The sequence below is a fragment of the Streptomyces sp. TRM49041 genome (genome assembly GCF_008271805.1).
GTDB lineage: Bacteria > Actinomycetota > Actinomycetes > Streptomycetales > Streptomycetaceae > Streptomyces.
This window is the reverse complement of the sequence record NZ_VSRY01000094.1, coordinates 1-55,109: the sequence shown is the minus strand read 5'-3', so window position 1 is coordinate 55,109 and position 55,109 is coordinate 1. Positions and strand designations below refer to the sequence as shown.

55 protein-coding genes and 4 pseudogenes are annotated in these 55,109 nt (G+C 71.6%); 34 read left to right on the top strand and 25 right to left on the bottom strand.

The annotated features are described in order from the left end of the window. Positions 1-230: 230 nt before the first annotated feature. The 4 genes from FVS66_RS09035 to FVS66_RS09020 all read right to left on the bottom strand — a co-directional run bounded on the left by FVS66_RS09035 (position 231) and on the right by FVS66_RS09020 (position 2,460). Entirely contained in the window at positions 231-698 is a 468-nt protein-coding gene (locus FVS66_RS09035; RefSeq protein ID WP_149180495.1) for a LuxR C-terminal-related transcriptional regulator, read from the bottom strand. A gap of 292 nt (positions 699-990) precedes the next feature. Continuing rightward, entirely contained in the window at positions 991-1,473 is a 483-nt protein-coding gene (locus FVS66_RS09030; protein WP_149180494.1) for a hypothetical protein, read from the bottom strand. Then, complete coding sequence (locus tag FVS66_RS09025) at positions 1,473-1,907, bottom strand: ATP-binding protein (RefSeq protein WP_149180493.1); 435 nt, start codon at positions 1,905-1,907, stop codon at positions 1,473-1,475. Before FVS66_RS09025 ends, FVS66_RS09030 begins: the two co-directional genes overlap by 1 nt. A gap of 37 nt (positions 1,908-1,944) precedes the next feature. Further along, complete coding sequence (locus FVS66_RS09020; protein WP_149180492.1) at positions 1,945-2,460, bottom strand: hypothetical protein; 516 nt, start codon at positions 2,458-2,460, stop codon at positions 1,945-1,947. 397 nt (positions 2,461-2,857) lie between these two features. Here FVS66_RS09020 and FVS66_RS09015 point away from each other — a divergent pair, with 397 nt between their 5' ends. From FVS66_RS09015 to FVS66_RS09000, 4 genes are all read left to right on the top strand, one after another. Beyond that, a complete protein-coding gene (locus FVS66_RS09015) occupies positions 2,858-3,724 on the top strand; it encodes a helix-turn-helix transcriptional regulator (RefSeq protein ID WP_149180491.1) in 867 nt (288 codons plus the stop codon). Next, entirely contained in the window at positions 3,721-3,963 is a 243-nt protein-coding gene (locus FVS66_RS09010) for a DUF397 domain-containing protein (protein WP_149180490.1), read from the top strand. Before FVS66_RS09015 ends, FVS66_RS09010 begins: the two co-directional genes overlap by 4 nt. 267 nt (positions 3,964-4,230) lie before the next feature. Then, positions 4,231-4,527: a hypothetical protein gene (locus FVS66_RS09005; RefSeq protein WP_149180489.1), complete on the top strand. Its 297-nt coding sequence runs from the start codon at positions 4,231-4,233 to the stop codon at positions 4,525-4,527. Next, entirely contained in the window at positions 4,524-5,225 is a 702-nt protein-coding gene (locus tag FVS66_RS09000; RefSeq protein WP_149180488.1) for a hypothetical protein, read from the top strand. The genes FVS66_RS09005 and FVS66_RS09000 overlap by 4 nt, the downstream gene beginning before the upstream one ends. Before the next feature lie 16 nt (positions 5,226-5,241). Here the strand turns inward: FVS66_RS09000 and FVS66_RS08995 are convergent, their stop codons facing one another. Continuing rightward, positions 5,242-5,769, bottom strand: a complete 528-nt coding sequence (locus FVS66_RS08995; RefSeq protein WP_187645449.1) for an SLOG family protein — start codon at positions 5,767-5,769, stop codon at positions 5,242-5,244. A gap of 147 nt (positions 5,770-5,916) precedes the next feature. Between FVS66_RS08995 and FVS66_RS08990 the strand changes: the two genes are divergently transcribed. Then, positions 5,917-6,828, top strand: coding sequence for a DUF5710 domain-containing protein (locus FVS66_RS08990; protein ID WP_149180486.1), 912 nt, complete (start codon positions 5,917-5,919; stop codon positions 6,826-6,828). Between the two features lie 122 nt (positions 6,829-6,950). Here the strand turns inward: FVS66_RS08990 and FVS66_RS08985 are convergent, their stop codons facing one another. After that, on the bottom strand, positions 6,951-7,346 hold the full coding sequence (locus tag FVS66_RS08985; RefSeq protein WP_149180485.1) for a hypothetical protein: 396 nt from the start codon (positions 7,344-7,346) through the stop codon (positions 6,951-6,953). Beyond that, positions 7,343-8,551: an ISAs1 family transposase gene (locus FVS66_RS08980; RefSeq protein ID WP_262386886.1), complete on the bottom strand. Its 1,209-nt coding sequence runs from the start codon at positions 8,549-8,551 to the stop codon at positions 7,343-7,345. Before FVS66_RS08980 ends, FVS66_RS08985 begins: the two co-directional genes overlap by 4 nt. A gap of 559 nt (positions 8,552-9,110) precedes the next feature. Between FVS66_RS08980 and FVS66_RS08975 the strand changes: the two genes are divergently transcribed. After that, on the top strand, positions 9,111-9,416 hold the full coding sequence (locus FVS66_RS08975) for a hypothetical protein (RefSeq protein ID WP_149180484.1): 306 nt from the start codon (positions 9,111-9,113) through the stop codon (positions 9,414-9,416). Between the two features lie 491 nt (positions 9,417-9,907). Here FVS66_RS08975 and FVS66_RS08965 read toward each other — a convergent pair whose 3' ends face one another. Then, a complete protein-coding gene (locus FVS66_RS08965; protein WP_187645448.1) occupies positions 9,908-10,342 on the bottom strand; it encodes a class F sortase in 435 nt (144 codons plus the stop codon). Positions 10,343-10,642: 300 nt separating this feature from the next. Here FVS66_RS08965 and FVS66_RS08960 point away from each other — a divergent pair. From FVS66_RS08960 to FVS66_RS08950, 3 genes and pseudogenes are all read left to right on the top strand, one after another. Then, positions 10,643-12,021 (top strand): annotated as a pseudogene (locus tag FVS66_RS08960) (ice-binding family protein). A gap of 127 nt (positions 12,022-12,148) precedes the next feature. Beyond that, positions 12,149-12,862: a DUF5819 family protein gene (locus FVS66_RS08955; protein ID WP_149180482.1), complete on the top strand. Its 714-nt coding sequence runs from the start codon at positions 12,149-12,151 to the stop codon at positions 12,860-12,862. Continuing rightward, positions 12,852-13,916 carry an HTTM domain-containing protein gene (locus tag FVS66_RS08950; RefSeq protein WP_149180481.1) on the top strand — a complete coding sequence of 355 codons (1,065 nt, stop codon included), beginning with the start codon at positions 12,852-12,854 and terminating at the stop codon, positions 13,914-13,916. Before FVS66_RS08955 ends, FVS66_RS08950 begins: the two co-directional genes overlap by 11 nt. 152 nt (positions 13,917-14,068) lie before the next feature. Here the strand turns inward: FVS66_RS08950 and FVS66_RS34880 are convergent, their stop codons facing one another. Continuing rightward, entirely contained in the window at positions 14,069-14,230 is a 162-nt protein-coding gene (locus FVS66_RS34880) for a hypothetical protein (protein ID WP_187645447.1), read from the bottom strand. Between the two features lie 258 nt (positions 14,231-14,488). Here FVS66_RS34880 and FVS66_RS08945 point away from each other — a divergent pair, with 258 nt between their 5' ends. The 4 genes and pseudogenes from FVS66_RS08945 to FVS66_RS08930 form a co-directional block, all read left to right on the top strand. After that, the gene (locus FVS66_RS08945; protein WP_149180480.1) at positions 14,489-14,827 is read left to right on the top strand and encodes an SCO4225 family membrane protein; all 339 of its coding nucleotides are present in this window, start codon (positions 14,489-14,491) and stop codon (positions 14,825-14,827) included. Between the two features lie 4 nt (positions 14,828-14,831). Next, positions 14,832-15,119, top strand: a complete 288-nt coding sequence (locus FVS66_RS08940) for an SDR family oxidoreductase (protein WP_262386885.1) — start codon at positions 14,832-14,834, stop codon at positions 15,117-15,119. A gap of 283 nt (positions 15,120-15,402) precedes the next feature. Continuing rightward, on the top strand, positions 15,403-16,809 hold the full coding sequence (locus tag FVS66_RS08935) for a hypothetical protein (RefSeq protein WP_149180478.1): 1,407 nt from the start codon (positions 15,403-15,405) through the stop codon (positions 16,807-16,809). Positions 16,810-17,068: 259 nt separating this feature from the next. Beyond that, positions 17,069-17,973 (top strand): annotated as a pseudogene (locus FVS66_RS08930) (bifunctional metallophosphatase/5'-nucleotidase); the annotation flags it as partial. Positions 17,974-18,624: 651 nt separating this feature from the next. On the opposite strand, the pseudogene FVS66_RS08925 reads toward FVS66_RS08930, so the two are convergent. Continuing rightward, a pseudogene (locus tag FVS66_RS08925) lies at positions 18,625-18,867 on the bottom strand (radical SAM protein); the annotation flags it as partial. 144 nt (positions 18,868-19,011) lie between these two features. On the opposite strand from FVS66_RS08925, the gene FVS66_RS08920 reads away from it, so the two are divergent. The 4 genes from FVS66_RS08920 (at position 19,012) to FVS66_RS08905 (ending at position 25,574) form a co-directional block, all read left to right on the top strand. Next, positions 19,012-19,455 carry an SRPBCC family protein gene (locus FVS66_RS08920; protein WP_149180477.1) on the top strand — a complete coding sequence of 148 codons (444 nt, stop codon included), beginning with the start codon at positions 19,012-19,014 and terminating at the stop codon, positions 19,453-19,455. Between the two features lie 220 nt (positions 19,456-19,675). Continuing rightward, positions 19,676-22,258 (top strand): MFS transporter, encoded by a 2,583-nt coding sequence (locus FVS66_RS08915; protein WP_149180476.1) that lies wholly within the window; start codon positions 19,676-19,678, stop codon positions 22,256-22,258. A gap of 122 nt (positions 22,259-22,380) precedes the next feature. Then, positions 22,381-24,810: a SpoIIE family protein phosphatase gene (locus FVS66_RS08910; RefSeq protein ID WP_149180504.1), complete on the top strand. Its 2,430-nt coding sequence runs from the start codon at positions 22,381-22,383 to the stop codon at positions 24,808-24,810. A gap of 32 nt (positions 24,811-24,842) precedes the next feature. Beyond that, a complete protein-coding gene (locus FVS66_RS08905) occupies positions 24,843-25,574 on the top strand; it encodes a class I SAM-dependent methyltransferase (RefSeq protein ID WP_149180475.1) in 732 nt (243 codons plus the stop codon). Positions 25,575-25,615: 41 nt separating this feature from the next. Here FVS66_RS08905 and FVS66_RS08900 read toward each other — a convergent pair whose 3' ends face one another. Further along, entirely contained in the window at positions 25,616-26,179 is a 564-nt protein-coding gene (locus FVS66_RS08900) for a hemerythrin domain-containing protein (protein WP_149180474.1), read from the bottom strand. Positions 26,180-26,292: 113 nt separating this feature from the next. Between FVS66_RS08900 and FVS66_RS08895 the strand changes: the two genes are divergently transcribed. Further along, on the top strand, positions 26,293-26,802 hold the full coding sequence (locus FVS66_RS08895) for a hypothetical protein (RefSeq protein ID WP_149180473.1): 510 nt from the start codon (positions 26,293-26,295) through the stop codon (positions 26,800-26,802). A 111-nt stretch (positions 26,803-26,913) separates the two neighbouring features. Here FVS66_RS08895 and FVS66_RS08890 read toward each other — a convergent pair whose 3' ends face one another. Further along, positions 26,914-27,423, bottom strand: a complete 510-nt coding sequence (locus tag FVS66_RS08890) for a hypothetical protein (protein WP_149180472.1) — start codon at positions 27,421-27,423, stop codon at positions 26,914-26,916. A gap of 462 nt (positions 27,424-27,885) precedes the next feature. On the opposite strand from FVS66_RS08890, the gene FVS66_RS08885 reads away from it, so the two are divergent. Then, positions 27,886-28,947 carry a MoxR family ATPase gene (locus FVS66_RS08885; protein WP_149180471.1) on the top strand — a complete coding sequence of 354 codons (1,062 nt, stop codon included), beginning with the start codon at positions 27,886-27,888 and terminating at the stop codon, positions 28,945-28,947. After that, positions 28,944-30,749, top strand: coding sequence for a DUF2201 family putative metallopeptidase (locus FVS66_RS08880; protein WP_149180470.1), 1,806 nt, complete (start codon positions 28,944-28,946; stop codon positions 30,747-30,749). Before FVS66_RS08885 ends, FVS66_RS08880 begins: the two co-directional genes overlap by 4 nt. 217 nt (positions 30,750-30,966) lie before the next feature. Here the strand turns inward: FVS66_RS08880 and FVS66_RS08875 are convergent, their stop codons facing one another. Continuing rightward, on the bottom strand, positions 30,967-32,142 hold the full coding sequence (locus FVS66_RS08875) for an aromatic amino acid transaminase (RefSeq protein ID WP_149180469.1): 1,176 nt from the start codon (positions 32,140-32,142) through the stop codon (positions 30,967-30,969). Further along, a complete protein-coding gene (locus FVS66_RS08870) occupies positions 32,135-33,112 on the bottom strand; it encodes a DMT family transporter (RefSeq protein ID WP_262386884.1) in 978 nt (325 codons plus the stop codon). The genes FVS66_RS08875 and FVS66_RS08870 overlap by 8 nt, the downstream gene beginning before the upstream one ends. Before the next feature lie 168 nt (positions 33,113-33,280). Here FVS66_RS08870 and FVS66_RS08865 point away from each other — a divergent pair, with 168 nt between their 5' ends. The 5 genes from FVS66_RS08865 to FVS66_RS08845 are packed head-to-tail and all read left to right on the top strand — an operon-like array spanning position 33,281 to position 38,931. Further along, positions 33,281-33,748, top strand: a complete 468-nt coding sequence (locus FVS66_RS08865) for an Lrp/AsnC family transcriptional regulator (RefSeq protein WP_149180468.1) — start codon at positions 33,281-33,283, stop codon at positions 33,746-33,748. A gap of 48 nt (positions 33,749-33,796) precedes the next feature. Then, positions 33,797-34,630 carry a M55 family metallopeptidase gene (locus tag FVS66_RS08860; protein WP_149180467.1) on the top strand — a complete coding sequence of 278 codons (834 nt, stop codon included), beginning with the start codon at positions 33,797-33,799 and terminating at the stop codon, positions 34,628-34,630. Beyond that, positions 34,623-35,984 carry a M20/M25/M40 family metallo-hydrolase gene (locus tag FVS66_RS08855; protein ID WP_149180466.1) on the top strand — a complete coding sequence of 454 codons (1,362 nt, stop codon included), beginning with the start codon at positions 34,623-34,625 and terminating at the stop codon, positions 35,982-35,984. Before FVS66_RS08860 ends, FVS66_RS08855 begins: the two co-directional genes overlap by 8 nt. A gap of 20 nt (positions 35,985-36,004) precedes the next feature. Then, positions 36,005-37,993 (top strand): prolyl oligopeptidase family serine peptidase, encoded by a 1,989-nt coding sequence (locus FVS66_RS08850; RefSeq protein ID WP_149180465.1) that lies wholly within the window; start codon positions 36,005-36,007, stop codon positions 37,991-37,993. After that, positions 37,990-38,931, top strand: a complete 942-nt coding sequence (locus FVS66_RS08845) for an LD-carboxypeptidase (protein ID WP_149180464.1) — start codon at positions 37,990-37,992, stop codon at positions 38,929-38,931. The genes FVS66_RS08850 and FVS66_RS08845 overlap by 4 nt, the downstream gene beginning before the upstream one ends. A gap of 56 nt (positions 38,932-38,987) precedes the next feature. On the opposite strand, the gene FVS66_RS08840 is transcribed toward FVS66_RS08845, so the two are convergent. Together FVS66_RS08840 and FVS66_RS08835 are read right to left on the bottom strand one after the other, a co-directional pair. Next, a complete protein-coding gene (locus tag FVS66_RS08840; protein WP_149180463.1) occupies positions 38,988-40,082 on the bottom strand; it encodes an adenosine deaminase in 1,095 nt (364 codons plus the stop codon). Between the two features lie 91 nt (positions 40,083-40,173). Further along, complete coding sequence (locus tag FVS66_RS08835; protein ID WP_149180462.1) at positions 40,174-40,920, bottom strand: GntR family transcriptional regulator; 747 nt, start codon at positions 40,918-40,920, stop codon at positions 40,174-40,176. Between the two features lie 238 nt (positions 40,921-41,158). Here FVS66_RS08835 and FVS66_RS08830 point away from each other — a divergent pair, with 238 nt between their 5' ends. Then, entirely contained in the window at positions 41,159-42,619 is a 1,461-nt protein-coding gene (locus tag FVS66_RS08830; RefSeq protein WP_149180461.1) for an MFS transporter, read from the top strand. Between the two features lie 65 nt (positions 42,620-42,684). Then, positions 42,685-43,254, top strand: coding sequence for a GNAT family N-acetyltransferase (locus tag FVS66_RS08825; RefSeq protein ID WP_149180460.1), 570 nt, complete (start codon positions 42,685-42,687; stop codon positions 43,252-43,254). Here the strand turns inward: FVS66_RS08825 and FVS66_RS08820 are convergent. Together FVS66_RS08820 and FVS66_RS08815 are read right to left on the bottom strand one after the other, a co-directional pair. Further along, a complete protein-coding gene (locus tag FVS66_RS08820; protein WP_149180459.1) occupies positions 43,251-43,601 on the bottom strand; it encodes a VOC family protein in 351 nt (116 codons plus the stop codon). The genes FVS66_RS08825 and FVS66_RS08820 overlap by 4 nt on opposite strands. Before the next feature lie 24 nt (positions 43,602-43,625). After that, the gene (locus FVS66_RS08815) at positions 43,626-44,429 is read right to left on the bottom strand and encodes a methyltransferase domain-containing protein (RefSeq protein ID WP_149180458.1); all 804 of its coding nucleotides are present in this window, start codon (positions 44,427-44,429) and stop codon (positions 43,626-43,628) included. A 137-nt stretch (positions 44,430-44,566) separates the two neighbouring features. On the opposite strand from FVS66_RS08815, the gene FVS66_RS08810 reads away from it, so the two are divergent. Genes FVS66_RS08810 through FVS66_RS08800 form a run of 3 tightly spaced genes read left to right on the top strand, consistent with a single transcriptional unit; the run spans position 44,567 to position 48,047 of the window. Continuing rightward, positions 44,567-44,827, top strand: coding sequence for a hypothetical protein (locus FVS66_RS08810; RefSeq protein ID WP_149180457.1), 261 nt, complete (start codon positions 44,567-44,569; stop codon positions 44,825-44,827). Between the two features lie 29 nt (positions 44,828-44,856). After that, a complete protein-coding gene (locus FVS66_RS08805) occupies positions 44,857-46,194 on the top strand; it encodes an NAD(P)/FAD-dependent oxidoreductase (RefSeq protein WP_149180456.1) in 1,338 nt (445 codons plus the stop codon). An 8-nt stretch (positions 46,195-46,202) separates the two neighbouring features. Beyond that, positions 46,203-48,047 (top strand): transketolase, encoded by a 1,845-nt coding sequence (locus FVS66_RS08800; protein ID WP_149180455.1) that lies wholly within the window; start codon positions 46,203-46,205, stop codon positions 48,045-48,047. A gap of 70 nt (positions 48,048-48,117) precedes the next feature. Here the strand turns inward: FVS66_RS08800 and FVS66_RS08795 are convergent, their stop codons facing one another. After that, entirely contained in the window at positions 48,118-48,288 is a 171-nt protein-coding gene (locus FVS66_RS08795; protein ID WP_149180502.1) for a hydrophobic protein, read from the bottom strand. A gap of 66 nt (positions 48,289-48,354) precedes the next feature. Between FVS66_RS08795 and FVS66_RS08790 the strand changes: the two genes are divergently transcribed. Beyond that, positions 48,355-49,284 (top strand): cation diffusion facilitator family transporter, encoded by a 930-nt coding sequence (locus tag FVS66_RS08790; protein WP_262386883.1) that lies wholly within the window; start codon positions 48,355-48,357, stop codon positions 49,282-49,284. 61 nt (positions 49,285-49,345) lie between these two features. On the opposite strand, the gene FVS66_RS08785 is transcribed toward FVS66_RS08790, so the two are convergent. Continuing rightward, positions 49,346-50,512: a Vms1/Ankzf1 family peptidyl-tRNA hydrolase gene (locus FVS66_RS08785; RefSeq protein ID WP_149180454.1), complete on the bottom strand. Its 1,167-nt coding sequence runs from the start codon at positions 50,510-50,512 to the stop codon at positions 49,346-49,348. A gap of 134 nt (positions 50,513-50,646) precedes the next feature. On the opposite strand from FVS66_RS08785, the gene FVS66_RS08780 reads away from it, so the two are divergent. After that, positions 50,647-51,222, top strand: a complete 576-nt coding sequence (locus FVS66_RS08780) for a TIGR03086 family metal-binding protein (protein WP_149180453.1) — start codon at positions 50,647-50,649, stop codon at positions 51,220-51,222. Positions 51,223-51,239: 17 nt separating this feature from the next. On the opposite strand, the gene FVS66_RS08775 is transcribed toward FVS66_RS08780, so the two are convergent. From FVS66_RS08775 to FVS66_RS08765, 3 genes are read right to left on the bottom strand one after another with little or no spacing between them, the layout of a single operon-like run. Next, positions 51,240-51,797 (bottom strand): type 1 glutamine amidotransferase domain-containing protein, encoded by a 558-nt coding sequence (locus FVS66_RS08775; protein ID WP_149180452.1) that lies wholly within the window; start codon positions 51,795-51,797, stop codon positions 51,240-51,242. Between the two features lie 16 nt (positions 51,798-51,813). Continuing rightward, positions 51,814-52,242 carry a CBS domain-containing protein gene (locus tag FVS66_RS08770; protein WP_149180451.1) on the bottom strand — a complete coding sequence of 143 codons (429 nt, stop codon included), beginning with the start codon at positions 52,240-52,242 and terminating at the stop codon, positions 51,814-51,816. A gap of 30 nt (positions 52,243-52,272) precedes the next feature. Continuing rightward, positions 52,273-52,593, bottom strand: coding sequence for a DUF2795 domain-containing protein (locus FVS66_RS08765; protein ID WP_316248174.1), 321 nt, complete (start codon positions 52,591-52,593; stop codon positions 52,273-52,275). A gap of 287 nt (positions 52,594-52,880) precedes the next feature. Between FVS66_RS08765 and FVS66_RS08760 the strand changes: the two genes are divergently transcribed. Then, positions 52,881-53,168: a hypothetical protein gene (locus FVS66_RS08760; RefSeq protein WP_149180449.1), complete on the top strand. Its 288-nt coding sequence runs from the start codon at positions 52,881-52,883 to the stop codon at positions 53,166-53,168. Here FVS66_RS08760 and FVS66_RS35415 read toward each other — a convergent pair. Then, the gene (locus FVS66_RS35415) at positions 53,138-53,281 is read right to left on the bottom strand and encodes a hypothetical protein (protein WP_222946913.1); all 144 of its coding nucleotides are present in this window, start codon (positions 53,279-53,281) and stop codon (positions 53,138-53,140) included. The genes FVS66_RS08760 and FVS66_RS35415 overlap by 31 nt on opposite strands. A 254-nt stretch (positions 53,282-53,535) precedes the next feature. Between FVS66_RS35415 and FVS66_RS08755 the strand changes: the two genes are divergently transcribed. Then, positions 53,536-54,327 carry an RNA polymerase sigma factor SigF gene (locus tag FVS66_RS08755; protein WP_149180448.1) on the top strand — a complete coding sequence of 264 codons (792 nt, stop codon included), beginning with the start codon at positions 53,536-53,538 and terminating at the stop codon, positions 54,325-54,327. Positions 54,328-54,452: 125 nt separating this feature from the next. On the opposite strand, the pseudogene FVS66_RS34875 reads toward FVS66_RS08755, so the two are convergent. Further along, positions 54,453-55,109: pseudogene (locus FVS66_RS34875) on the bottom strand (PAS domain protein); the annotation flags it as partial.

Genomic DNA, 55,109 nt, shown 5'->3' with positions numbered 1-55,109 from the left:
GCCAGTGGGCGGGATAGCTGTTGGGGTTCGGCTGGAACTGCACGCCCTTCCTCCGCTCGCTCAGGTCGGGCGTGTGGGGAGGGGCCAGTGGGAGGGGGACTCCTCCCCACACGCTTCCTCCGGCACCGAGCCTTGCTCCAGGCCCGGCTGCCGGGTCGTGCACCCGCCCGCCGTCCGGGACCGTCACGCACCGGGCGGCGGGCAGGCGGTACAGGGGGCTGGGCCGCGGGTCAGCTCAGCCATGCGATCACCTGGCCCGCGGTGAGGACCTGGAACTGCCACGCGCGGGTGACCAGGTGCGATCGGTTGCGGGCCTGGAGGGTCGCCAGGAGTTCACGGCCGTCCGCGCGAACGTCGGTGACCGGCCGGTCAAGCTCCGTGGCCATCTGCGCGGCCGCCATGCCGCGTGCGATGAGCGGGACGAGGTCGCGCTGTTCGCGCGGCAGGAACAGCATCCCGGGGTCCAGGAGCGCAGGTCGGGTGATGGCCTCGGTGGCGTAGCCGACGGCGACCGCAGCGGCGGTCTCGCTCGCGCCGTGCAGCTTGTTCTTCGTCAACTTGAGGTAGCCCGCAGCGGTGCCCTCGCGGATCTTGAGGTCCCGTGCGACCACGGCCAGGGCGTCGCCGGTGGCCAGGCCCTCGAGGACCTGCCGCTCACGGGGCGTGAGGACGACCTTCGTGATGGTCGTGGTCTTCACTGTTCAACTCCTCGGTGTGCGTCGGTGATCTGCTGGCACAGCGCGGTGAATCGCAGCTCGTCGGCGGCCACCAGGCGGTGTATGACGGGTGTCGGCCGCCGTCGGGACCGTGCTCGGCACACGGCCGCGAGGGCGAGCGCGCAGAGGAGTGCGAAGGCGAGGCGGCAGGGGTCCCGCCCGGCGCTGGGGCGCTTCGGCTCCCCGTGGGGGACGTACGGAGCCGTGTTCTCCCAGCACCGGGCGGTGCGTCGGGCCGGCGAGGGACGCGGCCCGACGTCTGCGATGGGAGGTGTCATGCGTCGTCTCCCATCAAGTCCAGGACGGCGAGGATCGCCAGGGCGTACCGGCGCAGGTACGACAACGCCTGCGCGGGGGTAGGCTGTTCGTCGCGCAGGGCGAGCAGGCCACGCAGTTCCTCGGTCGGGTACACCGCGACGCGGTGCGGGACGACCTGCGTCAGCTGGCGGGTGGCCCGGCGGAACCGGTCGGTGATCCGTGCCGCGTCCTTGGCGGTCAGCGGCGCCACCTCGGGCGGCCGCCGCCGGGGGACGGGCAGGCCCCAGCGCAGTAGGAGGGCGTCGATCTTCCGGCTGGGGGCGGCGGGTCCCGGCCGGTCGCTGAGGACTTCTTCGAGGGTGTCGATCAGGTCATCGCCGATGCCCTCGTCAGCGAGCGAGCGGGACAGAAGGTGCGCGATCCGGCGCTTCAGCTCGTCCTCGACGCCAACCGGCCGGCTCAGCAGCTCCGCGGCGGTCACGTCGTCGACGGCTACCATCACGGCCTCCTTGAGGGAACGCGGAAGGTGGCCCAGGTGGTACGGCCGTCGTTGATGACGCCCCACTTCCGCGCGAGCACCGTGACGAGCAACAGGCCGCGCCCCGATACGTCGTCATCACCGGCATAGCGCCTCGTGGCCGGAGCCGGGTTGCCGTCGGTGACCTCGATGCGGATCTCGTCGTCGGGGTACCGCACGCGCAGCACGACATCGCCTGCTCCGTGCTCGACGGCGTTGCTGACCAGCTCGGAGACGACGAGCACGATGTTGTCGGCCAGCGGCCCGCTCACGTGCCACAGCCCGAGGAAGGCGGTGGTGATCCGCCGTGCGCGGCCGACACACACCGGCTCCGGTTCGAAGGCCGCCTCGAAGGCGCGCGACGTCTGCGGCAGCCGCTTCGCAGCAACCGGTGCGACGGCTGTGGCCGGGCTCATCGGCGGCCTCCCCGGTGGGCGGCGTGTCGGCCCGGCCTCACGATGTCGTCCCCGCGGTCTCCGGGGTCACGAGCGCGACGAACTCGCCGTGCTTCTCGACTAGGGCGAGCTGGAGTTCGTACTCGTCCAGGTGCGGGCTGATGACCGAATGCGTGAGCGTCACGACCCCGTCGACGAACCCGGCCCGGATCTGGTGACGCACGGCGGACCAGCCGGGCCGCAGCAGCGGATCGGTCACACCGAAACGGTCCGTGAACACCTGCAGCGTGCTGATCTGCCAGCCCTCCTTGAGGGCGTAGTCCCGCGCCGCGTCGCAGGAGTGCGCGGGCTCGATGCCGCGCGCCGCAAGCAGGTACAGGCACACCCGCGGGAGGCGCCCCGCTGCCTCTATGCGCGTCAGGCAGCGGTTGAGCACGTCGCGACGGTCGTTCATCAGCCGGACCAGCGGGTCCATCTCAACGCGGATCTCGTCGGGGTGGAACCGTGCGTGGAAGTCACGCTCCCGGTCCATCCAGTCCCTGCCCGTGTTAAGGGCGGTGATGCTCTGGCGCATTGCTGGCCTCGGCTCGTCAGGGGGCAGTATGGGGATGTCGGCCCGGTTCCCGAGGGTCTTGGTCCGGCCCTCACAGAGGCCGGGATCGCGCACGAATCCGGGGGCACACGCCCCCATGGGGCCAGCGGAGACGGGCTCCGGTTCGACCTCCGCAACCAGCTTGATGCGCACGCTAGTTAACATTCAAGGGAATCCCCAGACGAGCACGAATTGGCAAGTGCCATCGAGTGGACAGAGGGTGTTGCAGAGAGGACGGGTCGTGCCAAACTCCTGACGCAACCCTCTTTCTGACGGACAGGCACCTCGGTCCGGAAGACAGAGGCTCCGATCTGGCGAACAGCGCACCGAAGTGAGGGGACAGTTGGCGGCACGACGGGGACCGACGTACCTGCGGGTCATGCTCGGCAAGGAGCTGCGTGAGCTGCGCGAGCGGAAGAAGAAGTACGCCGAGGAGACAGCTGGGCCGGATGAAGAGGTGGGCTCCTACACCGCCGAGGCCGTCTCCACGAAGCTGGGCTTCTCCCGATCGAAACTGAGCCGCGTGGAGGCCGGCGAGATCCCGCTGCCCAAGCTGGCGGACCTCGAAGCGCTGATGGACGAGTACGACGTCATAGAGCCCAGCGACCGCGATGTCCTGCTGCAGATGCAGCGCGATTCCCTCAAGAGCGAGCCGCTGACGACCTTCAGGAACGTGCTCCCCTCCGGGATGCCGCGGTACCTGGGTCTGGAACGTGAGTCCGTGCGGATCCGGGGCTTCGAGAACAACGTGGTGCACGGACTGCTCCAGGACGAGCAGTACGCCAGCGCCCTCATGGGTTCAGCCAAGATCGTGGAGGAGCGAACGACCGACGCCGTCGAGCGCAGCGTCCAGGCGCGTATGGAACGCAAGACCCTGCTGGACGGCGACCGCGAGGTCCACATCATCCTGACCGAGAACACTTTGCGCACGAAGATCGGCAGCCCCGAGGTGATGCGCGCCCAGTACGCGGAGATCATCCGCCTCTGCGAGCAAGACAACGTAGAGGTGCAGATCATCCCCGAAGACCTGTCCACCTACCGCGCGGGGTTCTGCTTCACGGTGCTGGAGTTCGACGAGCTGGACCCGGTGGTCCAGAGCGACGGCTACCGATCCATCACCATGTGGTCGAAGCCCGCCGATGTTGGGCAGTACCAGCGGCAGTTCGATGCCATGGTAAAGGCGGCGCCGGGGCCCTCCCAGACGCCGTCATTCCTGATGGAACTCGAAGAGAAACTGTGGAAATGACTGATCACACGAAGCCCGTTCCCTCCACCGAGTCCGCACCGGAAGGGTCGTGGTTCAAGTCGTCATACAGCGACCAGGGCGGTGGCAACTGCGTCGAGGTCGCAGTCCGCAAGGCCCTGGTCGGCATCCGTGACTCCAAGGAGAAGAACGGCCCGGCCCTGACCCTGCCCCGGTCCACCTACATCACGTTCATCGACACGGTGAAGTCCGGCGCCGTCGACTTCGGCGTACTCGACTGATCATCTGCGCAACGGATTGTGGCGTGGTCCTCCCCAGGGGATGTGGGGAGGACCACGCCACATTCTTTGTTCATCGTGCACCCCTGGTCACGCAAGCACCAGGACGCAACTCCCGAGCGTACGTGCGAGAGGTGATGATGTCCCGACTCCCAGCGCGGCGTGTGAGCCATCGGCGTCTGAACAAGCAGCGCCACCCCGCGGCGCGAACAGAACCCGCCACACCTGCACCCGACGGACCTGTCAGCGGGCTGCCGTAGCGTGGAGAGCATGGCTTTGAGTACCGATGAACGTGACCTGCTGCAGATGATCGCCGACTCGCCCAAGCCGGTGGCGATGTCTGACTACTTCCCCGTCCTCAACCCCGCCGAGCCGGGAATGGACGAGAACCACCCAGGCCACGAGGCGTGGACCGAGCGGCAGATCGCCTGGCACGGCGTCTCGCTCCAGTTGTGGAAGCAGAACCTCGTGCGCGTGGTGGTGCCCGCCAACGGCAGCCACGGCGACCTCGTCGAGGTCACCGACACCGGACGCCAAGCCCTCCGGGTCCCGGAGGCGCACGCGTGACGGCGCCCGAGCCGCGGGCACTGCCCGGCCCGGTCAGCGCGATCCGCCTCACCTACACCTGCGAGCAGGGCTGGTGGGACACCGGCGAGGACGAGCCGGAGATCTGGCACGTGGCCGCTGACCTGTACGACTGGGAAACCGAACGCAGAGTCGAGCACGTCGGCGACTTCGAGTTCTACCGCGCCGACCCCTATGCCACCCGCGACCTGTTCGGCGTCCTCGATGGCTACGACGGCGACGCCGGCGTGATCGCCGAGTCGATCCTGAACCCGGCCACCGGGCACTTCCGTGACGACCTGGACGAGTACGCCGAGCCGTTCGGATCGGGCATGGTCCTGCTCAACTCCGCACAGTTGGCCCGCCCGTGGCGTGGGTTCGGCATCGGAGCGGTGCTGGCAGGCAAGGCCATCGCCCGGCTGGGAGCCGGTGCCCGCGGGGCCGCCTGCTACCCGTCCCCGCTGGACCGGACCGGACTTGCGGACGACGCCGCCCGCGACCGCGCCGTCAGCGCCCTGCAACGCACCTGGTCCAGCCTGGGGTTCCGCCCCTACCGCGACGACGGCGTCTACGTCCTGAACCTCGCCACCACAGCCCTGAGTGAGGCTCTGTCGGTGCTGACCGACCGTATCGAGGCGCTGCCGCAGCCCGACCGTGAGGAGTGGGAGGCAGGAGTGGCCCGAGGAGCACTCGGCGTCTGACGTTGGCTCGGGCCGGTCATCGGCTCTGTCGCTCGTCTGCCGCCCGCAGTTCGACGGCGACCCTGCGGGTCCGGTCAGCCGGGAAGACTCCGGGACGTACCCAGGTCCCCACGGTGACATCCCAGCCCGGTACCAGCCACACCGGCACGTCGCGGAGCACGGCCCGCAGGGCCATGTCCGAGGTGCCTCCGCTGGCGGGGGTGAAGTGGTCGTGGAAGGCGATGACCAAACGGGGGCGCTCGGTCAGCAGCATGCGCGTGTTGCGTTCCGGGCCGGCCATCCGCCACCGATCGGGGCGGGCCCGCTTCTCGGCTGCCCAGTCCACCGGATGACAGCGGTGCCGCTCCTCGCCGAGGCCGTGGCGCCTGCACCAGTCATGGGCGGCCCGGTCCGCGCCGGTCGCGGCCCCTTCGATGACGACCAGGTCCTGGCCGTAACGAACGGTGAGCCGGTCAAGGACAGCTTCGACCACGTGCGGCCAGGGCCAGCGGCGGCTTCCGCACACCAGCACCCTCGGCTCACCCAGTTCCAGCACCGCCCTCACCGCCTCTCTCCGCCAGCCATTGAATCCGGACATTACGCGCCGGAAGATCACTGTTCGTCCGGCGAGGTTCGCAGGTGGCCGGTAGCGTCGCTCTGCGCCGAGGGGGTAGCCCTTATATCGCCACGACGGACACGGGAGGGGAGCGCGGTGGTCGACCGGATCTGGCTGGATGTTCCGTACGCGGAGAAGGACCAAGCCAAGGCGGCCGGGGCCCGGTGGGATCCGGCCGCCAAGCGCTGGTACGCACCCCGCAAGGGCATGACCGCCCTTGAGTCGTGGGCGGCGGCCCCGGACGTGCCCGACCTGCTTCCCGGCGAGGACCGCACGCTGGGCGAGGGCCTGTTCGTCGACCTGGTGCCCTCCAGCTGCTGGTTCACCAACGTCCGCTCCTGCGTGACGCCGCGGGACTGGGAACGGCTCCGCCGGATGATCACCCACCGTGCGGGGATGCGGTGCGAGGCGTGCGGCGCCGCGGAGGACCGGGACGCCAAGCGGTGGCTGGAAGCTCACGAGCGGTGGGTGTACGACGATGCGGCCCGCGTCCAGCGCCTGAAACGACTGATCTGCCTGTGCACCGACTGCCACACCGTCACCCACTACGGATACGCCCAGGTCCGCGGCCTGGAAGCGAAGGCGTTCGCCCACCTGGTCAAGGTCACCGGGATGAGCCGCGCCGAGGCCCGCCAGCACATCGACATGGCGTTCACGGTGTGGGACGTACGCTCGGCCACCACCTGGACACTGGACCTGAGCATCCTCACCGACGCCGGGATCACCCTCAAACGACCGCCCAGCGCGGAGAAGCGCCCCGGAGTCGCAGCAGCAACCCTCGCTGCCGAACGCGGCGCCCAGCGGCCTGCCCGCGCCCGTACCGACCCGGGAGAGATTGCTGCCCGGATCGCCGTCGAACGCGGCATCGCCCTGCCCAGGCCAACACCCGCGAGCCCTCAGCCCGCACCGTCGGCACCTTCTCGGCCCATCGACCGAGCCGTTCCCGGCCCCCGCGGCGAGGACCCGCCGTCCCTCCTGCATCGCTTGTTCCGCAGAGCGAAGCGGTAGCAGCCTCAGCCGGAGACATGAACGGCACGGCTGACGTTTTCTCGCGTCGAGGGAGCAGGCACCCGCACCGTACTGACAATCCGCGCCATTCGCGGCGTCGTATCCCTCGGCGGCCGCTTCAGCTATGCCCGGTGCAAGGGCTTCACCGACGGGTGCATCGGCCTGGCTGCGAAGTCCACCAGGTCCATAGCGGCCTTCCACGGATCGGCGCTGAACACGATCTGGGAGGCGATGCGCAGGCAAGCAGTCCGCACCAGAGGATCGTAGGCCGCCCGGTCCTTGCGACCCGGGTTCCTGCCGGGCTCGGCCGGGTACCTGCGCGAGAACACGGCGAAGCGCTCCACGACCACGGCATCGGCACCGGTCAGGAAGTCCGGCGTGGCCAAGAACCACGCGAACTCGGCGGCGGCCGCAAGATCCGCGAACACCCCACGAGCAGAGACCATCTCCTGGCCACGGGCCTGAAGGCGCTCGTACAACAGGTCCTGCAGGTCCTCCAGCAGGCAGGGCTTGATCAAGTTTCGTAGAGGTCCGGGTTGTGGGTGATGCCCAGGATGGGGAGTGCTCGTTCGGGTTCGTCGCGGATGGCTCGGGTGGCCTTGGCGATGTTGCCGGCTCCGAGGGTTTTCAGCGCGCCGATGGCGAGGTTGCGGAAGGTCGCCATGGCGCGAGGTGCGGTCCTGGTGTGGACGGTGGAGGCGTCTTCGGCGAAGGTGACGTCCCTGATGTGGTGCGACGAGTTCTCCACTCCCCAGTGCCCACGGATCGCGGCGGCCAGATCGGCCGGGCCGACCTGGTGGGCGTCGAGGCTGGTGACGGCGTAGACGCTCTCGCGGGTCTCGCGCTTGCTGGTCTGGCGACGGCGGCGGTGGACGCGGATGGCCAGGCGGGCGTAGGGAAAGGCGATTCCGCCGAGTTCCTCAGCGATCCCGCAGGTCTTGATCGAGCGGGACTCCCGCCTGCCGTGCCCGGCCCCGGAGGCGGTGTGCTGGACGGGGATGTCCCGCCACGGCAGGGCCGCGAGCTGGCTGTGGGCGGTCGGCTGGTTGGTCTTGATCACGGCGATGTAGTGGGCTTTCTTGGTCTCGACCAGCCAGGAGATGTTCGCCTTGACCGAGTGCAGCGCGTCGAAGGTGACCACGGTGCCGACCAGATCCAGCGGTGCCAGCAGCGGCCGGAAGTGCGTGGTCTCGTTCGTCTTCGCTCCGACCTCGGCCTGGGCAAGGGTCACGACGCAGCCGTGGGTGACCGCCGAGAGCAGGTGCCGACGCGCCGAGGTGAAACGGGCTGATCCCTTGAGCGCTTTGCCGTCGACTGCGATGACGCGCCGTGGCCCGGGTGCGGAGACCCGCGGCGTCACGGCGGGCTCGGTGGCCGCGCGGTGCCGGTCGGCCAGGTAGGCGCCCACCGCCCGGTCCAGGGAATCACCGTCAACAGCCCCCAGTACACGCCCGATCGTGGCCGATGACGGAGCCCGCCGCCAGGTGAGCAGATGGCGACGGACGCCGATGACCGCCAGCAGTGTCTTCGAGGCACGTTCGCCCCATTCCGCGAGCTCGTCGATGCTCTTCGCTCCCGAGACGGCCGCGCAGGCACAGACCAGCAGGATCGCTGTCAGCGAGTACCACCGGCCCCGCGGCGAGCGCGGGTCGGGCACCGAGTCGAAGTAGGGGCGCAGGTCTGCGACCCGGCCGGCGTCCAGCGGCCCCAGCTTCACCAGCACGGCAGGGATGGGAGAAGATGCAGCAGCAGGCACGGGCCACCTCGTGATCATCGGGCTTAGACACCACAATGATCACGAAGCCCGTGCCTGCTCTGCTGTGCACCCCAACCGGTCACCACCCGACCACCCGCACGACCCCGGAACTTACAACGGCCCTGGGTTCGTGGTTGGAGGGAATGCCTCAACCAGCCTGACTGTCGCGCAGTTGCCGAGCGGGGAATTCGTCCTTGACCGGACTGAGTCGGTTGGCGTCGACTTCTCCACCGTTGGCGGCAGCGCCGAAGTCAACCTGCTGGCCAGTACAGTAACGCCGATGACCCTTCGCAGCTTCACGGCCACGGAATCGACTTCGGGGCGAGCGCAGCCTGGGGTGACGGCGTGAACGTGGGCATTGAGTTCGGGATTGACGCGGAAAATTCCAAGGGCAAGCAAGTTTGATCGGCTAATGGAGGGGTTGAATACGGTGCAGAGCTTGAAGTCTCCATCGGATACAATTTCACCGATGCCAGCAGTATGATCAAGGATGCCATCGGCGGCTTGTGCAGCTGACGCCTCAACCATGATCCTGGGCGGCCTGCCGCATCCTGCGGGTGCGGCAGGCCGCCTGTCGATTTTACGACCTCACAAATGGGTGAAAATGAACCTTGGAGCGAAATTCAGTGACGACATCATTGTCAGGCTGGGCTTTGCCCCCTTCATGCTGATAATTGGCCTTCTGGTCCTGACTAACCACAGGGGGCTTATTAATCACGCCTACTTCAAGAGTCAGGGGAAGGCGGCCACCCCTGCCTGGGTAGTCCTTTTTCGTGTAGGCGGCTCTTTTTGGGTGATCGCTGCAATCACCTTGTTCATCGGGATCTGGTGACGGCTGCGATACTTGATGTGAAAGAGCCCCAGGATGCAGGGGAGTTGAGCAGGGCCGGTCCGGCCGGGTTCGGGCCGCCGCGAGTCGCGCTCGATCAAGACCTGCGCCATCGCCGACGAACTCGGCGGCATTGCCTTCCTCCACGCGGCCCTGGCCATCCGTGTCTACCGCCGCCGCAAGGAAATCGGCTGGCGGCGCGAGAGCCGCGAAAGCGTCTACGCCGTCACCAGCCTTGACACCCACCAGGCCGGCCCGGCCGACCTGGCCACCGCGATCCGAGGGTACTGGGGAGTGGAAAACTCCAGCCACCACATCCGAGATGTCACCTTCGCCGAGGACGCCTCCACCGTCCACACTGGCATCGCACCCCGCGCCATGGCCACCCTCCGCAACCTGGCCAGGCACCTTGAAGGCCCTCGGCGCCGACAATATCGCCAAGACCACCCGAACAATCCGCGACGAACCAGAACGAGCACTCGCCATCCTGGGCATCACCCACAACTCAGACACATACGGAACTTGATCAAGCCCTGCGGGCGCAGGCGACCCAGGTTGTAGAAGACGGAAGGCCCTCGCTTGCTGTCCACGTGTCCAGCCATCACAGCGTTGGCGTTCTGGCCCGGCGCAACGCCGCCCTGGTACCAGCCGACCAGGTTGTCGTCGTCCGGCGGGGGCGGATCGAGGTGGCCTTCGGCGTCCAGCGCGATGGGGGTGACGCGCGCCTCGACCCCGATGGCGCGGATACGGATCCGGATCGGGGGCGAAGCGCCCGTGCCGGGGATCGCGGGCGGCTTTGTGACCTGTTCCGCAGCTGTCGGTAGCGGTGGGAGTCTCGTTCGGCTGCCGTCATGTACGAGCCACACACCGATGGCCAGGACCAGGACGGCGCCGATGGCTTCCGGCCCCGGCTTCCAGAATCCGTGCACTGTCGTCTCCTCTTCTGGCTCCGGCTGTGCTCGCCGTGGTGTCCGAAGGGGGACCGCGGACAGTGCGGGGTCCACGGCGAATTCGGACTGTCGGTGCGGGGACCGGTTGTCAGAGATTCGTGCATAGTGCCATCGGACTCTCTGTCCTGACGTCAACCGCCACCGGCCCGAACGAGTGATTGTGCGCATTGGCTCGCCCATCCCGGTGTCGGGGTCGGCGGGACCTTCTGATGGGGTGTCACCATCATCGCGGGTGGGGCCGGCAGCCCTACTCGGAATCACTCGTATGCGCCCGCCTCAATGAGGGCAGGGAGCGAGATTTTTCATATCTTATTCAAAAGCGATCTCCATTCAAGAGGGCTGGGTCGAGACGAATTCTCCTTCTCTCATTTTCTTTGCACAGCCCCGAGGATGAGAGGTCGAAACGTTCTGGTCGATTGCATCCAACTCCATCGGCCCCTCTTGAAGGAGCTCGGCGCCTCGATGAATTCGCATGTCTCTGCCGCGCCTCACCGGCGCGGATTCACCTCCTGGGTCACCAGGACCCTCATGCTGGCTGTCGCCGCGGGGATGGCGGTGCTGCCGATTCCCGCCCACGCGATCGGCGTTGCCGTACCGCTCGGCGAGGCGGACAGCTTCGCCGTTCTGGGCGGCCAGTCCGTCACGAACACCGGTCCCAGCACCATCACCGGGAATGTCGGGGTGAGCCCGGGGACCTCGGTGACCGGCTTTCCTCCGGGCACGGTGAACGGCGTAATCCACTCGGCCGACGCCGAAGCGCAGAATGCGCAGACCGACCTGACCACGGCGTACAACAACGCGGCCGTCCAGGCGTCGGACGCCAGCATCTCGGGAGACCTTGGCGGCCAGACGCTGGATCCGGGCGTCTACACCGCGAGTCGTCGATCGGGCTCATCGGCACTGTCACGCTCGACGCCCACGGCGACCCCAACGCCGTCTGGATCTTCCAGGTCGGGTCGACGCTGACGACGGCTTCCGCCAGCGAGGTGCTCCTGGTCAACGGTGCCCAGCCGTGCAACGTCTTCTGGCAGATCGGCAGCTCCGCCACGCTGGGGACCAACTCCACGTTCGTGGGCAACATCCTGGCGCTGACGTCGATCTCGGCCACCACCGGGGCGACCATCGACGGCCGGGCGCTGGCGCGGAACGGGTCGGTCACGCTGGACACCAACACCATCACGCGGAGGCCCTGCTCGACAGGTGGAACCACGGGCGGAACCACAGGTGGCGACACCGGCGGCACGACAGGTGGAACCACGGGCGGAACCACCGGCGGAACCACAGGTGGCGACACCGGCGGCACGACAGGTGGAACCACGGGCGGAACCACCGGTGGCACAACCGGCGGAACCACAGGTGGCGACACCGGGGGCACGACCGGCGGCACGACCGGCGGCGACACGGGCGGAACCACGGGCGGAACCACCGGTGGCACAACCGGCGGAACCACAGGTGGCGACACCGGCGGCACGACCGGTGGCGGCGATCACCACGGCGGTCACCACCGCCCGGTCGGCGGCGTAGCCGCCGGGCTCGGCGGCTACGCGCAGGGACCGAACGCCACCGAGATCACTGTCGGTGCCGTTCTCATCGGGCTGTCGTTGACCGGCGCCGCCGTCTTCGTCGTCCGCCGACGCGCACGTACCGCGTCCGCCTGACCGCACGACAAACCTGTGCTGATGTCCCCGTGTGGGTGAAGCCACGCGGGGACACAGCGGTGAGCAAGCGCGACAGCACCGAACGACGGGCGGAACTGTGAGGGTGCGGGCTGGTGAAGAGGAAACGATGAGCAACGCCGACCACGAATGCTCGGAAAACGAAAAGCCGCCGGGAATCCTCGTCATCGCGCCCCCGCCAGAGACGGAGCCGGTGAGCGGCGGAGGAGCGTCACCTCCGTCCCTGTCGCTGCCGGCCGAGTTGACTGTGGCCTTCGCGACCGTCCTCTGTGTCCTGGCGGCCCTCACCCATGTCTGCCTGGTGTTCTTGTACGTCGCACCGTCCAACACAGTCTCGCAGCGGTACGGAAAGCAGATCGACGCCTGGATCTACCCCTACTTCGAGCAGAACTGGCAGCTTTTCGCCCCGAACCCGGAGTCGGTGCGCTGGCGGATCTCGGCCCGGTCGGCGGCGGTGGCTCCCGACGGATCGCGGCAGGTCGGTGAGTGGCTCGACCTGACAGCGGTCGACGCCGCCGCGGTTCGGCACACGCCCTTCCCCAGCCACACGGCACAGAACATGCTGCGCCGGGCGTGGGCCGTCTACGACCAGCAGTCCACGTCGGAACGGGGGCGGATGCTCCAGGAGTACCTGGCGAACATCGCCGCCGAGCGCCTCGCCGTCGCCGGCACCCAACCCCGCTTCGAAGCAGTCCAGTTGCGCGTGGTCAGGACGCCGATCGCACCTCCGGGGTCGTCAGCGCCGACCAACGTGTCCTCTGGCGGTGCGCTGTCCAGCGCCAGGTATCTCCCGTGGTGGCAGGTGGATTCCCATGACCGCTGACCAGGCTCCTGACCCCGTCACCAGGGTGTTCACCTTCCTCACCGAGTGTGCCGTCTCGCTCCACGCGGCAGCCGTTCTGCGGATCGGCTACGGGTTGCTGTATCTCGGCTTCCTGCTGCGCGAGTTCCCGCACCGGGACGAGATCTGGGGCCCCGGCTCACCATGGACCCCGGATCTTGCGCGCGAACTCCTGGGCCAGATGGGAGGGTTCAGCCTTCTCACTCTTTCGGACAGTGGCACCTGGTTCGAAGCCTGCTACGCGCTGACTCTCGTGGTGTCCGCACTGTTCGCGCTGGGATGGCACACCAGGGCGGTGTCCGTGCTGTTCGCCGTCATGGTGACCTCGTTCCACGGCCGCGCCGTCTTCATGACGGACGGCGGGGACAACCTCATCGTGCTGATGGCCCTCTATCTCACCCTCACGGCGTGCGGCCGCCGCTGGTCCCTCGACGCCCGTCGGGCACGGCTGCGTTGCGCGGCGACCGGGGCTGGGCCGACGCCCCGATGGCAGCAGCAGGCCGGACTGGTCCGCAGCCGACTGGCCACGCTCGTTCACAACTGCGGCATGTTCGTCATCGCGGCCCAAGTCTGCGTTCTCTACGGATCCGCCGGCCTCTACAAGGTGCAGGGCAGCCTCTGGCGCGACGGCACCGCGCTGCACTATGTCCTGCACCTCGACCTGTTCCGGCCCTGGCCCGCGCTCTCCCAACTGGCCGACGGTCACGCTCTTCTCCTCGCGATCACCGGCTACGTGACCGTGCTGGTTCAGGTGGCCTTCCCGTTCGCCCTGTTCAGCAGGCTCAAGTACGTCACCCTGGCTCTCCTGCTCGGCATGCACCTCGGGATCGCCGTCCTGCTGGGGCTGCCCGTCTTCTCCGGCGCCATGATCATCGCCGACGCCGTCTTCTTGCCGGACGACCTCCTCGTCCGCCTCACCCGCGCTGTCCGGGCCCCCTGGCGCCGTCCCCCTACCACCCCGGGCCCACTCGTTCCCCTGCCTGCCCAGCCCGCCCCTGACCCACTCGACACCCGAGCCGTCCAGAAAAAGAGCTGACGCGTCGTCAGCCCGCGCTAGCCTGCTAGGTCGCCGAAACTGTGCATGATCGAGTCAAGTTGTCACGGCAGTGGCGCGTGTGACGAACGCGCACCACCGGACATGGCTCGTCGGGCTGGGGCGAAGCCCCATTAGTACTACAGCCGGTGGTTTCACGGTGAGTGAGCGCGGGCTGCTCGGGTGCGGTAGTGGCTGGCGCGGGCTCGGGTTTGATGGCGGGTGCGCCAGCGGTGCCAGTGCATGACGAGCCAGGTCCGGGCGGTGCGGGCGGGGGCGAGGACGAGCCGGTCGTACAGGCGGCGGATCTCGTTCACGGTCGAGGGCTGGGTGTCGGCGGCTGGTGGGCTATGAGCCGGCTCCGGACGGCGACCAGGGGACGGCCAGTGTGGGGCCGGGTGACTTGACGAATGAGGAGCGGTCGACGGGTGCTGGGGCTGCCGGTGCGGCCCGGCGGCGGTTATGAGGATGGGCTACTACCCAGCCCCGTCTGAGTACCGGTACTCAGGCGGATCCGGCCAGCCGACCTACCATCCAGAGAAGACCGAACAGGCACCCATCTTCCGGGGAAGATCATGAACTCTCAACGGCTGCACTCAATAGCACGACTGACCTTCGGAAACCGCGCCTCGCAGATCTATCTCGCGCTGGCCGCCGCCGCAGCCGTCCTCTGGTTGCTGCTCGGCGTGGCTGAGCCGACTGACCCGTTCGCCGGGTTCTGGATGTTCGTCGTCACCTTGCCGACGAGCTTGGCCCTCGCCGGGGCCGGAAGCCTCTTCTTCGACGCCATGCCGTCTTGGTTCCTCTACACCTCCGTGGTGGCTTCCGTACTCATCCAGTCCCTGTGCTTGGGCGCCCTCGTCTCACGCATTCGGACGGGCCAGCGGTCCCCGGCACAGCCCTGGGAAAAGTGACAGTGTGCGGGCGCTGTGCAGACGGCACCTGGCGATGGAACTCGCTCCGCATGGCATCCGTGCCAATGCCGTCGCCCCCGCCGTCGTGCGTACTTCGATCTACGAGGAGTTCATTCCCAAGGCGGACCTCGACTCCGCGCTCGACGGCTTCAACGACTTCCACCCGATCGGCCGGACCGGCACCCCCGAGGACATCGCGGCCACCGTCGCCTTCCTGCTGTCGGGCCAGACCGACTGGGTCACCGGCGCCGTCTGGGACGTCGACGGCGGCGTCATGGCCGGCCGCAACTGACCCTTGCCGTAGTCACCCGCGTTGTACCGGCCGAGAAACCGCAAGGCCGGTCCCCATCGCGGCCTGCACCGTGCGCTCGCCGTAGGTGTGGCGTCACCACGCAGGATGATGACGCCACACCTGCTGCGCAGTACACCGTCCACAGCACCGGCGCTGAAATGCACGGACTCACCCCAGCTCGCCTCGGGCTGCAGCCTCTGTCCAAGAGAACCGGCTGACTCAACGCGCAGGTTGGACAGTACGAACTGCTGACTCCCCGGCGGAGCTCTGGGATCATCGGTGGATGGCCAACAGCAGGGAGCGCTCGGGACTTCGGCAGCTGCTGGACGGCGTTGTCTCGCGCCACCTCAGTGGAAACACGCACGCCACACTCAACGCAGCGTTCGCGGAGCTGGCCATGCCGGAGGTCCCCAAGGAAGAGGGATCGCTGCGCGTACGGATCGAGCGCAGCTACGCCCAGGTTTCCGACAACGACCTCCCCCAAGTCGCGCAGCGCATCCTGGCCCGAGGAAACCTCACCGCCGCGACCCGCAACGGGATACAGGATCTGCTCTGGGCGGAGTCTTCACCTCCGGAGATACCCAAGAGGGTCCGGCGTGAACTCGCCCGGGCCCTGGACCTTGCGGACCTGGCACGCCACGAAGCCCGGTTCATGGCGCTGCTGGAGCGTTTCTGGGTACTCGACCGCGAAGAATCCCTCGCTGACCTGCTACTTCCCAGCGCCAATCGCCTGCCGGGGCTGAGAGAGCACATCGAGCAACACGTCTTCCGTAACCCGGAGGACTGGTCGGCAGAGGACCTCTTCGAACACCTGGGGGCCTTCGAGGCCGGCGACGCGCGGTTCGCCCGCTTCCTCGAAACGGCCGCCTCTGCCGACGTGCTCCTCGATGAGCCCGCCCAGCGTCACCTCGTGGCCCAGATCAACGAGCAGATCCGCAGCGCGGGAATCGAGCTGCGTGAGACCGGGACCGACGGAGGCTACCCGCGCTTCACCATGGTCTCCACCCGGCTCGCCGACAACCGCCGGCCGAAGAACGTCATCTTCGCCTCGCTCACCAAGCCGGACATCCGCTTCCTCTCCGCAGTGGACAACGACATTGAGATCGTCGGCGACCCCGGCAACGTCCTCGTCTACGACCGCGAGATCACAGGCGACGGCATCCGCTGGCGAGACCTTCAAACCTGGTGGCAGGACACCCAAGAGATCGCCGACGAAGCCGAAGCCAAGAAGACCCTCTACCACCGGCTCCGCCGCAGCCTGCCCGGCAACTCCCCCGGGCAGCGCAACCTCTTCGAGCTCTATCACCACATCCTCGGTCCCGCCGTCTATGACCTCCCGGCACTCCTACCCGAGGTGTGGCTTCACTGGGACCACAAGACAGTCCGCGAGCGGGGCCCTGAAGCGCTCTTGCGCTCCCGCATGGACTTCCTGCTCTTGCTGCCCCACGGCCAGCGGGTCGTTCTTGAGGTCGACGGATCCCAGCACTACACCCGAGACGACGGCCAGGTACCCGACAGCCACAAGTACGCGGAGCTAGTGGCCGGCGACCGTGACCTCAAGCTCAGAGGCTACGAGGTCTTCCGGTTCGGCCACGACGAACTCAGGCATGCGGAAGACGCCAGGACCCTCCTACAGCAGTTCCTGCCGGCCCTGTTCCAACGCTTCGAAGTGAACAGCCACGCCAGCTGACACCGGAGGGGCCGCAACACGTCCCGGCTGAGCACGGGTGCCCCCTCTGGCGGCCCCAGGCATGCAGGCTGAACTCGTACGACCGCCCCCGGACACAGGGAACCGGCGTCCGGGTTCGACGTTCTTCGGTTCCGGGATTCCGAGAACCCGCGTGCTTTTGGTAGCAACGCCCTCAAGCAGGAGGCCCGCGCGCTCGCGGCGGCCGAGGGGGATTGCCAATACCGCGGCGCTTCGGCGGCTCACCGCCGCGACCGTCGAGATCAGCAAGGTGCACGCGGACCGCCCGTGCCCGCCTGACTTCTTTGAGGGCACCGGCTACCACCTGGGCAAAGGACAGCTCGAGCGCGAGACGCTGACGAGCCTGTACGACGTGCTGGCGCCCGGCAACCACGGCTGGCCCCACTACTTCGAGACGGACCTGCACCCGATGACCGTTTGCGCGAACGCGGTCGCCGAAGCCGACGGCAAGCCGCTGTTCAACCGGATGCGCATCGTGCGCATCCGGGGCCGACGGGTTGCCGTCACCGCCGTCCTGGGCCCGCAGGCGTTCAACGCCATCCCCGCCCACCAGCGGACCGGACACCAGGTCACCGAGCCCGCCGCCGCCCTGCGGCAGCTGATGCTGGAGCACCACCACCACGTCGATGCCTGGATCGTGCTGTCGCACTCCGGGTTCACCGAGGACCTGAAACTGGCCGCCGCGAGCCCGTTCACGGACGTCATCTTCGCCGGGCACTGCCACAGCGACACGTACGAGCCCATCAACGTCGGCGACACACTCGTCCTCAAAGGCACCGAGCTCGGCGCCGGATACGCGCTCGCCGAGGCCGTCCCCGGTGGTTGGGCCGCCGCCCGCACCACCCACTTCCCCCAGACCGACCACGTCCCGGACGATCTCGCCGCCCTGCACCAGGAGATCGGCTTTACCGGGCGGATGCTCACCGCGCTCCTCGGCACCGTCAACGAGCCCTACCGGAACGCCGAACTCGACCGCGGGCACCTCCTCGCCGAGATCACCGCCCGGCTCCACACCGGGCTGGGGCCGACGCCGTCCTGATCAACGAGACCGCCCTGCGGCCCGTCCAGCTCGGCGACCACCTCACCCTCGCCGACCTGCTGGCCATCGAGCCCTTCGACAACCAGCTCGTCCACGCCTTCCTACCCGCCCATGTTGCCGCGGTCGACGCCGACCCGCAGCAGGACTGGGCATTCGAATGCTGAAATGCCTGCATGTACGGGGACTCAGCCCGGCTCATAAGCATTGTCTTCCCAACATGAGCTCACCTCCCGGGGTCGGCAAGACCATGCTGTCCGTCGCGCTCGGGCGGGTGGCCCTGCCCATGCCTGCCCGTCCTCCCGGCGGCGCACCAAGGCCGCCTGCGTAGACACACCGAGGTCGCCAGCGCTGTGACGATCACCCGGCTCTACCTCGGAGACGATGGGCGACGTAGCGTTCGGCTCGTTGGGCGGTCCGACGACGGCCGGATCACAGGCTTCATTCGGCCAGCGCATCGCATGCAGAGGCGTCCTGGGCGACTGACGTGTTCCTGAAGTGTGGCTGCTGCTGGTGCGTCGGTTATAGGCGCTTCGCTGCGCGGTCGCGCAGCAGCCACTGACTCGCGTCGGCGGCGCCTGAGCGCGCGGCCGGTCCATGCAGCAGCACGGCGTAAGCCGTCCTCTCCGCCTTGCTGGGGGCGGCATACTGGCCTGGCGCCTCCGGGGTCGGGAATGACCTCGTCATGCCTTTCCAGGCCTTGTCCGCGTTCGGAGTGCTGAGCATCGGCCCTCCCGGGCTCAATAGGGTCAGGCGGTGAAGTACACGCAGGCGTGGGTGCAGCCGCGGTACGGGTTGACCGTCCACTCGAACGGCATGCGGGACGCGCCGGGCACCCGGTTGAGGATCGTGCGGGCCCGGACCTCGTGGAAGGTGATGCCCCGGAACTCGGGCGTGTCGAACGTCCGGGTGGTCACCGCGTCCGTCCCGAACAGCGCCGCGGTCGTGCCCGTGGCCGGGTCGGCGGCACCGTCGGGGCGGTCCCCCAGGTTGTCCCAGCGCATGGCGGCCTCCTCGGTCGTACGGGCGTACTCGAACTTAGAATAGAACAATTGTTCCCATGATCGCCTCGGCCCGGATTTGGGCCCGACCGCCGCAGGTGGTTGGCTGGTGCCCCCTTTGACGAACGACTGCTGGAGGACAAGGCGATGGCGCAGGTCGAGGCCACGACGGAGCGGGTCATCGCGGCGGACGCGGAGACGGTGTTCGACGCGCTCGCCGACTACAAGGACACCCGCGCGAAGCTCCTGCCCGAGCACTTCAGCGCCTACGAGGTGCGTCAGGGCGGCGACGGCGAGGGCACCCTCGTCCACTGGAAGCTCCAGGCCACGAGCAAGCGCATCCGCGACTGCCTGCTCGAGGTCACCGAGCCCAGCGACGGGCAGCTCGTCGAGAAGGACCGCAACTCCTCCATGGTCACCACCTGGACCGTGACCCCCGCCGGCGAGGGCCGCTCCAAGGCCGTCGTCACCACCGTCTGGAACGGCGCGGGCGGCATCGGCGGCTTCTTCGAGCGCGCCTTCGCCCCCAAGGGCCTCGCCCGGATCTACGACGCGGTGCTCGCCAACCTGGCTGCCGAAGTGGAGAAGTAGCACTCAAGGGTTGCCCGGCCCGTCACCGGTTCGAGTGGATTTCCCCGGGCCCCCTGGCGTGCGTGAGACGCCGGGGGCCCGGGAATGCCGTGGCAGCGCCCCCTCTGTGCCCCTCTGCCCACTCCCTCGCCCTGCGATACCCAACTTGATCACGGTCCGCGCGTGATGCCGACAATGGCGCCGCGCACGCGAGCGCGGCGAGACGAGGGGAGCGGGTTTCGTGGGTGGGACGACGCTGGCGAAGGACGAACAGCCCGTACGGGCGGCACCGGACGGCACCGCACCGCCGTCCCCCGGCGGAGGATCCCCGCCCCGCCCCGAACCCACCGGAGCCGCGCCCTGCCCGGCCCCGCGCCGCGCGGGGCTCGTCCTGCCCGGGCTCGTCGTCGCCGTGCTCCTCGCCGCGCTCCAGCAGCTCGGCGTCGCCACCGTGCTCCCGGCCATCGCCGCCGACCTGCCCGGCGGCGCGGACCGCGCCTCCTGGGCCGTCACCGCCTATCTGCTCACCGCGACCGCGTCCCTGCCCCTGCACGGCAAGCTGGGCGACCTCTACGGCCGCAAGAGCATGTTCCAGTTCGCCCTCGTGCTCTTCGTCGCCGGCTCAGCGCTGGCCGGCTGGGCCCGCACCCTCGACGAGCTGGTCGCCTTCCGCGCCGTCCAGGGCCTCGGCGCCGGAGGCGTCCTGACCGGGGTCCAGGTCATCGCGGCGGACCTCGTCCCGGCCCGGCGCCGAGGCCGCCACCTCGGACTGCTCGGCGCGGCCTTCGCGGTCGCCACCGTCGCCGGCCCGCTGCTCGGCGGGTACGTCACCGAACTCGCCTCCTGGCGCTGGACGTTCCACCTCGCCGTGCCGGGCGGTCTGGTCGCCCTCGCCGTCGTCGGCGCCGCCCTCAAGCCCCCCGCCGCACCGGCACGCGGCCGCGGCTCCGCCGCCGGACCGCGCAGGGCCCGCCCCGATGTGCTCGGCGCGCTGCTCCTCACCACCGCGACCACCTGCCTCATCCTCCTCGTCACCTGGGGCGGCACCCAGCACGCCTGGACCTCCCGCGTCACCCTCGGCCTCGCCTGTGCGGCCACGGGCTGCGCCCTGCTGTACCTCGTCGTCGCCTACTGGGCACCCGAGCCCGTCATCCCCCTGCGGTTCTTCCGCGACCCGGTGTTCCTCGTCTCCGGCCTCGTCGGCGCCGTCGTCGGCGTCGCCCTCCTCGGTGTCGCCGTCTGCCTCCCGGCCCTCCTCCAGCAGCAGTACGGCACGGCCGGCGTCCTCCGCACGGGGCTTCTGATCCTGCCGCTCCTCGGCTCGCTCACCGCCGCCTCGCTCCTCTCCGGACACCTCGTCAGCCGCACCGGCCACTACGGCGTGTACGCCGTCGTCGGTGTTGCCGTTGCCGTTGCCGTCGCCGTCGCCGCCGCCGTCGGCAGGTGGCCGCTCTCCCAGCTCGACGTCGGCACACCGCGCCTCGACCACAGCGTGTGGCAGACCGTCCTCGGCACCGGTATCGGCCTCGTCCTGCCCGTCCTCGTGCTCGCCGTGCAGAACGCCGCACCCGCCGCCGACCTCGGCGCCGCCACCGGCGCCCACACCCTCTTCCGGCAGATCGGCGCCTGCGCGGGCGTCACCCTCCTCGGCACCCGCTTCGCGGAGCCGCACGCCCTGCCCCCCGCCCTGCGGGACGGACACGTCCAGGTGTACGCCGACACCGCGCCCCGGATCCTGCTCCACCTGGTGCCGGTGCTCGCCCTGGGTCTGCTGGTCGCTTTCTTCCTCAAGGAGAAACCGCTGGTGTCCGACCTCGACCCCGGTGCCGAACCGCACCCCGCCGCCGGCTCCGTCCCCGCGGCGCGCAGCCCGGAGCCCGTACCGCCCCCCGGCTCCGTCCCCGCCCCCACGCTGGTCGCCCCCGTCCCCGCGGCCGTCAACCCGCCGGCACCGGACACGCCCGGCTCACCGACCCCGCCGCCCCCGCCGCCCGAGGCCGCGTACGGGCCCGCCTCCGTGCCCGCCGGGCCAGGGGCGCCCCTCTGCGGCACCGTCCGCCGCCACGACGGCTCCGGCGTGGCCGGCGCCGCCCTCACCCTCATCGACGGGCACGGCCGCCAGACCGGCCGCGGCGCGAGCGGCACCGACGGACGGTACGCGCTCAGCACCCCCGCCCCCGGCACATACGTGATGATCGCGTCCGCCGCCGGGCACCAGCCGCAGGCCGTCACCCTCACCGTCGGCGACCGCCCCGACCGCCCCGACCGCCCCGACCGCCCCGACCGCCCCGACGAACACGACATCGTCCTCGGCGGCGCCGGCCGGCTCTCCGGCACCGTCGCCTCCGCCGACGGAACACCCGTGTACGACGCCACCGTCACCCTCACCGACGTACGCGGCGACGTCGTCGCCACCACCCGCACGGGCGGCGACGGCGGCTACCTCCTCACGGGTCTGGTCGCCGGCGAGTACACCCTGGCGGCCGGCGCGCCGGGCCTGCGCCCCACCGCCCTGCCGGTGAGCGTGCACACCGCCCGCGAGACCCGACAGAACATCGAGCTCGCGGGCGGCGTCGTCCTGCGCGGCACCGTCCGCGCCCCCGGTGGCCGTCCTGTCGAAGAGGCGCGCGTGACTCTCCTCGACGCGGCGGGCAACGTCGTCGACACCCTCACCACCGGCCCCGACGGCATCTTCCGCTTCATCGACCTCTCGTCCGGCGCCTACACGGTCATCGCCTCCGGCTACCCGCCGGTCGCCACCGCCCTGCAGGTGGCGGGCGGCAACCGTACCGAACGCGATGTCCGACTCGGCCACGGTGACTGATCAGCGATCAGTTCCGTAAAACCGCACGAAGTATTCGGCCGATGCCCGGCGCACAACCGGCGTACGCCCGTACCGTGGTGACGGAGCCGCAGATCGTCGCGGCGGGGAAGGAGCAGCCGGCCATGGACAGTGGCGCGCCTCAGGCGGTGCCGGAGCGGTTCCCCGAGGAGGGCCGCATCCCACTCGCCGTGGTCGTCGTCGACCGCGAGGGACGGGTCTCGCACTGGTCGACCGGCGCCAGGAGACTCTTCGGCCCCGGGCGCGAGGAGGCCGTGGGCCGGTCCGCCGTCGACCTCCTGCCCATCTCGGGCGCGCTCCGCGACGACGGCGCGTACGAGGCCGAGGCCGGGCCCGGCCCCGACTGTCCCGAACCGGACGGCACCCCGCCGGAGCCGTACCCCTCGGCCGGCCGCGCCCGCCTCACCGGACCGGGCCAGGAGCGGACCGACGTCCTGTGGTGGGCCTATCCGCTGGCCGGTCCCGGCCCGCAACGGCTCCTCGTCCTGGCCGCCGACGCGGCCCGCTACCAAGGTGACACCGCCGCCGACCGCCGCGACCCCGAGCGGGTCGCGCCCGGCTTCGCCCTCCACACCGAGTTCGAGGGCGCCGACGACCTGGCGCGGCGGCTTCCCGAGATCCTCCCCAGCATGAGCGTCCACGAGGCCACCCGGATCGTCACGCAGATCCTGGAACTCGGCTATCCCGTACTCGAGTTCAGCCGCCGCGCCCGCATCCCCGTCACGCCCGACTGGGGCGTGCCGCGGCGCCGCCGCGCCGATCGCGGGGCCCGCCCGCACACCGCCGGACCGGCCGCGACGGCCGCGCAGGCACCGGCGCGGCACGAGGAGGCGCAGGACCTCGAGTACGCCGCGGTGCGCGAGCGGCTGGAGTTCCTCAACGAGGTCAGCGGACGCATCGGCTCGTCCCTCGACCTCGCCCGTACGATCCAGGAGGTCAGCGCCGCCGTCGTCCCCCGTTTCACGGACGTGGCCGGCACCTACCTCCGCGAACAGGTCGTCGCCGGGGAGGGCTTCCCGGACGGCCCGCCCGACGCCACCACGCTGTGGCACCGCGTCGCCGTCGAGCACGTCGACGCACCCGGCCGCTGGGACGACGTGATCCCGGTCGGCGAGGCCATGCCGTTCCCCGTGCACACGCCGTTCTTCCAGTGCATGACGAGTGGCGAGCCCGTCCTCGTGCCCCGGATCAGCGAGCAGGCGGGCACCGCCATCGCCGCCCAGTTCGAGAAGCGGGACATCCGGCCCCTCATCAACGGCCGCTCCATGCTGGTCGTCCCGCTCAAGGCGCGGAACGTCGTCCTCGGGTTCATGATCCTGCTGCGTCATCCGGCCCGGGCGCCGTTCGACGACATGGACCGCGTCACCGGCGCCGAACTCGCCGCACGCGCCGGGCTCGTCCTCGACAACGCCCGCATGTACACGTACCAGGAGAACGTCGCCGAGACCCTCCAGGACTCGATGCTCCCGCAGGTCCCCGCCCGCCTGCCCGGCTGCGACACCGCCACCCGCTACCTGCCCGGCACCCTCCTCGGCCGGGTCGGCGGCGACTGGTTCGACACCATCAAACTGCCTGGCTCCCGCACCGCCCTCGTCGTCGGCGACGTCATGGGCCACGGCATCAACTCGGCCGCCATGATGGGCCAGCTGCGGACCGCCGTACAGACCATGGCCGCGCTGGACGTGCCGCCCGCGCAGCTCCTGCGGAACCTCGACGACCTGGCCCAGCGGCTCGGCGAGCACTACCTCGCGACCTGTCTGTACGCCGTGTACGACCCGGTCGGCGGCGAACTGGCCCTCGCCAACGCCGGGCACGTACCGCCCGTGCTCGTCCGTGCCCGCGACGGCCGCAGCGAACTCCTCGACCTGCCGTCCGGCGCTCCCATAGGCGTCGGCGGCGTCCCCTTCGAGAGCGTCCGCGTACCCGTGGCCCCCGGCGACCGGCTCGTCATGTGCACCGACGGCCTCGTCGAGATGCGCGGCCAGGACATCGGCGTCGGCCTCGCCACGCTCTGCGAGTCCGCCGCCCACCCGGCCGCCTCCATGGACGACGCCTGCGACACCATCATCCGCGCCCTCGGCAGCCGTGGCGGCCGCCGGGACGACGTGGCGCTGCTCATGGCCCGGCTGAACGGCATCGCCGCCGAAGACGTCGCCCGGCGGCGCCTCGACCCGGAGCCGCTCGCCGCCCGCCGGGCCCGCGCCTTCGCCCGGGCGCGGCTGTCCGAATGGGGCCTCGGCGCCCTCGCCGACACCGTCGAGCTCCTGATCAGCGAGGTCGTCACCAACGCCGTACGGCACGCCGGGGCGGGGCAGCCGATCGAGGTACGGCTGGTGCGGACGGACGCCCTGCTGTGCGAGGTCGCGGACGGCGGCCACACCCTGCCCACGCTGCGCGCCGCGGGCCCCGACGACGAGGCCGGGCGCGGACTGCGCGTCGTCGGCGCCCTCGCCCGTGCGTGGGGCGCGAGCCGCTCCGCCGACGGTACATCCGTGTGGTTCGAGGTGCCGCTGCCGAGGAAGACCAGAAGCTGACGTTCTTTCGGTACCGCGTGGGGAGGCGGCAGATGACCGTGACGAATCGATACAGGGAGGCATGGGAGGGCTTCTGGCGGGAGGCGCCGCCCGAGCCGGGCGCCGTCTTCTGGGACGCCGACCCCGCGACCACCGCGGCCGTCCACCTCTCGCTGTTCGCCCCGCACCTCGCGGCACCGGAACTGCCGCTCGTGGACCTCGGCTGCGGCAACGGCACGCAGACCCGGTACCTCGCGGACCGCATACCCGGCCCGGTCTTCGGCGTCGACGTGTCGGCGGCCGCGCTGGAGCACGCCCGGACTCAGGCGGGGCCCGACGCGTCACGGTTCCACTTCCGTGAACTCGACGCGGTCGATACCGGGGCCGTGGCCGGCCTGAGCGCCGAGCTCGGCGACAGCAACGTCTACATGAGGGGCGTCCTGCACCAGACCGCGCCCGAGGACCGGCACACCCTCGCCGGCACCATCGCCGCCCTTGTCGGCCGCCGCGGCCGGGCCTTCGTCGTGGAGCCCGGCGAGGCGGCCGGAAAGACCCTGGGCGCGCTGACCCAGGGCCCCGAAGGTCCGCCCGTCAAGCTGCTGCCCGTGCTGAAGCACGGCATCACGCCCGGCGGGGTGACCGACGCCGCGGTGCCCGCGTACTTCCGGGCGGCCGGGCTCGACGTCCTGGCGACGGGCGAGGCACCGCTCGCCACCACGGAGCACGCACCCGACGGCAGCCCCGTCGAGCTGCCGTCGGTGTGGCTGGTGGTGGGCCGCGGCTGAGTCCGGGGACCGGCCGAGGCCACGGGTGCCGCGCGCGGCGGTCAGCGGTGCTTGCCGCGCCCCGAGATCATGTCGCGCACCCGGTCGACCAGTCCCGCGCCCGGAGCGAGCAGCTTGTTGAGCGGCGGCTTGTCCGGGGCGGCCGGGTGCGGGCGGGTCGGTGCCGTCTTCTTGGCCTGCCGCACCTTGTTGCCGAGCCGGTCCAGCCGCTCCTGCGGGCAGGACGCGCGGAGCCGGGGGAACAGGTTCCCCTCCTCGTCGGCGACGTGCTCCCGGACCTCCGCCATCAGCTGTGTGATCAGTGTGTCGAACCGGGGGTCGTCGGCCCGGCAGCTCTCCAGGTCCTTCATCGTGCGCTCGGCGGAGTTGTGGTCCTTCAGTTCCTTGTCGGCGAGCGCGTCCCCGTTCGGGATGTGTTCGCGCACGGCCGGGTACAGATACTCCTCCTCGGCGATCGAGTGGCGTACCAGTTCCATGGTCATCTGGTCGGCGAGTGCCTTGCGCCGGTCGTCGCCGGCCGGCAGCTCCTCGATACGGGCGAACAGCTCTTCCACTTCCTGGTGATCGTTCATCAGTTCGATGATCATGTCTCGGGTATCGGCCATGGTGCGGCTCCCTCCGTGTAGGTACAGCTCTGACCGGGCACCGGCCGGATACCACCGAATGCGAGTGATATGCGTCATTCCGCCATCGGGGTGGTCGGGCATACCGTGCAGGCGTGCACCCCGACCTCTCCCCACTCGTCGCCGCCACCGCACGGTGGCTGACCAGCGCCTACCCCGCCGGGGGCGGCGCCGTCGACCGTGCCCTCGCGGAGGCCCAGGCACGACAGGCGGTGGGCGTGGCGGCGGCGCTCCGGTACCCGACGGAGCTGGACGCGGGGCTGGTCGCCGTCACCGGGGCGGGCGGGGCGGACCGGCTCGACTGGATCACCGGCGCGGACGGTGATCCGGCGCCGTGGCGCACATGGGTGGACGAGGTCGTGGCCAGCTGGGCCGCGTGCCTGCTGGGTGAGCCCGAGCTGGCGTCGGCGGCGGTGGCGGCGGTCGTCGGGCACGGTGTGGCGCCGGAGTGCCGGCGGCTGCTGAACCCGACCGAGCGGGACCTGCGGGCGGCGGCGCTCCTGCGCCACCCGGACCTCCTGACCCCGGTCTCGGCCCTCCACCGCCCGGAACTCCTGGACCTCCTGGCCATCCCGGGCCCGCGGGACGCGACGCTCCGGTCTTAGCGCTCCAGCCGGACTGAACCGCTCCGGGTCTGTCAGAGGCTCGTGATTGTGTCTGTGACCTGGGTTTCTTGGGTGTTCTGGAGGGCCCGCCCGCTTCGATCGGCCAGGACCTCAAAGGCCGGTATGCGATGGCGTGCCGTCCGTGCCGTCCGTGCCGTTCGTGCCGTTCGTGCCGTTCGTGCCGTCCGCGCTTCCTGAAGCGACGGCTTGGACCGGGTCCTTCTCGTCCTTGACGTGGGCCTGGGCCTGGTCCTTGAGATCGGCCTTGATTCGCCGGGCGAGGCTCTCGGCGTGCTCGCTCATCTGGACGTTGGTCTTGCCGACGGCGTAGAGGCAGGCACCGACCACCGAGACAGGCACCGAGCTGCCGAGGACGGCGAGGAGTTCGGGCCAGTTGCGCTCGTCCACACAGATGAGACGATCTCGATCCAAGTCCTCGACGCTGAAGCGCGATTCGCAGGTGGTCGAGGTGCCGTAACTCCCTTCGATGCTGTACGGCAGGAAGAGCAGCACGGCGAACCAGAACCACAGCACCGCCGCGACGAAGAGCAGGAAGAGACCCCAGCCGTGTATGTGCTCGTACCGGGCGCGGAATTTCATGACGTTGTCAGGTGTGGACACGAGGGCACAATCTATCGCGGCGACCGGTCGGCGGCGCTCCGCCCCCAGGTAGTGCCCCATCAGCACAAAGGAGTGGCGCCGAGGAGGTCGACGTCGACGGGACGTTGGCCGCCGACGCTGACGCCGATGGCAGCAGCCCACCGGCTCGGTGCAGCGAACCGGACGGTTGTGCGGGAGGGGGCCAATGCGGTCCGCGGAGGTCGCCTCGGCCCCGACGGCCAGGAACTTGGCCGGCAGAGCCGCACGCAGCAGCCGGTGCAGCACGGCCCGGGGGGCCTTGGCGTGCAGGGAGATTCCCGCACCCACGCCGGCGAGGACCGGGGAGCCTTCGACGACCCCGGCGGTCGGGCGCCGATGGGCTTAATTCGGCTGCGCCGTGATGTCCTGCGCGTCCACACTGTGCGAACACCGTCGAACAGTCCGGATGCTCCGGACATCGTGCGCTTTCAGGAGTGTTCCCGCTTGCAGGCAGCCGTCACCGTCACGCCCGCCCGCGTCCCCGAGCTGCTGCTCGGCCTCGCGACCGTACGACCCGTCTTCCTTTGGGGCGCGCCCGGCATCGGCAAGTCGTCCCTCGTACGGAACTTCGCCGAATCCCTGGGGCTGGAGTGCGTCAGCCTGCTCGGCACCCAGCTCGCGCCCGAAGACCTCATCGGCGTACCGCAGATCCGCGACGGCAAGTCCGTCTTCTGCCCGCCCGAGACCATCGCCCGCGACGAGCCGTACTGTCTCTTCCTCGACGAGCTCAACGCCGCCACCCCCGACGTGCAGAAGGCGTTCTACTCCCTCATCCTCGACCGCCGCGTCGGCAGCTACGAACTGCCCGCCGGTTCCCTCGTCATCGGCGCCGGCAACCGCGCCACCGACAACGCCCTCGCCCGCCCCGTCGCCTCCGCGCTGGTCAACCGCCTCACCCACATCCATCTGCGCGCCTCGGCCGTCGACTGGCTGGTGTGGGCCGGCGAGAACGGCATTCATCCCTGGGTCGTCGACTACCTCACCGACCGCCCCGACCACCTGTGGTCGCAGCCGCCCAAGTCAGAGGAGCCGTTCTCCACGCCGCGCTCCTGGCACATGCTGTCCGACGCGCTGCACTCCTTCGGGCCGACGCTCGACGAGGAGACCCTCAAGATCGTGGCGCATGGCACGCTCACCCCCGCGCACGCCGTCTCCTTCTGCGGATACGCCAAGATCGTGCGGCACGCCTACGGCATCGAGGCCATCATCAAGGGCGACGCGTCCTGGCCGAACCGCGTCGAGGACCGCGACCTGCTGTACTACCTCGCCGAAGCGTTCCGGGGCAGGCTCATCAAGGACCTTCCCGCGACCAAGGACCAGATCCCGGCCGCGCTGCGGCAGACCGCCTACCGCGCCAAGTCGCTGCTCGTGCAGCTCGCCGAGATCTCCGTCGAGGTGGCCCAGACGGTCATCCGCGACGACGAGGACGGACAGCCCGTGCTGCCCGCCTGGTTCCTGGTCGAGGCGGCGCGGGACATGCCGCGCCTGGTGGAGGCGCGCCGGTGAGCCGTACCACGCGGCCCACCAAAGCCCAGCGCAGCGACCCGGCCGCCGAGGCGTTCCTCGCCGGACTCGCCCTCGTCAGGCGCAACCCGGCCCTGGCCGCGCTCGACGCCGACATCTGCCGTAACCGCGACTGCTCGCTGAGCCCCCGCCACGGGCTCACCGCCGTCGACTCCAACGGCGGCATCCACGTCCATCCCGACCGCCGCGCCGACCCGGCCGACTGGGCCTGGGCGCTCGCCCACTGCCTGCTGCACCTCGGCTTCGGTCACGTCCCCGCCCACAAGGACGCCCGACGCCCGCAGCCCGACCGGTTCGAACGGGCCGCCCGCTGCGCCGTCGTCAACCGCTTCATGCTCACCCTGCACGTCGGCCGCGCCCCCGTCGACTTCCCGCAGTCGTATCCCGACGGCGACGAGGAGCAACTGGCCACCCGCTGGCGCCGGAGCGGCATCCCCGCCGCGTACGAACACCTCGGCACCGGGGCGGACGCCCCCGACCAGGTCCTCGTGCCCTGGCGGGAGTGGACGACCCCGCCGGACTGGCAGCTGGCCTTCGCCCACGCCCTGACCCGCACGATGTCCGCCGCCATGGACGTGGCGGGCGGGCGGCGCGACAAGCTGACCGACCAGTTGGTGCCCCGGCGGCCCTGGGAGCGGGCCCTGAGCTGGTTCATCTCGTCCTACCCGCTGCTCGGTGGTATCGCGGCCGGTATCAAGCTCGTCGCCGACGCCGAGCTGGCCCGCGCGCACAACATCTCCGTCGCGGCCGTGGACGCGACGCTCGGCGAGATCTACGTCAACCCGCTGTGCCGGTACGACGACGCGGAATGGCGGTTCATCCTCGCCCACGAGATGCTGCACGCCGCGCTCCGCCACGGCGACCGGCGCGGCCCCCGCGACCCGTACCTCTTCAACGTCGCCGCCGACTACGTCATCAACGGCTGGCTCGTCGAGATGGGCGTCGGCAGCATGCCCGAAGGGCTGCTGTTCGACCCCGAGCTGAAGGGCCTGTCGGCGGAGGAGGTGTACGACCGGATCGTCCGCGACGCCCGCCGGATGCGGCGCCTCCCCACCCTGCGCGGCAAGGGTGCCGGCGACATCCTCGGCGAACCGCTTCCCGGCCGCCCCGGCGACTACGTCGACCTCGACGAGTTCTACCGGCGCGGCCTCGTCCAGGGCTTCGATCTGCACATGAGCGGCGAGCGAGGGCTGCTGCCGGCCGGGCTGATCCAGGAGATCCGGGCGCTGAGCCACCCGCCGGTGCCTTGGGACGCCCGACTCGCCCGCTGGTTCGACGAGTTCGTGCCACGGGCCGAACCGGTGCGCAGCTTCGCCCGGCCCGCCCGCCGCCAGGCGTCCACCCCCGACATCCCCCGCGCCGGCCGCTACTTCCCGCCCGAGGAGGTCGCCCGCTGCACCTTCGGCGTCGTCCTGGACACCTCGGGCTCCATGAACGCCCGCCTCCTCGGCAAGGCGCTCGGCGCCATCGCCTCGTACGCCGAGGCCCGCGACGTGCCGGCGGCCCGTGTCGTGTTCTGCGACGCCGCCCCGTACGACGTGGGCTACCTGCTGCCCACGGAGATCGCGGGCCGCATCCGCGTCCACGGCCGCGGCGGCACGGTCCTCCAGCCGGGACTCGACCTCCTCCACCGCGCCGACGGCTTCCCCCCGTCGGCCCCCGTGCTGATCATCACCGACGGCCACTGCGACGTCCTGCGCGTACGTCGCGACCACGCCTACCTGATCCCGGACGGCGCCTCGCTCCCGTTCACGCCTCGGGGCCCGGTGTTCCGGCTGCGCTGAAGGGCGGGGGCGGGGGCGGGAGCCGGCCGGCTCTCGCCTCGCGAGCCCGCGCGCCATCGCTCGCTCACGCAAGCGCTGTGACCAGTACATCGCTCGCTCGTACCCGGTACCTCGCGAACGGACCGGCCGGCCCACGGTCTCCCGCGACGGGATCGGTGCGGCGGGCCGGCCGGGGGCGCTGCGGAATGTGGGCGCGGCAGGGCCGGCACCCGGTGGGTCAGACCGCTACCGGGGTCAGGACCGCGGCGATGGCCCCGGCCAGGTGGTCCGTGCGGTCGGTGGGGAGGCCCGCGATGTTGATGCGGCCGGCCGTCGTGCCGTAGACGGCGTGGTCACGGCGGAGGGCCCGCATCTGGCCGGGGGACAGGGGCAGGCCCGCGAACATGCCCTTCTGGTGGGAGAGGGGCTCCGCCCAGGCGCCGCAGCCCAGGGACTCCAGGCGGGCCACCAGGGCGGTGCGGTTCGCGGTGATGCGGGCGCGCATCAGGTCCAGCTCCGCGCGCCACGCACCCCGCAGCGCCTCGTCCTCCAGGATCGTGGCCACGATCGCCGCGCCGTGCTCGGGTGGCATCGAGTACAGCGTGCGGGCCGCGTTCTGGAGAGCGGTCTCCACATGGGCCAGGGGGGAACCGGTGCCGCCCAGGACCATCGCGCAGCCCGTCCGGTCGGCGTACAGCCCGAAGTTCTTCGAGCAGCTCACCGCGACCAGCACCTCCGGCAGCCGTTCCGCCAGCATCCGTGTCGCCCACAGGTCGGCCTCCAGGCCGTCGCCGAGGCCGTGGTACGCCAGGTCCACGAACGGCACCCACCCCGTGCGGGCGGCCAGCCCGGCCAGCGCCTCCCATGTCTCGCGCGTCGGGTCCACGCCGGTCGGGTTGTGGCAGCAGCCCTGCACCAGGACGACGTCGTCGCGCCGCACCTGCCGCAGGTCGTCCAGCAGGCCCTGCCGGTCGGTCCACCGGTAGGTGCGCACGGCCAGCCCGGCCGCCTCCAGGATCGGCCGGTGGTTGACGTACGCGGGGTCGCTGATCCAGACGGTCGTACCGGGACGGGTCTGCCGTACGAGGTCGGCCAGCAGCCGCAGCGCGCCGGTGCCGGCCACGGTCTGGACGGCGGTCGCCCGCCGGACCAGGTCCTCCGTGCCCAGGACCATGCCGAGCATCGCCCGGTTGAAGGTCGTGTTGCCCGACAGGCCCCGGTACTCCTTGGAGGCGGAACGCTCCGCCAGGCGTATCTCGGCGTCCCGCACGGCCCGCATCACCGGCGTCACGCCCGTGTGGTCGCGGTATACGCCCAGCACCAGGTTCAGCCGCTCGGGCCGCGGGTCGGCGCCGAATTCGGCGGTCAGGTCCCACAGCGGGTCGACCGGCGGGGGAGGCAGCAGCTCAAGCATCGAGGGAATCCTTCGCGTTACGTGAGACACGGGAGCGGCGGTTCGCCAGGACCACGCCCGCCGTGATGAGGGGTACGCCCGCCAGCACCGCCACCGTCGGGTGCTCGTCGAGCAGCGGGATCGCCAGCAGCACCACCGCCACGGGGCTCAGGCTGCCGACCACGGAGCTGCGCTCGGCGCCGAGCCGCCGTATCGCGAACGCGTACAGCAGCCCCGCGCACAGGCCCACGCCCAGGCCCTGGACGACCAGGAACAGCGCGATGTCGGCCACCGCCGCGTCGCCCAGGCCGCTCGGCAGGACACCCACCGAGGCCAGCAGCGCGATCACGGCGAACGACGGCACACACAGCAGCCCGATCGACCCCACCGGGTCGAGGTCCACCTCGCGCAGCCCCACCGTGTACAGCGCCCACAGCCCGCTGGCCACCAGCAGCGTCCCGGAGCCCAGCAGCACGTCGCCGTCGAACGGCACCACGTACCGCCACACCAGGGCGAGGACACCCACGGCGATCAGTACGAGCCCGGCCGCCTGAGTGCCGCGCGGCACACCCCGCCCCCGCGCCACCATCAGCGCGGACACGAACAGCGGCACCATGCCCGGCACGATCGCCCCTACGAACGCCGCCGACGTCAGCGAGCCGCCGTACATGGCGGCGAGGAAGAACGGCACCCCCGCCCCGCACACGATCTTCGCCGCCGGGCCCGGCCGCACCGCCGCCAGCGCGCGCCTGCGCCGCCACAGCGCGGGCGCCAGCACCACCAGCGGCACCCCGAACCGCAGCAGCGCCGCGTCCGCGGGCAGCAGTGTCGACGTGCTCAGCGCCCGCGCGCTGAGCGCGAAGGCCGCCCAGATGGACACGGTCAGCAGCAGCGCCGCCATGCCCACCGCCTGCGGGGAGAGGCGGGGGCGCGCCCCACGGCCCGCCGCGCCCGCGGCCGGTGCCGCCCCCACGATGTCCGTCGCGACCAAGAAGTGCCTCCACGAAATACGTTCCCCACCCTTGCGCCGCAACGTTAGGTCTTCCGCCGGGGTAGCCGATTGCTAGTTCTGCCGCTCGGAACTATGTTTGAGGCAGGATCTGCCAAAGAGGACCGAAGGCAAGTCGAGGACACGTCGAAGAGAGGCCGGGGAGCGGTCATGGACGACACCGATCTGCAGATCGTCCGCGAGTTGCAGACCGACGGACGGCTGTCCAACCAGGACCTCGCCGACCGTGTCCGGCTGTCCCCGTCACCGTGTCTACGGCGGGTCCGTCGCCTGGAGGAGTCCGGTCTCATCCGCGGCTACACCGCGATGGTCGACCAGGTGGCCTTCGGGCTGCCGATCACCGTCTTCGTCCGGGTCCGCCTGGAGCGGCACACCGCGGAGGCCGTCACCGTCTTCGAGGAGCACGTCGGGCTCATCGAACACATCCAGGACTGCTATCTGATGGCCGGCAGCAGCGACTACCTGCTGCGCATCGTCATCGAGAGCCTGGAGGCGTACGAGCACCTCGTCCGCCACCGCATCCACGCCATCCCGGGCATCGCGTCGATCGAGTCGAGCTTCGCGTTCGGCAGCGTCAAGCAGTCCCGTACGTACCCCCGCCCGGCCCCGCCCCGCTGACCGGGTCCGCACCTGGTACGGCTCCCCACCGCCGCGTAACGTGTGGGCATGAAGATCCTCATCAGCGCCGACATGGAGGGCGCGACCGGGGTCACCTGGCCCGCCGACGTCCTGCCCGGCACCCCCCAGTGGGAGCGCTGCCGGTCGATGTTCACCTCCGACGTCGACGCGGCCGTCCTCGGCTTCTTCGAAGGCGGCGCCGACGAGGTCCTCATCAACGAAGCCCACTGGTCCATGCGGAACCTGCTACTCGAACGACTCGACCCCCGCGCCCAGATGCTGACCGGCAAGCACAAGTCGCTCTCCATGGTGGAGGGCGTCCAGCACGGCGACGTCGACGGCATCGCCTTCGTCGGCTACCACACCGGAGCCGGCGCCGAAGGGGTCCTCGCCCACACCTACCTGGCCAACTCCATCACCGGCGTCTGGCTCAACGGCACCCGCGCCGGCGAGGGCTACCTCAACGCGCATGTCGTCGCCGAGTACGGCGTTCCCGTCATTCTCGTCACCGGCGACGACCTCACATGCCGGGACGCTCTCGGCTACGCGCCCGAAGCGCGTATGGTCGCCGTCAAGGACCATGTGTCGCGGTACGCGGCGGTCTGCCGTACACCCACCCGTACGGCCGCCGACATCCGCGCCGCGGCGAAGGACGCGACGCGTCTCGCCGTACGGTACGAACCGGTGCGCGGCGGGCCGTTCACCGTGGAGCTGGAGTTCGACGCGGAGCACCTGGCCGCGGCCGCCACCGTCGTCCCGGGCGCGGCGGTCAGCGGCGAGCGCCGCATCGCGTACACCAGCGACACGATGTACGAGGCCATCCGTACCTTCAAGGCGGTCACCACGATCGTCTCGGCCGCAGTGGAGGAGCAGTATGGCTGACCCGACCCCGCAGGAGCAGGGCCAGGAGCACGACCCGCCGGCCGGGCCGGCCTTCGAGGAGGTGGTGAGATTCACCTCCGACCTCATCCGGATCGACACCACCAACCGCGGCGGCGGCGACTGCCGGGAGCGCCCCGCCGCCGAGTACGTCGCCGAACACCTCGCCGGCGCCGGGCTCGAACCGGTCCTGCTGGAGCGCACCAAGGGCCGCACGAACGTCGTCGCCCGCATCGAGGGCACCGACCCGTCCGCCGACGCGCTCCTCGTCCACGGCCACCTCGACGTCGTGCCCGCCGAGCCCGCCGACTGGACCGTGCACCCGTTCTCCGGCGAGGTCCGGGACGGTGTCGTGTGGGGCCGGGGCGCCGTCGACATGAAGAACATGGACGCGATGGTCCTCGCCGTCGTCCGCGACTGGGCCCGCCGCGGCATCCGGCCGCGCCGCGACATCGTCCTCGCGTACACCGCCGACGAGGAGGCGAGCGCCGAGGACGGCGCCGGGTTCCTCGCCGACCGGCACGCCGGCCTGTTCGAGGGCTGCACCGAGGGCATCAGCGAGTCCGGTGCGTACACCTTCCACGCCGGGCCGCGCATGCCGCTCTACCCGATCGGCGCGGGGGAGCGCGGCACGGCCTGGCTCAGACTCTCCGCGCAGGGCAGAGCCGGGCACGGCTCCAAGGTCAACCGGGAGAACGCGGTCAGCAGGATCGCCGCCGCCGTCGCCCGTATCGGCGAACACCAGTGGCCGGTCCGGCTCACCCCCACCGTCCGTGCCGCCCTCACCGAACTCGCCGCGCTGCACGCCATCGAGCAGCCCGACCTCGACGGGCCGGACTTCGACATCGAGGGGCTCCTCGGCAAGCTGGGACCCGCCGCGGCCCTCGTCGAGGCGACGATCCGCAACAGCGCCAACCCGACCATGCTGGAAGCCGGTTACAAGGTGAACGTCATCCCCGGCGTCGCCACCGCCCATATCGACGGACGGATCGTGCCGGGCGGCGAGGACGAGTTCATCGCCACCCTCGACGAACTGACCGGGCCCGGCGTCGACTGGGAGTTCCACCACAAGGAGACCGCCCTCCAGGCGCCGGTCGACTCCCCCACGTACGCCAGACTCCGCGCCGCGCTCGAACGGTTCGATCCGGACGCGCACGTCGTGCCGTTCTGCATGTCCGGCGGCACCGACGCCAAGCAGTTCTCCCGGCTCGGCATCGTCGGCTACGGCTTCACCCCGCTGAAGCTGCCCGCCGGCTTCGACTACCAGGCGCTGTTCCACGGTGTCGACGAGCGTGTCCCGGTCGACGCGCTGCACTTCGGCGTCCGCGTCCTCGACCACTATCTGCAGTCCGCATAGCCCACAGGGGGGAGTCGTCCATGGTGCCCACGGGGGCCTACGGAACGTGGCCGTCACCGATCGACGCGCGGCTCGCCGCCGCGCACGAGGGACTTCCCGAGTACGTCGGGACGGTCGGCGACGAGGTGTGGTGGACCGAGCCCCGCCCCGCCGAGGGCGGCCGCCGCGCCCTGGTGCGGCGGACCGCCGACGGCGCCGAACAGCCCGTCCTGCCCGCCCCGTGGAACATCCGCAGCCGGGTCGTCGAGTACGGCGGACGGCCCTGGGCGGGCGCCCCCAGAGCCGGTGCCGCCGGGCCGCTCGTCGTCTTCTGCCACTTCCCCGACCAGCGGCTGTACGCGTACGAACCGGAAGGCACCGCCCCGCCCCGGCCCCTCACCCCGGTCTCCGGCACCGGCGGCGGGCTGCGCTGGGCCGACCCCGTCATCCACCCGGACGGCGACGAGGTGTGGTGCGTCCTGGAGGAGTACACCGGCGACGGGCCCGGCGACGTGCGGCGGGTCATCACCGCCGTACCGCTCGACGGGTCGGCGGCCGACGACCGCAGCGCCGTACGCGAACTCACCGACGACCGGCACCGGTTCGTCACCGGCCCCCGGCTCTCCCCGGACGGTCGGCGCGTGGCCTGGCTCGCCTGGGACCACCCGCTCATGCCGTGGGACGGCACGCTCGTGATGACCGGCGACGTCGTCGACGGCGGCCCGTTCACCGCCGTCGCGCCGGTCGCCGGGGCCGTCGACGAGTCGGTCTGCCAGGCCGACTGGGCGGCCGACGGCTCCCTGCTGTACGCCTCCGACCGGGGCGGCTGGTGGGAACTGCACCGGATCGCACCCGGCGGCACGGCCGCGACCGCCCTGTGCCCTGGCCGGGACGAGGAATTCGGCGGGCCGCTGTGGAAGGTCGGCCTCAACTGGTTCCAGCCGCTCGACAGCGGGCTCGTCGCCGTCCTCCACGGCAGGGGCACCACCGCGCTCGGCATCCTCGACCCCGAGACCGGTGAACTCGTCGACGCGGCGGGCCCCTGGACCGAGTGGGCACCCACGCTCACCGCGCACGGCAGCCGGGTGTTCGGTGTCGCCGCCAGCCCGCGCAGCGGGTACGAGGTCGTGGAGCTGGACACCGGCACCGGCCGGGCGCGTGTCATCGGCGCCGCCCACCGCGACCCGGTCGACCCCGCGTACTACCCGGAGCCGCAGATCCGTACCTTCACCGGCCCGGACAACCGGGAGATCCACGCCCATATCTACCCGCCGCACAACCCCGACCGGGTCGCCCCCGACGACGAACTGCCGCCCTATGTGGTGTGGGCGCACGGTGGCCCCACCGGCCGCGCACCCCTCGTCCTCGACCTGGAGATCGCCTACTTCACCTCCCGGGGCATCGGCGTCGCCGAGGTCGACTACGGCGGCTCCACCGGGTACGGCCGCGCCTACCGCGAGCAGCTGCGCGAACAGTGGGGCGTCGTCGACGTCGAGGACTGCGCCGCCGTCGCCGAGGCGCTCGCCGCCGAGGGCACCGCCGACCGGGCGCGGCTCGCGATCCGCGGCGGCAGCGCCGGCGGCTGGACCGCCGCCGCCTCCCTCGCCGGAACCGACGTGTACGCCTGCGCCGCCATCCGCTACCCGGTCCTGGACCTGAGCGGCTGGGGGGCGGGGGAGACCCACGACTTCGAGTCGCACTATCTGGAGTCGCTCATCGGGCCGCGCGCCGAGGTGCCGGGCCGCTACCGGGAACGCTCGCCGATCACCCGGGTGGAGCGGATCAGCACACCGTTCCTGCTGCTCCAGGGGCTCGACGACCTGATCTGCCCACCCGTGCAGTGCGAACGGTTCCTGGCGCGGATGGCGGGCCGCGGCATCCCGCACGCGTACATCGCCTTCGAGGGCGAGGCGCACGGCTTCCGCCGCGCCGAGACCCTCGTCCGCGCCCTGGAGTCCGAACTCTCCCTGTACGTACAGACCTTCGCGATCGAGCGGTTCGACGTCCCGCTCCTGGAGCTGAGGAAGTGAGCCGTTCCCTTCTCCCGCCCCTGACCCGGCCGGCGCGGCTGAGGCCGGGCGCCCGGGTCGCGGTCGTCGCGCCCAGCGGCCCGGTGCCCGAGGAGCGGCTCCAGGCCGGTCTGGACATCCTGCGCGGCTGGGACCTCGACCCCGTGGCCCTGCCGCACGTCCTGGACCGCCACCCCGTCGCCCGTTACCTGGCGGGCACCGACGAGGACCGCGCCCGGGACCTCCAGGCCGCGTGGTGCGACCCGGCGGTCGACGCGGTGATCTGCGCGCGCGGCGGGTACGGCGCCCAGCGCGTCGTCGACCTGCTGGACTGGACGGCCATGCGGGCGGCCGGGCCGAAGGTGTTCGTCGGCTTCAGCGACGCCACGGCGCTCCACGAGGCGTTCGCGCTCCGCCTGGGCCTGGCCACGCTGCACGGGCCGATGGCCGGGGCGGTCGCCTTCCTCAAGGACGCGGGCACCCAGGACGTACTGCGGGCCACGCTGTTCGAGCCCCGGTCCGTGCGCACACTGGGCGCGGACACCGCGCGGGCCCTTGTGCCGGGGCGGGCGCGCGGTGTCACCGTGGGCGGCTGTCTGAGCCTGCTGGCCGCCGGGCTCGGCACACCGGACGGGCGGGCGTCGCTGCGGGGCGGGCTGCTGTTGCTGGAGGACGTGGGGGAGGAGCCGTACCGGATCGACCGGATGCTGACCCAACTCCTGCGCGCCGGCCTGCTGGACGGGGTCGCGGGCGTCGCGCTCGGCTCCTGGGAGGACTGCGGGCCGTACGGCGCGGTGCGCGAGGTGCTGCGGGACCGGCTCGGCGGACTCGGTGTCCCGGTGGTCGAGGAGCTGGGCTTCGGGCACGGCACCCCCGCCCTGACCGTACCGCTCGGGGCCGCCGCCGAACTCGACGCGGACGCGGGGACACTGACCCTGGACGCGCCCGCGCTCGGCTGAGCGGCCCCCGCTACGACGAGTGCTCCGGAAAGCGCCCGAACGGTCGCTGCCGGTCGTCAGCGGGCGGCTCGGACAGCCGCGTACCCCGGGCGCACGACCTCGTCGATGATCCGGCGGCGCTCCGGCAGCGGCAGGAACGCGGCTTCGACGGCGGCGACCGTGAACTCCTCGAACACCTCGGGGCCGTAGCCGAAGGCATCCGCCATGTGCTGGAACTCCTCGCTCATGGTGGTGCCGGACACCAGCCGGTTGTCGGTGTTCAGGGTGATCCGGAAACCGAGGCGGCGCAGCTGGTCGATCGGGTGCGAGGCGTAGTCCTTCGCGGCGCCCGTCTGGAGGTTCGAGGTCGGGCAGACCTCCAGGGCGATGCCGTTGTCGCGGATGTACGCGGCGAGGTGGCCCGGCGTGCCGTCGGCGGCGATGTCGTCCGTGATGCGCACGCCGTGGCCGATCCGCTCGGCGCCGCACACCTGCACGGCCTCGTGGATCGACTCCGCGCCGACGGCCTCGCCGGCGTGGATGGTGAAGTGGCAGTTGTGCCGCTTCAGGTGCTGGAAGGCGGGCAGGTGGCGGGCCGGCGGGTTGCCGATCTCGCCGCCCGCGATGTCGAACCCGGCGACGCCCCGGTCCCGGTGCGCGACGGTCAGCTCCGCTATCTCCAGGGAGCGGTCGGTGTGCCGCATGCCGGTGAGGAGGGTGCCGACGGTGATCCGCCCGTCCGTACGCCGCTCGCCCTCCCGGAAGCCCTCGTTCACGGCCCCGACGACCTCGTCCAGGGTCAGGCCGCCCGCGAGGTGCTGCTCGGGCGCGTACCGCACCTCCGCGTAGACGACCCCGTCGGCCGCCAGGTCCTCGGCGCACTCGGCCGCGACCCGGAAAAGCGCGTCGCGTGTCTGCATGACCGCGCAGGTGTGGGCGAACGTCTCCAGGTACCGCTCCAGCGACCCCGAGTCGGCGGCGTCCCGGAACCACACCGCGAGCTCGCCGGGCTCCTCGGTCGGCAGCCCGGCGTACCCGCAGGCACGGGCCAGCTCGATGATCGTGGCGGGACGCAGACCACCGTCGAGGTGGTCGTGCAGGACGGCCTTGGGGGCCCGGCGGATCCAGTCGGCTACGGCGACGTTCGAGGCGAGGTTGTCAGACAAGTACATGCGGGGAGTGTAGGGCACGCCGGACCTCGGTCCGCCGGGGGCTTGTCCGGTACCGACCGCACCCGCCGCCGGTCCGCGGTGCGGGCGGGCGTCAGCTCGACTGGAGCACCGGCAGCGCGGGCGCTCCCGTCGGCAGCATGTGCTTCGCCGCGAGCACCGGGGTCTCCCCGGCCCGCACCACCTGCGTGACCAGGACCGCCGGGGTGTCGGCGGGACGTCCCAGCTGCTCGCCCCGCCGCGCCCCCAGCAGCGTCGCCGTCACCGCGCTGTGCGCCCCCAGCGGCACCCCGCGCGACGCCCCGGCCAGCACGGCCAGCATCGACGTGCGCTCCGGCGCCGCCACCTCCCGCAGGGCCGCCGCGAACGCGGGATGGGCGCGCTCCAGTACGGCGTCGGGCGCCGCCCACTCCTGGCTGAGCGACGCCGCCGTGCCCTCCGCCGCCAGCAGCGACTCCCAGAACCGCAGCTCCGCCCGCGCCGGGGCGAGCAGGTGCTGGGTGGTGAAGTCCGTCGGCTCCTCCATGGTCCGCAGCAGCGCCCGTACGCGGACGGGGGCGCCCGCGCCGAGCAGCTCCTCCAGCGGCTGCACATGCTCGAAGCCCCGGCGGGGCGGGCCCTCGTTGACCGTGCGGCCCACACCCCGGCGTACCGACAGCAGCCCGTCCTCCTGGAGCAGCAGCAGCGCTTCGCGCAGCGCGGGCCGGCTCACGCCCAGCTCGGCGGCGAGCCGTGGCTCGGACGGCAGGGTCGAGCCGGGCGGGTACGCGCCGGCGTGGATGGCGTCGACGATCCGCTCGTACAGCACCACGACCGGGCGCCGCCGCTCCGCACTGACCACCGCTGTTCCTCCCGGGCTCACCTGTCAGCAGGTCATGGCGCACGGTATGCCCCGCGCAGCCCGCCCGGCAATCCGTTCCGACCAGGCCGGACGGGCGGACGACGTAGGTCACAACCAGGAGGCCCTTGACGTTTTACGCGCGTAGAACAGAAGGTGTGCTCTGGCGCTTGTCTGACAACACTTGCCGACGGCGTCCACAGCACTTGCACGAGATGACATCCCAGGCAAAGGGGCCGACATGTCAACCACGCTCGGCCGGACCCGTTCCGGAGCCGAATCCGACCTCTCGGGGCGCGGCCCCATGCTGCTCGCGATGGTCCTCGCCGTCCTCGGCTACCAGATCAACGCGACCATGCTGAGCCCAGCGCTGCCGGATGTGATCGAGCGTCTCGGCACCACGACGGCGGCCGCCGGTCTCTCCCAGACGCTGTTCTTCCTCATGGCGGCCATCGGCCAGGTCACCCTGGCCCGTCTGAGCGACCAACGCGGCCGCAAGCCCATGATGCTCGTCTGCGCCGTGGTCCTCATCGTCGGCAACCTGCTCTGCGTCTTCGCGCCCAACATCGAGATCTTCATCGCGGGCCGTGTCCTCCAGGGCGTCTCCGCCGCGATGTTCACCCTCGCCTTCCTCACCCTGAACCAGCTGCTCACACCGGCCGGCTTCGGCAAGGCGGCGGGCATCATCACCGCCGTCAACGGCGGCCTCGCCGGCGTCGACGCCATCGCGGGCGGCCAGATCGCCGACACCATCGGCTTCCGAGGCATCTTCGTCTGCTCCACCCTCATCGCCGTCGCCGGACTGATCGGCGTCCGCCGCTACGTACCCGACGTGCCGCCCACCACCGAGCCCGGCGCCCGCTTCGACTCGCGTGGCATCACCGCCTTGGCCCTCGGCCTCACCGGCATCCTCGTCGGGCTCGCCCAGGGCGCCGCCTGGGGCTGGACGTCCGCCCTCACGCTCGGCTTCCTCCTCGGCGGCCTCGCATCGCTGGCCTTCTTCGTCGTCTCGCAGAAGAGCGCCCCCAACCCGGTCATCGACCTCGACGTGCTCGCCTCGCGCCGCGCCTGGCCGCTGCTGCTCACCACGGTCTGCACCCTCGGCGGCGCGTTCGGTGCGATCGCCCTGACCATCCCGCTGTTCTCGCAGGACGCCCGGGTCGGCCTCGGCCTGTCCGCGGTGACCTCGGCGATCCTCTTCCTCACCCCGATCCAGCTCATCGGCGTGATCTCCGCCCCGCTGACCGGCCGCCTCGGCCCGAAGATCGGCTGGCGCAGGATCGTCGTGACCGGCGCCGCCGCCAACTTCGTGATCTTCCTCTTCGCGACGCTCTTCCTGCACAGCGAGTGGATCCTCGTCGCCTCGCTGGCCGCGCTCGGCGTCACTTACGGCGGTTTCATGCTCACCGGCCTCAACGGCCTGGCCGTCACCACCGCACCCAAGGACAAGCCGGGCTCGCTCTCCGGGCTGAACGGCGCCTGCTTCGGTATCGGCGCGTCCCTCGGTATCGCCCTCGCCTCCGCCATGATCACGGCGGGCAGCGACGCCCACGGCGTCACCGAGGCCGGCTACCAGCACGCCATGTACACCGCGCTCGCCCTCCTGGGCGTGGGTGTGCTGACGTCGCTGCTCATCCAGCGCCCCCGGGAGGAGACCACGAGCACGGACGCCGAGCGGCCGCTGGTCCTCTCCCACCACTGAGCGTCACCGGCCACCGAACGCCACCGCCACCGAGCGGCCCCGGCGTCGCCTCGTACGCTGGCTGAATGGCCGATCACCGCAGCCCGCCCCCCGCGTACCTCGCCGAAGGCCCGCGGGTGGGCCTGCGGCCGTTCCGGTACCGGGACGCCGACGAGTTCACCGCCCGGGCGCGGGAGAGCCGGGGCCTCCACCGGCCCTGGCTCTTCCCGCCCGACACCGCGGAGGCGTACGCCGCCTACGCCCGCGCGCTCATCGAGGACCCGGCACGCGCCGGGTACCTGGTGTGCGAGCGCGCCGACGGCGCCGTCGCCGGGTTCATCAACATCAACAACATCGTGCGGGCCGCCTTCCAGAGCGGCGCCCTCGGCTACGGCGCCTTCGCGCACGCCGCGGGCCGGGGTCTGATGGGCGAGGCGCTCGGCCTCGTCGTGCGGCACGCCTTCGGCCCGCTCGGCCTCCACCGCCTGGAAGCGAACATCCAGCCGGGCAACACGGCCTCGCTCGCCCTGGTGCGCCGCGCCGGGTTCCGCAAGGAGGGCTTCTCCCCGGCGATGCTGTTCATCGACGGGGCGTGGCGCGACCACGAACGCTGGGCGGTCACCGCCGAGACGCCGGTCCCGCCGGACACTCCCTAGCCGGCCCGCCTGTCCGCGTACTCGAACACCGATCCGTCCGGGTGGACGGCGATCAGATTCCGGCCCACCGGTGTGGGCACCGGGCCCGCCACCACCCGGGCGCCCACCTCGGTCAGTGCCGTGTGCGCCACATCCACGTCATCCACCGCGATCGTCGCGGTCACCCTGCGCAGCACCTCCAGCTCCGCCTCCGGCCCGCTCATCAGCAGGAAACAGCCGACGGCCGCGACATGGACGCCGCCGCGCTCGAACCGCAGCGCCCGGCTGCCGGTGAGCCGTTCGTAGAAGACGACCGAGGTGTCCAGGTCGTCGACGCAGATACGCAGAGTGGTGCCGAGGATCTCCATGCCGGAAAGGGTAGTTGGGGCGGATCACACCCGGCAGAGGACCTCGCCGTGCGGCACCGCGAACCAACCGTCGCCGTCCGCCCCCCATTCCCGCCAGCCGGCGGAGATGGCCGCCAGTCGCTCCGGCGTCGTATGGCCGCCGTCGACCGCCAGTCGTGCGTACACCGACTCCGTCGTACGGTCCGCCCACAGCGCGCTCCACCATGTGCGCTCCTCGGGTGTGGCGTAGCACCACACGGCGGCGCTCGGGGTGATGTCGGTGAAGCCGGCCCGCCGGGCCCACGACAGCAGCCGTCGGCCCGCATCGGGCTCGCCGCCGTTGGCCCGCGCCACCCGGCGGTACAGCTCCCGCCACTCGTCCAGCACCGGCGGCTCGGGGAACCAGGTGAACGCCGCGTAGTCGCTGTCCCGCACGGCGACGACCCCGCCGGGGCGGCACACCCGCCGCATCTCGCGCAGTGCCCCCACCGGATCGCCCACATGCTGGAGCACCTGGTGGGCGTGGACCACGTCGAACGAGTCGTCGGGGAAGTCCAGCGCGTGGACGTCGGCCACCGCGAACTCGATGTCGTCCAGTCCGCGCCCGGCGGCGACCGCACGGGCCTGCGCCAGGACGTCGGCGGCCGCGTCGACCGCCGTGACCCGGCCAGGTGCGACCAGCGCGGCCAGGTCCGCCGTGATCGTGCCGGGTCCGCAGCCCACGTCCAGCACGTCCAGGCCGGGGCGCAGCTCGCCCAGCAGGTACGCCGCCGAGTTCTCGGCTGTGCGCCAGCGGTGCGAGCGCAGCACCGACTCGTGGTGTCCGTGCGTGTAGACAGCTTCCGTCATCGCCGTACTCCGTCTCTCGGGGTGATCGGGCAGGGCAGCAACGGTACGCCGCTATGCCGAATAGCGAGACGTGTTTCTCAATATATGGACGACGAGTGCGGTGTTACGCGCGGGGGCGCCCGGGTACCCGCCGCCGCATGGAAACGAAGTCCCCGCGGTCGAGGAAGCCGGTACGGGCGACGGCCGCGGCGTTGGGGGGTGCCCTGCTGGCCGCGCTGATCGAGGTGGTGCGCCGCCGCGCGGCGCGTACCGCCGAGCGCCACCCGGTCGAGACCCCGCAGGCCTCCGGCCCCGACGAGCCCGCACCGCCGACCGAGCACGCTCCGCCCGCCGAGCATGCTCCGTCCGAGCCCCCCGGTCCGCCCGTCGATCCGGAGACCCCGCACCACCGCGCCTGACCGCATCCACCCCCTCAGCAGGAGGCCCTGTGACCACCCCTACCCGGAACCGCCCGCGCGTCCTGGTCGTCGGAGCCGGGTTCGCCGGCTACCAGACCGCACGCGGACTCTCCCGGCTCCTGCGCGGACGCGCCGAGACCGTGCTGCTCAATCCCACCGACTACTTCCTCTATCTGCCGCTGCTCCCCCAGGTCGCCGCCGGGATCCTCGAACCCCGCCGCGTCACCGTGTCCCTGCCGGGGACCCTCCGCCACGTACGGCTCGTCCTCGGCCAGGCCGACCACATCGACCTCGAGGACCGCACCGTCCACTGCACCGACCCCGAGGGCACCTCTGGGAAGATCCGCTACGACCGGCTCGTCCTCGCCGCCGGCAGCGTCAGCAAACTCCTCCCCATCCCCGGCGTCGCCCAGCACGCAACCGGCTTCCGCGATCTCCCCGAGGCGCTCTACCTGCGCGACCACATCACCCGGCAGATAGAGCTCGCCGCCACCGAGACCGACCCCGACACCGCCGCCGCACGCTGCACCTTCGTGGTCGTCGGGGCCGGTTACACCGGGACCGAGGTCGCCGCCCACGGCAAGATGTTCACCGACGCCCTCGTCCGTGAGCAGTCCGCCTGGCCCCGCGGCCTGAAGCCCCGCTGGCTGCTCGTCGACGTCGCCCCGCGCGTCCTGCCCGGCCTCGACGAGCGGCTCGCCGACACCGCCGACCGCGTCCTGCGCGACCGGGGTGTCGAGGTGTGCACGAACACCTCCGTGCAGGAGTCCACGGCCGACGGCGTCCGGCTCGACGACGGCCGGTTCATCTCCACACGCGGGCTGATCTGGTGCGTCGGCGTCCGCCCCGACCCGCTCGTCGAGGAGCTCGGCCTGCCCCTCGAACAGGGCCGCCTCGTCGTCACTCCAGAGCTCAACGTCCCCGGTCACCCCGAGGTCTTCGCATGCGGCGACGCCGCCGCCGTGCCCGACCTGGCCCGTCCCGGCCGGCTCACCCCCATGACGGCGCAGCACGCCTCCCGGCAGGGGAAGACCGCGGCCCGGAACGTCGCCGCGTCCCTCGGCCACGGCCACCCCGTGCCGTACCGCCACGACGACCTGGGCTTCGCCGTGGACCTCGGCGGCGTCAAGGCCGCGGCCAACCCGCTCGGAGTCCCTCTGTCCGGGCCGCTCGCCGGCGCCGTCACCCGCGGCTACCACCTGGCCGCCATGCCCGGCAACCGGGTCCGTGTCGCCGCCGACTGGCTGCTCGACGCCGCCCTGCCCCGACAGGCCGTCCAGCTGGGCCTGGTCCGCTCCTGGCAGGTCCCCCTCGACACCGACGCGCCCGAGCCGGCCCGCGTCACCGGTGGAACCGGGAAGGAGTGAACGACGCCATGCAGTACGAGGAACTCGCCGACCTGGCCCAGCAGCTGAGGGCCGACGCGGTACGCGCAGCCGACGCGGCAGGCTCCGGCCACCCCACCTCCTCCATGTCGGCCGCCGAACTCGCCGCGGTCCTCCTCGCCCACCATCTGCGCTACGACTTCGACCGGCCCGACCATCCCGGCAACGACCGGCTCGTCCTCTCCAAGGGCCACGCCTCACCGCTCCTCTACGCCCTGTACCGGGCGGCCGGCGCCGTCGACGACGAAGAGCTCCTCGGCTACCGCACCCTCGGCAGCCGCCTCGAAGGGCACCCCACGCCGCGGCTGCCCTGGGTGGACGTCGCCACCGGTTCCCTGGGCCAGGGACTGCCCGTCGCCGTCGGTATGGCCATCGCGGGGCAGCGCTTCGACCGGATCCCGTACCGCGTGTACGTCCTGTCCGGCGACAGTGAGATGGCCGAGGGCTCCGTCTGGGAGGCCGTCGAGCACGCCGCGTACAACCACCTCGACAACCTGACCCTCGTCGTGGACGTCAACCGGCTCGGCCAGCGCGGCCCCACCCGGCACGAACACGACCTCGACGCGTACGCGCGGCGGCTGCACGCCTTCGGCTGGCACACCATCGAGGTCGACGGCCATGACGTGCAGGCCGTCGACGCCGCCTTCGCCGAGGCCCGCTCCACCGTCCGGCAGCCCGCCGCGATCCTCGCCCGCACCCGCAAGGGCCACGGTGTCGAGGCCGTCGAGGACCGCGAGGGAATGCACGGCAAGCCCCTGCCGGACGCGGAGGAGGCGATCGCCGAACTCGGCGGCGTACGCGGCATCCGGGTCACCGTCCAGCGGCCGTCCGAGGGCGAGGTGCTGCCCGCCGTGGAGGACACCGAGCCCGAGCTGCCCCGCTTCGACGTGGGCGACGAGGTCGCCACCCGTACGGCGTTCGGGCACGCCCTCGAAGCGGTCGGCGCGGCACGCGGCCGGGTCGTCGCCCTCGACGCCGAGGTCGGCGACTCCACGCGCGCGGAGTTCTTCGCCAAGGCCCACCCCGACCGGTACATCCAGTGCTACATCGCCGAACAGCAGATGGTCGCCGCGGCCGTCGGCCTCGCCGCCCGCGGCTATGTGCCGTACGCGTCGACCTTCGCAGCGTTCCTCACCCGCGCCCACGACTTCATCCGCATGGCCGCCGTCAGCCGCGCCGGCGTCAATCTGGTCGGCTCCCACGCGGGTGTCGCCATCGGGCAGGACGGCCCGTCCCAAATGGGCCTGGAGGACATCGCGATGCTCCGCGCCGTTCATGGCAGCACCGTCCTCTATCCGTGCGACGCCAACCAGACCGCCCGGCTCGTCGGCGCCATGGCCGATCTGGACGGCATCCGCTACCTGCGCACCACGCGCGGCGACACACCCGTGATCTACGGCCCCGACGAGGACTTCCCCGTCGGCGGCAGTAAGGTGCTGCGCCACCACGAGCACGACAAGGCCACCGTCGTGGCCGCGGGCGTCACCGTCCACGAGGCTCTCAAGGCGGCAGACCTGCTCGACGCCGAGGGCATCCCGGTACGTGTCATCGACCTCTACTCCGTCAAGCCGGTGGACGTCGAGACGCTCAACGACGCCGGAGGCCAGACCGGCTGCGTCCTCACCGTCGAGGACCACCACCCGGAGGGCGGACTGGGCGACGCGGTCGCCGAAGCCTTCGCCGACGGCCGCCCCGCACCCCGTACGGCCCGCCTCGCGGTGCGCGCAATGCCCGCGTCGGCGACCCCGGAGGAGCAGCTGCACACCTCCGGCATCGACGCGGAGGCGATCGCCGCGGCGGTGAAGCTGCTGGTGGAACGGGTGATCGCGCACTGACGACAGACAGGCTCGACACACGGGAGCGCCGACCGGCTCCGAGCCCGTCGGCGCTCCGGTGTGCGCGCTTCTACCACCGGTACCAGCGCGACCGTCCACCCCCCGCCGTCGAACCCCTCATGAAGAAGCCGAGCAGCCAGATCACCAGCACGGCCAGCGCGATCCACCACAGGACATCCCAGAGGAACCCGACACCGAAGAGCACGATGGCAAGCAGCAGAATCAGCAAGATGGGAACCATGGTCTGCACCTCCGCAACTCCGGGTGCCCCGCATCCGGCCCCGTACACGGCTCGTACGGTGGTGACGTGACGACGCGGGACGCGAAAGCACGCCGGTCGGACCACAGGACCCGGCTGACGGTCTGGGTCGCGCTCTCGGCGAACCTGGTCATCGCCGCCGCCAAAACCGCCGGCGGGCTCATCGCCGGGTCGCCCGCCCTGCTGTCGGAGGCGGCCCACTCGGTGGCCGACACGCTCAACGAGGTGTTCCTGCTCGCGTCCCTGCGCCGCAGCCGCCGTCCGGCCGACCGCCGTCACCCGTTCGGGTACGGCAAGGAGCGCTGGTTCTGGTCGCTGCTCGCCGCCGTCGGAATCTTCGTCATGGGCGGCTGTTTCTCCTTCTTCCAGGGCTACCAGGCGCTCGCCGGACACCACGGCGAACCTTCGTCCCGCTACGCCGTCGGCCTCGCCGTCCTCGGTGTCGCCCTGCTCGCCGAGGGCACCTCGCTACTGCGCGCCCTGCACCAGTTCCGCACCCACGGCAAGGACGGCCGTGACCCCGCGCTGCGTACCGTCCTCGGAGAGGACAGCGCCGCCGTCCTCGGCGTGGCCTTCGCGATGACCGGGATGAGCCTGCACCTGGCGACCGGCGAGGCCGTCTGGGAGGCGGGGGCGTCCTTCGCGATCGGGCTGCTGCTCGTGTACGTGGCGTACCGGCTCGGCCGCGAGGCCCGCGACCAGCTCATCGGCCAGGCCGTGGACCCCGTTCTCGCGTCCCGCATCCGGGAACTCCTGGCGGCCCAGCCCGAGATCGACAATGTGGCCGCCCTGCTGACGATGCGGCTCGGCCCGGACTCGGCCCTGGTCGCCGCGCGCGTGGACCTCGTACCCGGGCTGGACAGCGAGGAGGTGGAGCTGGTGTCCGAGCGCATCAAACGGACCGTGGCGCGCCGGTGGCCCGAGGTGGACCAGGTGTTCCTCGACATCACGGAGGCGCCCATCGGCGAGGAAGGCTGACGGGCGCCCGGCCGCACGCTCACATCGGCGTGCTCACATCCGCGTGCTCACATCCGCGTACTCACATGGTCGCGGCCTCGGTCTCCTGCTCGTCGTACGGCCACCGCAACAGCGCGCCGAGCCCGCCGACCGGCAGTTCGTCCTCGATCTCCGGCCGCACGCGCAGCACATCCGCCCCGGTGGCCAGCGCCGACCGCAGCAGCGCGTCGTCCGCCCGGGCCGGCAGCGGCTCGGTGTCGCCCAGGTACTGCGTCTCCGTGCGGCGCACGGCCACCTGGTCCGGCTCGGCGCCCACCCACACCTGGCGGTGCGCGTCCGGCCCCTCGGGGCGGATCAGCAGCTCGGCGATCCGGTGCTCGCGGGCCGCCTCGACCAGTGCCGGCACACCCTCGGCCGCGCCCGACCCGGCCGCGCTCGCGCCCTCCGGCGCGCGCGCCGCCCGGAACCGGTCCAGCTCGGCCTCGGCGGTACGCCGCAGATACGTCTCCCGGGCCGCCCGTACGTCCTCGTCCAGCAGCAGCCGGGACGAGCCCGCGGCGCGGCCGCCGTGCTCGGTCTCGACGACCGTCGCCCGGAGGCCCGCGGGCAGCCGCTCGTGCACCGAGCGCCGCTCACGCGTGTCACCGCACAGCACCACCAGATCCGCGCCCAGCTCCTCCACGGCGCCGGCGATCGCGTCGGCGATCTCCGCGGCGTTCTCATCCCAGGTGTTCTCCACACTCAGCTGGAAGTGCCGCTCGGACCAGGCGTTCGTCGCCGTGCGGTGCATGGGCCACTGCTTCGTGCCCTCCACCTTCCCGGCCGGCATCGACGCGATGGCACTGCGCAGCTCCAGGTCCGCGCCGGTCCGGTCGATGTACGCCACCAGGCACGCCGGTTCCTGCGCCGCCAGGTCCAGCAGCGGCCCCAGACGAGGCAGCGCGGACCAGAACACCTGGGACGGGGCGATCGGCCGCACGGCCAGCGGCGGGTCCAGGACGACCTCGCCGTGCGTCGCGAACACCGCCCGCCCGGCCTCGCCCGCCGGGCGGGGCCAGTCCGACAGCGCCTGGTACACGGCCTGCACGGTCGCGTCGTCGCCGCCCTGCGCGGCGAGCTCGTCGCAGGCGTTCCGCGCCTGCAGCTCCCGCCGCCACCTGGCGGACTCGTCCATCCGGGACGTGTCCAGATACACGCTGGCCCACGGTCCGGGACGGTCGTAGAGACTGGTCAGAAAGGCGAGTTGCATGGCTTCCCTCCCGGGGCCGGAACGTCCGTGCCGGACGAGTACCCGTGCGTTCGGCCGACACACAGACCTCTGCTGTCGCGCGAACCGGCGTCCCCGCACAGAGTGGAACCCCGAACCCCACGTGGAGGTGACCCATGTCCGGCAGCCCGCTCCTCGACCGGCACGCGGAGGCGCTCGAACTCTTCTCGTCGCGCGTCCACGCCGTCCGGGACGACCAGTGGGACGACCCCACGCCGTGCACCGAATGGTCCGTACGGGACCTGGTCAGTCACCTGACCGGTGAGCAGCTGTGGGTCGTCGACCTCGTAGGCACAGGGCGCACCGTCGCGGAGGTCGGTGACGCGTACGACGGCGACGTCCTGGGGGACGCCCCGGTCGCCGCCTGGGACCGCGCCATGGCGGGCGCGCGGGACGCCTTCCGCGAGGAGGGCGCGCTGGACCGGACGGTGAACCTGTCGTCCGGGGACACCCCGGCCCGCGCCTACTGCTCGCAGATGGTGGCCGACGCGGTCGTCCACTCGTGGGACCTGTCGCGGGCGATCGGAGCGGACGACCGCCTGCCGCTGCCCCTGGTGGACTTCGCCCTCCAGGAGTTCACCCCCTACGCGGATTCCCTGTCGGGCACCGGCTACTTCGCCGAGGCCGTCCCGGTCCCCCCGGACGCCGACGCCCAGACGAAGCTCCTGGCCATGCTGGGCCGTAAGTCCTGATGGCCGGTCCGCTCCGTTCAGGCCGCCCTGGTGCTCCGCGCCGCCTTCCGGAACTCGGCGATGAAGGCCGCGCAGAACGCCTTCAGGTCGGCGGGCCTGCGGCTGGTGATCAGGGTGTTCGGGCCCGTGTCGCTGACGCAGACCTCCTCGTCCACCCACTCGCCCCCCGCGTTCCGCACGTCCGTACGCACACTCGGATACGACGTCAGCCGCCGCCCCCGCACGACGTCCGCCTCCACCAGAGTCCACGGCGCATGGCAGATCGCCGCGACCGGCTTGCCGGTCTCGAAGAAGCCGCGGATGAAGTCGACCGCCTTCCGGTCCGTCCGCAGCAGGTCCGGGTTGGCGACGCCGCCGGGCAGGACCAGCCCGTCGTACTCGTCCGCCGACGCCTCGTCGACCGTCCGGTCGACGGGGAACGTGTCCGCCTTGTCCAGGTGGTCGAACGCCTGGATCCGGCCCGGCTTGGTCGAGACGAGGACGGGCGAGTCCCCGGCCTCCGTCACCGCCTGCCACGGCTTGGTGAGTTCGGCCTGTTCGACGCCCTCCGGCGCCACGAGAAACGCGATGCGCACGATCAACGCCCCTTCCTCATGCGGTGTCGGTGTTCGGTTCGGCCCTGCTGATGTCGGCGAGTGCCGACGTCGAGTCCTCCGAGACCGCCAGGTCCCCGAGGCTGACCACACCCAGCGGCCGCCCGTCCTCGATCACCGGCAGCCGCCGTACGGCGTGCCGCCGCATCAGCTGTACGGCGGTGGACACGTCGTCGTCCGGTGCCACGCACACGGGGTCGGGCGTGCACACGGTCTGGGCGTTCACGGTGAGCGGGTCGGCGCCCTCGGCCACCGCCCGTACGGTGATGTCCCGGTCCGTCACCACGCCGACGAGCAGGTCCCCGTCGGCCACCAGTACGTCCCCGATGTCCTGGGCACGCATCAGCTGCGCCGCCTCGACCAGCGAGGCGTCCGGGCGGACCGCGGCGACGCCCGGCGTCATGACTTCTCTCACGAGCTGCGCCATGGCTGTCGGTCACTCCCTCCGTGCTGCCGGTCACCGGCGGTGCAGGGCGACCGCGACGTCCTGCACGCTGCGGTATGTCCGGTCTCCGGGGAGGCCCTCCACACGGTGCGTGAGCGGATCAGGTGCGTGCCGTTCACGCAGGACGCGCAACAGGTCCCCTCGGTGCGCCGGGAACGGCGTCCGGGCGAGGTGCCGGGCCAGTTCCAGACGCAACGCCTCGAACGCGTCGGACGGGACGCGACCTCCGGAGGCCAGCTCCGGGTCGTCGTCGGCCACCGGCTCGGGGTCGTGCCACTCCTCGGTCCTGGTCGGGTGGCCGGACTGGAGCAGCCCCTTGAGCTGGTGCTTCATCTCATCGTCCTGACGGCGGCTGAGCCGATCGCTGCCTCGCTGCATGGCGCCCTCCACGGTCCGCGTGGGTCGGTCGCCGGGCGGGTACCCGGCCGGGCCGCAGCAAACCCCGGCGGCGTCTGCCGCTGGTTTGAGTGCTCCGGTGCAGGGGACTCGCCGCTGCGGCCGAGTGCCTGAGCGGCCGAACGGCCAAGGGGTGAAGGGCGGCGGAGCGGCCCGGGGCGTGGACGGCGGTCCCGCCGGGGCCGCTCCCCACGCCGCCTCCCGACGGACGGAAGGACGAGGCGATGGACGTCATGGCCATGCTGATCGCCTTGCTGCTGCCGCCCCTGATGCTCGGGGTGATCCTGGCGATGGCCTGCTACGAGGACCTGGTCCTGCCGGCCTTGACCGTGGAACCCGGTGAGCACGGAGAGCCCGGTGAGCCCGTGGTGCCGGCCGAGGCCGAGGAGGACGCCGAGGCCGTGGAGTCCGCCGGCGAAGCCGAGGGCGATGCCCCGGTCACCCCGCTCACCGCCCCGGCCGCACCGCTCCCCGTCACCGATCAGCCGGTGACGCCCGCGGACGCGGCGTAGTCGCCCCGGTCACCCGGACAGCCGAACTTCGCCGCCTCCCCGAAGATCTCCGCAGCCCTCTTGCCCGCGCCCGGCACGGATGCGGCCATCTGCGGATATATCACCGCGCTCAACCGCGACCGCAGGGTAGAACCGGCCAGTAGTGGTCCTGCCGCGCCCACCTGCGGAAGCCGAACGGGGCAATCGCGCCGACAGTGGGATCAAGGCGTTTGCCACCGCGGCCCCCGGGCATATGCACCTCGTGCTTCGGACCGGAGGCACGTCCGTGGGAGCGGCCCCCCGCTCCGGGCGTGTCCTTGCCCGGTCCAGGCGGCGCTCCCCGGGGTGACAGCAACCCATCAGCGCCGTTCAAGGAGCTGAAGACCACATGCGTACCCTCGCTCACACGAAGCATCCGCACGACGACGCACCCGACACCGCCGAGGCGTTCCAGCGTCTGGCGACGCTACCGCCCGGCGAGGAACGGGAGGCCGTGCGCCAGGACATCGTGCGCGCCTGGCTTCCCATGGCCGACCGGCTCGCGGGCCGTTTCCGGAATCGTGGCGAGGCACTCGAGGACCTCAAGCAGGTCGCCGCGCTCGGCCTGGTCAAGGCCGTGGACCGGTACGACCCGTCGCGCGGCGCGGCCTTCGAGAGCTTCGCCGTGCCCACCATCACCGGAGAGATCAAGCGTCACTTCCGCGACCACATGTGGACTCTTCACGTGCCGCGCCGCGTGCAGGACCTCCGCGGCCGCGTCCGCGTCGCCTACCAGGAGCTCTCGCACTCCGTCGGCGGCCGCGCCCCCACGGTCTCCGAGATAGCCAAGAAGGCCGGCATGACCGAGGAGGAGGCCGTCGCGGGCCTCGAAGCCCTCGACAGCTTCACGGCCCTGTCCCTGGACGCCGAACTGCCCGGCACCGAGGACGGCTACACCCTCGTCGACGCCCTCGGCGGGCCGGACCCGGCCCTCGACGTGGTCGTCGACCGCGAGGCGGTCAAGCCGAGGCTCCGCTCGCTTCCCGAGCGCGAGCAGAAGATCCTCTACATGCGGTTCTTCCGGGACATGACGCAGAGCAGCATCGCCGAGGACCTCGGCATCTCGCAGATGCACGTCAGCCGGCTCATAAGCCGCTGCTGCACGCGGCTGCGGGAGGACATCATGCGGGACGCCGCCTGACAGGGGACCGCCTGCCAGACAACCGCCTGACAGGGAACCGCCTGCCAGGACGCCGCCCGACCACGACGCCGCCCGACAGGGCGCCGCGCGGGCAGAACCGCCGCGCGGCGCCGGGGCGGCGCCGGTCAGCCCGGCCGCCGCATGGCCAGCCCCACATGGCGGGACAGCACGTCGGCGGCCTGCGCCTCGGCCATCGAGAACGCCCGCCGCGCGCCGCAGCGCAGCAGTGTCAGCACACCCAGGACCTCGGGGGCGTCCGCGCCCGGGGCGGTGTCGCCCACGATCGGCAGACACAGCAGCGAGCTGACCTCCGCGCGTACGAGCACGGCCGCCCCGGCCGGATCCGTACCCAGCGCCAGGGCGTCCTCGGGCCGTACCTGGAGGGAAGCGGAGGCGCCCGCGGCCACCTCGGCCACGAGGGGGCAGTCCGCCGGGTCCTGCTCCATGAGCGCCCCGGCGAGCGGCTGGTCGCCGGCCGGGCCCAGCACCACGGCGCGGCGCACCGGCCGGGCCCCCTCGGCCCCGGTCATGTCGCCGATCACCCAGTCGGCGAACCGGCCGTGCAGAACCCGCGCCGCCGCCTCCAGCGCCCGCCGGGGGTCGCCGGGCGCGGCGCGCAGCAGGGTCGCCGCGACCGTGTCGACCAGGTCGAGCGTCCCGGCCCGCTCCGTGGCCTCGGCGAGGTCCGGCGCGGCCCTCAGGCGTCTGCCCCCGGGCACGGCGCCCGTACGGCGCCCGGTCGCCGTAGTGGCGGGGCCCCCACCGCCGCCCGCCACGGCGGG

What these genes read in the sequence shown, in the direction of transcription:
- FVS66_RS09030 (WP_149180494.1), bottom strand. Translation starts at nt 1,473, where the DNA reads ATGGTAGCCGTCGACGACGTGACCGCCGCGGAGCTGCTGAGCCGGCCG.
- FVS66_RS09025 (WP_149180493.1), bottom strand. Translation starts at nt 1,907, where the DNA reads ATGAGCCCGGCCACAGCCGTCGCACCGGTTGCTGCGAAGCGGCTGCCG.
- FVS66_RS09020 (WP_149180492.1), bottom strand. Translation starts at nt 2,460, where the DNA reads ATGCGCCAGAGCATCACCGCCCTTAACACGGGCAGGGACTGGATGGAC.
- FVS66_RS09015 (WP_149180491.1), top strand. Translation starts at nt 2,858, where the DNA reads ATGCTCGGCAAGGAGCTGCGTGAGCTGCGCGAGCGGAAGAAGAAGTAC.
- FVS66_RS09010 (WP_149180490.1), top strand. Translation starts at nt 3,721, where the DNA reads ATGACTGATCACACGAAGCCCGTTCCCTCCACCGAGTCCGCACCGGAA.
- FVS66_RS09005 (WP_149180489.1), top strand. Translation starts at nt 4,231, where the DNA reads ATGGCTTTGAGTACCGATGAACGTGACCTGCTGCAGATGATCGCCGAC.
- FVS66_RS08975 (WP_149180484.1), top strand. Translation starts at nt 9,111, where the DNA reads ATGATCCTGGGCGGCCTGCCGCATCCTGCGGGTGCGGCAGGCCGCCTG.
- FVS66_RS08955 (WP_149180482.1), top strand. Translation starts at nt 12,149, where the DNA reads ATGAGCAACGCCGACCACGAATGCTCGGAAAACGAAAAGCCGCCGGGA.
- FVS66_RS08950 (WP_149180481.1), top strand. Translation starts at nt 12,852, where the DNA reads ATGACCGCTGACCAGGCTCCTGACCCCGTCACCAGGGTGTTCACCTTC.
- FVS66_RS08945 (WP_149180480.1), top strand. Translation starts at nt 14,489, where the DNA reads ATGAACTCTCAACGGCTGCACTCAATAGCACGACTGACCTTCGGAAAC.
- FVS66_RS08935 (WP_149180478.1), top strand. Translation starts at nt 15,403, where the DNA reads ATGGCCAACAGCAGGGAGCGCTCGGGACTTCGGCAGCTGCTGGACGGC.
- FVS66_RS08920 (WP_149180477.1), top strand. Translation starts at nt 19,012, where the DNA reads ATGGCGCAGGTCGAGGCCACGACGGAGCGGGTCATCGCGGCGGACGCG.
- FVS66_RS08910 (WP_149180504.1), top strand. Translation starts at nt 22,381, where the DNA reads ATGGACAGTGGCGCGCCTCAGGCGGTGCCGGAGCGGTTCCCCGAGGAG.
- FVS66_RS08905 (WP_149180475.1), top strand. Translation starts at nt 24,843, where the DNA reads ATGACCGTGACGAATCGATACAGGGAGGCATGGGAGGGCTTCTGGCGG.
- FVS66_RS08900 (WP_149180474.1), bottom strand. Translation starts at nt 26,179, where the DNA reads ATGGCCGATACCCGAGACATGATCATCGAACTGATGAACGATCACCAG.
- FVS66_RS08875 (WP_149180469.1), bottom strand. Translation starts at nt 32,142, where the DNA reads ATGCTTGAGCTGCTGCCTCCCCCGCCGGTCGACCCGCTGTGGGACCTG.
- FVS66_RS08865 (WP_149180468.1), top strand. Translation starts at nt 33,281, where the DNA reads ATGGACGACACCGATCTGCAGATCGTCCGCGAGTTGCAGACCGACGGA.
- FVS66_RS08860 (WP_149180467.1), top strand. Translation starts at nt 33,797, where the DNA reads ATGAAGATCCTCATCAGCGCCGACATGGAGGGCGCGACCGGGGTCACC.
- FVS66_RS08855 (WP_149180466.1), top strand. Translation starts at nt 34,623, where the DNA reads ATGGCTGACCCGACCCCGCAGGAGCAGGGCCAGGAGCACGACCCGCCG.
- FVS66_RS08850 (WP_149180465.1), top strand. Translation starts at nt 36,005, where the DNA reads ATGGTGCCCACGGGGGCCTACGGAACGTGGCCGTCACCGATCGACGCG.
- FVS66_RS08840 (WP_149180463.1), bottom strand. Translation starts at nt 40,082, where the DNA reads ATGTACTTGTCTGACAACCTCGCCTCGAACGTCGCCGTAGCCGACTGG.
- FVS66_RS08830 (WP_149180461.1), top strand. Translation starts at nt 41,159, where the DNA reads ATGTCAACCACGCTCGGCCGGACCCGTTCCGGAGCCGAATCCGACCTC.
- FVS66_RS08825 (WP_149180460.1), top strand. Translation starts at nt 42,685, where the DNA reads ATGGCCGATCACCGCAGCCCGCCCCCCGCGTACCTCGCCGAAGGCCCG.
- FVS66_RS08820 (WP_149180459.1), bottom strand. Translation starts at nt 43,601, where the DNA reads ATGGAGATCCTCGGCACCACTCTGCGTATCTGCGTCGACGACCTGGAC.
- FVS66_RS08815 (WP_149180458.1), bottom strand. Translation starts at nt 44,429, where the DNA reads ATGACGGAAGCTGTCTACACGCACGGACACCACGAGTCGGTGCTGCGC.
- FVS66_RS08810 (WP_149180457.1), top strand. Translation starts at nt 44,567, where the DNA reads ATGGAAACGAAGTCCCCGCGGTCGAGGAAGCCGGTACGGGCGACGGCC.
- FVS66_RS08800 (WP_149180455.1), top strand. Translation starts at nt 46,203, where the DNA reads ATGCAGTACGAGGAACTCGCCGACCTGGCCCAGCAGCTGAGGGCCGAC.
- FVS66_RS08795 (WP_149180502.1), bottom strand. Translation starts at nt 48,288, where the DNA reads ATGGTTCCCATCTTGCTGATTCTGCTGCTTGCCATCGTGCTCTTCGGT.
- FVS66_RS08785 (WP_149180454.1), bottom strand. Translation starts at nt 50,512, where the DNA reads ATGCAACTCGCCTTTCTGACCAGTCTCTACGACCGTCCCGGACCGTGG.
- FVS66_RS08780 (WP_149180453.1), top strand. Translation starts at nt 50,647, where the DNA reads ATGTCCGGCAGCCCGCTCCTCGACCGGCACGCGGAGGCGCTCGAACTC.
- FVS66_RS08770 (WP_149180451.1), bottom strand. Translation starts at nt 52,242, where the DNA reads ATGGCGCAGCTCGTGAGAGAAGTCATGACGCCGGGCGTCGCCGCGGTC.
- FVS66_RS08765 (WP_316248174.1), bottom strand. Translation starts at nt 52,593, where the DNA reads ATGAAGCACCAGCTCAAGGGGCTGCTCCAGTCCGGCCACCCGACCAGG.
- FVS66_RS08760 (WP_149180449.1), top strand. Translation starts at nt 52,881, where the DNA reads ATGGACGTCATGGCCATGCTGATCGCCTTGCTGCTGCCGCCCCTGATG.
- FVS66_RS08755 (WP_149180448.1), top strand. Translation starts at nt 53,536, where the DNA reads ATGCGTACCCTCGCTCACACGAAGCATCCGCACGACGACGCACCCGAC.